General features: G+C 64.4%; 55 protein-coding genes (1 of these 55 cut by a window edge). 29 read left to right on the plus strand and 26 right to left on the minus strand.

Annotated features, from left to right (window positions below; translation table 11 throughout):
• The 15 genes from ASN89_RS20440 to ASN89_RS20510 all read left to right on the plus strand — a co-directional run.
• Positions 1–657: DNA gyrase C-terminal beta-propeller domain-containing protein (locus ASN89_RS20440; protein ID WP_321166406.1), on the plus strand; the 657-nt coding region annotated here is incomplete at its 5' end.
• A 152-nt stretch (positions 658–809) separates the two neighbouring features.
• Positions 810–1,394 carry a DUF2059 domain-containing protein gene (locus ASN89_RS20445; RefSeq protein ID WP_161911787.1) on the plus strand — a complete coding sequence of 195 codons (585 nt, stop codon included), beginning with the start codon at positions 810–812 and terminating at the stop codon, positions 1,392–1,394.
• A 24-nt stretch (positions 1,395–1,418) separates the two neighbouring features.
• The gene (gene serC / locus ASN89_RS20450) at positions 1,419–2,525 is read left to right on the plus strand and encodes a 3-phosphoserine/phosphohydroxythreonine transaminase (protein ID WP_235502027.1); all 1,107 of its coding nucleotides are present in this window, start codon (positions 1,419–1,421) and stop codon (positions 2,523–2,525) included.
• 82 nt (positions 2,526–2,607) lie between these two features.
• Positions 2,608–3,678: a prephenate dehydratase gene (pheA, locus tag ASN89_RS20455; RefSeq protein WP_058050597.1), complete on the plus strand. Its 1,071-nt coding sequence runs from the start codon at positions 2,608–2,610 to the stop codon at positions 3,676–3,678.
• 133 nt (positions 3,679–3,811) lie between these two features.
• On the plus strand, positions 3,812–4,918 hold the full coding sequence (gene hisC / locus ASN89_RS20460) for a histidinol-phosphate transaminase (protein WP_058050565.1): 1,107 nt from the start codon (positions 3,812–3,814) through the stop codon (positions 4,916–4,918).
• Positions 4,919–4,922: 4 nt separating this feature from the next.
• Positions 4,923–5,831 carry a prephenate dehydrogenase gene (locus ASN89_RS20465; protein WP_200969095.1) on the plus strand — a complete coding sequence of 303 codons (909 nt, stop codon included), beginning with the start codon at positions 4,923–4,925 and terminating at the stop codon, positions 5,829–5,831.
• 18 nt (positions 5,832–5,849) lie between these two features.
• The gene (aroA, locus tag ASN89_RS20470; RefSeq protein WP_058050566.1) at positions 5,850–7,205 is read left to right on the plus strand and encodes a 3-phosphoshikimate 1-carboxyvinyltransferase; all 1,356 of its coding nucleotides are present in this window, start codon (positions 5,850–5,852) and stop codon (positions 7,203–7,205) included.
• Between the two features lie 121 nt (positions 7,206–7,326).
• Positions 7,327–7,995, plus strand: coding sequence for a (d)CMP kinase (gene cmk / locus ASN89_RS20475; RefSeq protein WP_046682679.1), 669 nt, complete (start codon positions 7,327–7,329; stop codon positions 7,993–7,995).
• 118 nt (positions 7,996–8,113) lie between these two features.
• Positions 8,114–9,826, plus strand: coding sequence for a 30S ribosomal protein S1 (rpsA, locus tag ASN89_RS20480; protein WP_071650172.1), 1,713 nt, complete (start codon positions 8,114–8,116; stop codon positions 9,824–9,826).
• Positions 9,827–9,843: 17 nt separating this feature from the next.
• The gene (locus ASN89_RS20485) at positions 9,844–10,149 is read left to right on the plus strand and encodes an integration host factor subunit beta (RefSeq protein WP_008446215.1); all 306 of its coding nucleotides are present in this window, start codon (positions 9,844–9,846) and stop codon (positions 10,147–10,149) included.
• Between the two features lie 256 nt (positions 10,150–10,405).
• Entirely contained in the window at positions 10,406–10,708 is a 303-nt protein-coding gene (locus ASN89_RS20490; protein ID WP_034751796.1) for a lipopolysaccharide assembly LapA domain-containing protein, read from the plus strand.
• 46 nt (positions 10,709–10,754) lie between these two features.
• Positions 10,755–11,930, plus strand: coding sequence for a lipopolysaccharide assembly protein LapB (gene lapB / locus ASN89_RS20495; protein ID WP_034751794.1), 1,176 nt, complete (start codon positions 10,755–10,757; stop codon positions 11,928–11,930).
• 79 nt (positions 11,931–12,009) lie between these two features.
• A complete protein-coding gene (locus ASN89_RS20500; protein WP_058050567.1) occupies positions 12,010–13,377 on the plus strand; it encodes a UDP-glucose dehydrogenase family protein in 1,368 nt (455 codons plus the stop codon).
• Positions 13,374–14,327, plus strand: coding sequence for a D-glycero-beta-D-manno-heptose-7-phosphate kinase (rfaE1, locus tag ASN89_RS20505; RefSeq protein ID WP_058050568.1), 954 nt, complete (start codon positions 13,374–13,376; stop codon positions 14,325–14,327). Before ASN89_RS20500 ends, rfaE1 begins: the two co-directional genes overlap by 4 nt.
• Before the next feature lie 178 nt (positions 14,328–14,505).
• Positions 14,506–15,210, plus strand: coding sequence for a ComEA family DNA-binding protein (locus ASN89_RS20510; RefSeq protein WP_082654676.1), 705 nt, complete (start codon positions 14,506–14,508; stop codon positions 15,208–15,210).
• Between the two features lie 86 nt (positions 15,211–15,296).
• Here the strand turns inward: ASN89_RS20510 and ASN89_RS20515 are convergent, their stop codons facing one another.
• From ASN89_RS20515 to ASN89_RS20525, 3 genes are all read right to left on the minus strand, one after another.
• Positions 15,297–16,142 (minus strand): sterol desaturase family protein, encoded by an 846-nt coding sequence (locus tag ASN89_RS20515; protein ID WP_058050569.1) that lies wholly within the window; start codon positions 16,140–16,142, stop codon positions 15,297–15,299.
• 34 nt (positions 16,143–16,176) lie between these two features.
• A complete protein-coding gene (locus tag ASN89_RS20520; RefSeq protein WP_058050570.1) occupies positions 16,177–16,935 on the minus strand; it encodes a PEPxxWA-CTERM sorting domain-containing protein in 759 nt (252 codons plus the stop codon).
• A gap of 229 nt (positions 16,936–17,164) precedes the next feature.
• Positions 17,165–18,730, minus strand: coding sequence for a phospholipase D family protein (locus tag ASN89_RS20525; protein WP_058050571.1), 1,566 nt, complete (start codon positions 18,728–18,730; stop codon positions 17,165–17,167).
• 206 nt (positions 18,731–18,936) lie between these two features.
• Between ASN89_RS20525 and ASN89_RS20530 the strand changes: the two genes are divergently transcribed.
• On the plus strand, positions 18,937–20,292 hold the full coding sequence (locus ASN89_RS20530; protein ID WP_058050572.1) for a M20/M25/M40 family metallo-hydrolase: 1,356 nt from the start codon (positions 18,937–18,939) through the stop codon (positions 20,290–20,292).
• On the opposite strand, the gene ASN89_RS20535 is transcribed toward ASN89_RS20530, so the two are convergent.
• The gene (locus tag ASN89_RS20535) at positions 20,289–22,046 is read right to left on the minus strand and encodes an FAD-dependent oxidoreductase (protein ID WP_046682671.1); all 1,758 of its coding nucleotides are present in this window, start codon (positions 22,044–22,046) and stop codon (positions 20,289–20,291) included. The two genes, ASN89_RS20530 and ASN89_RS20535, sit on opposite strands and share 4 nt — an antisense overlap.
• Positions 22,047–22,298: 252 nt before the next feature.
• On the opposite strand from ASN89_RS20535, the gene cysM reads away from it, so the two are divergent.
• A complete protein-coding gene (cysM, locus tag ASN89_RS20540) occupies positions 22,299–23,201 on the plus strand; it encodes a cysteine synthase CysM (RefSeq protein WP_034751785.1) in 903 nt (300 codons plus the stop codon).
• A 105-nt stretch (positions 23,202–23,306) separates the two neighbouring features.
• On the opposite strand, the gene ASN89_RS20545 is transcribed toward cysM, so the two are convergent.
• The 5 genes from ASN89_RS20545 to ASN89_RS20565 all read right to left on the minus strand — a co-directional run bounded on the left by ASN89_RS20545 (position 23,307) and on the right by ASN89_RS20565 (position 29,174).
• Positions 23,307–23,639, minus strand: a complete 333-nt coding sequence (locus ASN89_RS20545; RefSeq protein WP_034751784.1) for a hypothetical protein — start codon at positions 23,637–23,639, stop codon at positions 23,307–23,309.
• A gap of 438 nt (positions 23,640–24,077) precedes the next feature.
• A complete protein-coding gene (mltB, locus tag ASN89_RS20550; protein WP_082654677.1) occupies positions 24,078–25,241 on the minus strand; it encodes a lytic murein transglycosylase B in 1,164 nt (387 codons plus the stop codon).
• Positions 25,232–27,253, minus strand: coding sequence for a DUF3488 and DUF4129 domain-containing transglutaminase family protein (locus tag ASN89_RS20555; protein WP_058050574.1), 2,022 nt, complete (start codon positions 27,251–27,253; stop codon positions 25,232–25,234). Before ASN89_RS20555 ends, mltB begins: the two co-directional genes overlap by 10 nt.
• Positions 27,250–28,260 (minus strand): DUF58 domain-containing protein, encoded by a 1,011-nt coding sequence (locus ASN89_RS20560; protein WP_058050575.1) that lies wholly within the window; start codon positions 28,258–28,260, stop codon positions 27,250–27,252. Before ASN89_RS20560 ends, ASN89_RS20555 begins: the two co-directional genes overlap by 4 nt.
• Before the next feature lie 5 nt (positions 28,261–28,265).
• Positions 28,266–29,174 carry an AAA family ATPase gene (locus ASN89_RS20565; RefSeq protein WP_058050576.1) on the minus strand — a complete coding sequence of 303 codons (909 nt, stop codon included), beginning with the start codon at positions 29,172–29,174 and terminating at the stop codon, positions 28,266–28,268.
• A 211-nt stretch (positions 29,175–29,385) separates the two neighbouring features.
• On the opposite strand from ASN89_RS20565, the gene ASN89_RS20570 reads away from it, so the two are divergent.
• Complete coding sequence (locus ASN89_RS20570; RefSeq protein WP_046682665.1) at positions 29,386–30,312, plus strand: histone deacetylase family protein; 927 nt, start codon at positions 29,386–29,388, stop codon at positions 30,310–30,312.
• On the opposite strand, the gene ASN89_RS20575 is transcribed toward ASN89_RS20570, so the two are convergent.
• Together ASN89_RS20575 and ASN89_RS20580 are read right to left on the minus strand one after the other, a co-directional pair.
• Positions 30,313–30,639, minus strand: coding sequence for a hypothetical protein (locus tag ASN89_RS20575; RefSeq protein WP_046682664.1), 327 nt, complete (start codon positions 30,637–30,639; stop codon positions 30,313–30,315).
• A gap of 162 nt (positions 30,640–30,801) precedes the next feature.
• Positions 30,802–31,599 carry a hypothetical protein gene (locus tag ASN89_RS20580; RefSeq protein WP_138828898.1) on the minus strand — a complete coding sequence of 266 codons (798 nt, stop codon included), beginning with the start codon at positions 31,597–31,599 and terminating at the stop codon, positions 30,802–30,804.
• 201 nt (positions 31,600–31,800) lie between these two features.
• Between ASN89_RS20580 and ylqF the strand changes: the two genes are divergently transcribed.
• Entirely contained in the window at positions 31,801–32,748 is a 948-nt protein-coding gene (gene ylqF, locus ASN89_RS20585; protein ID WP_071650173.1) for a ribosome biogenesis GTPase YlqF, read from the plus strand.
• Between the two features lie 125 nt (positions 32,749–32,873).
• Here the strand turns inward: ylqF and ASN89_RS20590 are convergent, their stop codons facing one another.
• Positions 32,874–33,692, minus strand: coding sequence for a DODA-type extradiol aromatic ring-opening family dioxygenase (locus ASN89_RS20590; RefSeq protein ID WP_058050577.1), 819 nt, complete (start codon positions 33,690–33,692; stop codon positions 32,874–32,876).
• Between the two features lie 112 nt (positions 33,693–33,804).
• Between ASN89_RS20590 and ASN89_RS20595 the strand changes: the two genes are divergently transcribed.
• The 6 genes from ASN89_RS20595 to ASN89_RS20620 all read left to right on the plus strand — a co-directional run bounded on the left by ASN89_RS20595 (position 33,805) and on the right by ASN89_RS20620 (position 38,911).
• Entirely contained in the window at positions 33,805–34,695 is an 891-nt protein-coding gene (locus tag ASN89_RS20595) for a LysR family transcriptional regulator (RefSeq protein WP_046682662.1), read from the plus strand.
• Between the two features lie 144 nt (positions 34,696–34,839).
• Positions 34,840–36,384, plus strand: a complete 1,545-nt coding sequence (locus tag ASN89_RS20600) for a TonB-dependent receptor (protein WP_058050578.1) — start codon at positions 34,840–34,842, stop codon at positions 36,382–36,384.
• 146 nt (positions 36,385–36,530) lie between these two features.
• Complete coding sequence (locus tag ASN89_RS20605; RefSeq protein ID WP_058050579.1) at positions 36,531–37,202, plus strand: thiol:disulfide interchange protein DsbA/DsbL; 672 nt, start codon at positions 36,531–36,533, stop codon at positions 37,200–37,202.
• A gap of 11 nt (positions 37,203–37,213) precedes the next feature.
• Complete coding sequence (locus ASN89_RS20610) at positions 37,214–37,438, plus strand: hypothetical protein (protein WP_058050580.1); 225 nt, start codon at positions 37,214–37,216, stop codon at positions 37,436–37,438.
• Between the two features lie 81 nt (positions 37,439–37,519).
• A complete protein-coding gene (locus ASN89_RS20615) occupies positions 37,520–38,266 on the plus strand; it encodes an SDR family oxidoreductase (RefSeq protein ID WP_058050581.1) in 747 nt (248 codons plus the stop codon).
• A 114-nt stretch (positions 38,267–38,380) separates the two neighbouring features.
• Positions 38,381–38,911, plus strand: a complete 531-nt coding sequence (locus ASN89_RS20620) for an ester cyclase (protein ID WP_058050582.1) — start codon at positions 38,381–38,383, stop codon at positions 38,909–38,911.
• Positions 38,912–38,921: 10 nt separating this feature from the next.
• Here the strand turns inward: ASN89_RS20620 and ASN89_RS20625 are convergent, their stop codons facing one another.
• The 7 genes from ASN89_RS20625 to ASN89_RS29065 form a co-directional block, all read right to left on the minus strand.
• Complete coding sequence (locus ASN89_RS20625; RefSeq protein WP_058050583.1) at positions 38,922–39,839, minus strand: LysR substrate-binding domain-containing protein; 918 nt, start codon at positions 39,837–39,839, stop codon at positions 38,922–38,924.
• Complete coding sequence (locus tag ASN89_RS20630) at positions 39,836–40,732, minus strand: biotin/lipoyl-binding protein (RefSeq protein ID WP_058050584.1); 897 nt, start codon at positions 40,730–40,732, stop codon at positions 39,836–39,838. The genes ASN89_RS20625 and ASN89_RS20630 overlap by 4 nt, the downstream gene beginning before the upstream one ends.
• 50 nt (positions 40,733–40,782) lie before the next feature.
• On the minus strand, positions 40,783–40,983 hold the full coding sequence (locus ASN89_RS20635; protein ID WP_058050585.1) for a DUF1656 domain-containing protein: 201 nt from the start codon (positions 40,981–40,983) through the stop codon (positions 40,783–40,785).
• Positions 40,973–43,117, minus strand: coding sequence for an FUSC family protein (locus ASN89_RS20640; protein ID WP_058050586.1), 2,145 nt, complete (start codon positions 43,115–43,117; stop codon positions 40,973–40,975). The genes ASN89_RS20635 and ASN89_RS20640 overlap by 11 nt, the downstream gene beginning before the upstream one ends.
• Before the next feature lie 10 nt (positions 43,118–43,127).
• Positions 43,128–43,634 carry a MarR family winged helix-turn-helix transcriptional regulator gene (locus ASN89_RS20645; RefSeq protein WP_046682655.1) on the minus strand — a complete coding sequence of 169 codons (507 nt, stop codon included), beginning with the start codon at positions 43,632–43,634 and terminating at the stop codon, positions 43,128–43,130.
• A gap of 73 nt (positions 43,635–43,707) precedes the next feature.
• Complete coding sequence (locus ASN89_RS20650) at positions 43,708–45,120, minus strand: efflux transporter outer membrane subunit (protein WP_046682654.1); 1,413 nt, start codon at positions 45,118–45,120, stop codon at positions 43,708–43,710.
• Between the two features lie 128 nt (positions 45,121–45,248).
• Positions 45,249–45,566: a DUF4148 domain-containing protein gene (locus ASN89_RS29065; RefSeq protein ID WP_046682653.1), complete on the minus strand. Its 318-nt coding sequence runs from the start codon at positions 45,564–45,566 to the stop codon at positions 45,249–45,251.
• Positions 45,567–45,851: 285 nt separating this feature from the next.
• On the opposite strand from ASN89_RS29065, the gene ASN89_RS20660 reads away from it, so the two are divergent.
• From ASN89_RS20660 to ASN89_RS20670, 3 genes are all read left to right on the plus strand, one after another.
• Positions 45,852–46,181 carry a hypothetical protein gene (locus tag ASN89_RS20660; RefSeq protein ID WP_058050587.1) on the plus strand — a complete coding sequence of 110 codons (330 nt, stop codon included), beginning with the start codon at positions 45,852–45,854 and terminating at the stop codon, positions 46,179–46,181.
• Positions 46,182–46,308: 127 nt separating this feature from the next.
• The gene (locus ASN89_RS20665; protein ID WP_235502029.1) at positions 46,309–46,614 is read left to right on the plus strand and encodes a hypothetical protein; all 306 of its coding nucleotides are present in this window, start codon (positions 46,309–46,311) and stop codon (positions 46,612–46,614) included.
• Between the two features lie 82 nt (positions 46,615–46,696).
• Positions 46,697–47,173 (plus strand): DUF2244 domain-containing protein, encoded by a 477-nt coding sequence (locus ASN89_RS20670; RefSeq protein ID WP_058050589.1) that lies wholly within the window; start codon positions 46,697–46,699, stop codon positions 47,171–47,173.
• On the opposite strand, the gene ASN89_RS20675 is transcribed toward ASN89_RS20670, so the two are convergent.
• Together ASN89_RS20675 and mgrA are read right to left on the minus strand one after the other, a co-directional pair.
• A complete protein-coding gene (locus ASN89_RS20675; RefSeq protein WP_058050590.1) occupies positions 47,158–47,652 on the minus strand; it encodes a hypothetical protein in 495 nt (164 codons plus the stop codon). The two genes, ASN89_RS20670 and ASN89_RS20675, sit on opposite strands and share 16 nt — an antisense overlap.
• Positions 47,653–47,728: 76 nt before the next feature.
• Entirely contained in the window at positions 47,729–48,769 is a 1,041-nt protein-coding gene (gene mgrA, locus ASN89_RS20680) for an L-glyceraldehyde 3-phosphate reductase (protein WP_058050599.1), read from the minus strand.
• Between the two features lie 121 nt (positions 48,770–48,890).
• Between mgrA and ASN89_RS20685 the strand changes: the two genes are divergently transcribed.
• A complete protein-coding gene (locus tag ASN89_RS20685; RefSeq protein ID WP_058050591.1) occupies positions 48,891–50,471 on the plus strand; it encodes a CYTH and CHAD domain-containing protein in 1,581 nt (526 codons plus the stop codon).
• A gap of 6 nt (positions 50,472–50,477) precedes the next feature.
• On the opposite strand, the gene ASN89_RS20690 is transcribed toward ASN89_RS20685, so the two are convergent.
• The 5 genes from ASN89_RS20690 to ASN89_RS20710 form a co-directional block, all read right to left on the minus strand.
• The gene (locus tag ASN89_RS20690) at positions 50,478–51,353 is read right to left on the minus strand and encodes a Kdo hydroxylase family protein (RefSeq protein WP_058050592.1); all 876 of its coding nucleotides are present in this window, start codon (positions 51,351–51,353) and stop codon (positions 50,478–50,480) included.
• Between the two features lie 79 nt (positions 51,354–51,432).
• Positions 51,433–51,804: a lysozyme inhibitor LprI family protein gene (locus ASN89_RS20695; RefSeq protein ID WP_058050593.1), complete on the minus strand. Its 372-nt coding sequence runs from the start codon at positions 51,802–51,804 to the stop codon at positions 51,433–51,435.
• Positions 51,805–51,890: 86 nt separating this feature from the next.
• Entirely contained in the window at positions 51,891–54,863 is a 2,973-nt protein-coding gene (locus tag ASN89_RS20700; protein WP_058050594.1) for a sensor histidine kinase, read from the minus strand.
• Positions 54,864–54,991: 128 nt separating this feature from the next.
• A complete protein-coding gene (locus ASN89_RS20705; protein WP_034751750.1) occupies positions 54,992–55,570 on the minus strand; it encodes a superoxide dismutase in 579 nt (192 codons plus the stop codon).
• 212 nt (positions 55,571–55,782) lie between these two features.
• On the minus strand, positions 55,783–55,909 hold the end of the coding sequence (locus ASN89_RS20710) for a LacI family DNA-binding transcriptional regulator (protein WP_034751748.1). 893 nt of this gene lie beyond the right edge of the window; the window shows 127 of its 1,020 coding nt (coding positions 894–1,020); the start codon falls outside the window, past its right edge; the stop codon is at positions 55,783–55,785.

Here is a 55,909-nt window from a genome sequence, read left to right on the forward strand (position 1 = left end):
ACGCCGCTGAAGGACTTCAGCAATCCACGCAAGGCCGGCATCATCGCGGTCGACCTGGACGACGGCGACTTCCTGATCGGCGCGGCGCTGACCGACGGCCAGCACGACGTGATGCTGTTCTCCGATTCGGGCAAGGCAGTGCGCTTCGACGAAAACGATGTGCGTCCGATGGGCCGTACGGCGCGCGGCGTGCGCGGCATGAACCTGGAAGAAGGTCAGCACGTGATCGCCCTGCTGGTGGCCGAGAACGAGCAGCAGTCGGTGCTGACGGCAACGGAAAACGGCTACGGCAAGCGTACGCCGATCACCGAGTACACGCGCCATGGCCGTGGCACGAAAGGCATGATCGCCATCCAGACCAGTGAGCGCAACGGTAAAGTGGTTGCCGCGACCCTGGTCGATACCAGCGACGAAATCATGCTGATCACCACCGGTGGCGTATTGATCCGCACCCGCGTGTCGGAAATCCGCGAGATGGGCCGCGCGACACAGGGCGTGACCCTGATCGCCGTGGAAGACGGCACCAAGCTGTCCGGCCTGCAGCGCGTGGTGGAAACGGATATCGACGAAGTCGAGCTGACGACGGAGGCGGACGCCGCGCCTGCGCCGGCGGCGGCTGAACCAGCCGATCCGGCCGATCCGGCCCAGCCGGAGTAAGATGATTGGGGCTCTTTCGGGAGCCCCAATTGCTATTGGCGCGCCATGTGCGCCGCCAGCGGCGTTTCGTAGGTCGGCTTGGCCCGTCGGGCGTAAGCCGACATGCATCGCCGGCAATGTCTATTTACAAGTCACTCAACATTCCGCACGCCATGAGAAAAATCGTCGCCACCTTCTTCGCCGCGTTTTCGCTGGCCTTCCTCGCGACCCTGCCGGCCCTGGCCCAGAGCACGCAAGCCACGCCCGTTCGCCAGGCGGCGCCCAGCCCCGCCATGAAAGTGGCCGTGCGGCGCATGCTCGACGCGATGCAGTTCCCACAACTGACGCGCAGCATCTTCGACCAGATGCTGCAATCGGTGCCCGCCATGATCCGCCAGTCGGCGCAGCAGCAAATCAACAGCAACCCGAAACTGGACGAGCAGCGCAAGGCGCGCGCGCTGGCCAGCGCCGAGGAAGAAATCCCCCTGGCCATCGCCACCCTGACGCAGGTACTGGCCGACCCGACCCTGATCGACGAACTGGGTGACGAAATGGTCCCCCTGTACGCGCGTTTTTACACGGTGCCGGAAGTCGAGCAGCTGACGGCCTTCTACAAGACGCCGCTGGGCCGCAAGATGCTGGCCACCATGCCGCAACTGTCGGCCGAATCGATGGCCATCAGCCAGCGCGTGCTGATCCCCCGCGTGAATGCCGTGCTTGACCAGGTCATGCGGGCGGCCACGCAGTCGCCCCAATAATTTCATTTTACTAAGGACCGTATCGTGACCCATCGAGCCGTAAGCCCTATCTACAACTTCTCCGCCGGCCCCGCCGTCTTGCCCAAGGAAGTGCTGGCGCAAGCGGCCGCCGAGATGCAGGACTGGCATGGCAGTGGCATGTCGGTGATGGAAATGAGCCACCGTGGTCCCGAATTCATTTCCATCTACAAGCAGGCCGTGGCCGACCTGCGCGAACTGCTGGCCGTGCCCGATAATTACAAGATACTGTTCCTGCAGGGCGGTGGCCTGGGCGAAAACGCCATCATCCCGATGAACCTGGCGGGCCTGGCCGCGCAGCAGCCGGCCACCGTCGACTTCGTGCACACGGGTTCGTGGTCGGGCAAGTCGATCCAGGAAGCGGCCAAGTACGCGAACGTGAACGTGGCCGCGTCGTCCAAGGCTGCCCATTTCACGGGCGTGCCGCCCGTCTCCGAATGGAAGCTGACGCCAGGCGCCGCCTACCTGCACATCTGCACCAATGAAACCATCGATGGCGTGGAATTCCAGCAGGCGCCAAGCGTGCCGGCAGGCACCACCATCGTGGCCGACATGTCCTCGCACATTTTGTCGCGCGTGATCGACGTGTCGCAATATGGCGTCATCTTCGGCGGCGCGCAGAAAAATATCGGCCCGGCCGGCCTGACCCTCGTCATCGTGCGCGAAGACTTGCTGGGCAAGGCGCTGCCGATCTGCCCGTCCGCTTTCGACTGGACCATCGTGGCCGAACATGAGTCGATGTACAACACGCCGCCCACCTACGGCATCTATATCGCCGGCCTGGTTTTCCAGTGGCTCAAACGCCAGGGTGGCGTTGCGGCCATGGAACAGCGTAATATTGAGAAAGCGGCGCTGCTGTACGCAGCGCTCGATGTGGACGACTTCTACCAGAACCGGGTCGAGCCCGCATACCGCTCGCGCATGACCATCCCGTTCTATCTGCGCGATGAAAGTCTGAACGACGCATTCCTGGCCGGCGCCAAGCAGCGCGGCCTGCTGCAACTGAAGGGCCACAAGTCCGTCGGCGGCATGCGTGCATCGATCTACAACGCGATGCCGATCGAAGGCGTGCAAGCCCTGGTCAATTATTTGAACGAGTTTGCCGGACGCTGAGTCGCCTAGACGACCGCGCCGGCCCGCCGCCGGCGCAGGCCGTGCGGCCATGATTGAAGTACAGCTGACGAAACAAACCACCATGACCGATAAATTGAAACCGCTGCGCGAACAGATCGATGCGATCGACGCGCAAATCCTCGAGCTGCTGAACCGCCGCGCGCAAATCGCCCAGCAGGTGGGCCACGTGAAGGCCGAAACGCAGGCGCCCGTGTTCCGTCCCGAGCGCGAAGCGCAGGTGCTGCGCGGCGTGGCCGAGCGCAATCCCGGTCCCATGGGCGACCGCGAAGTGCAGACCATCTTCCGCGAAATCATGTCGTCGTGCCGGTCGCTGGAAAAGAGGGTTACCGTGGCGTATCTGGGCCCTGCTGGCACCTTCAGCGAACAGGCCGTGTATCAGCAGTTCGGCAGCGCCGTCGAAGGCTTGCCGTGCGCGTCCATCGATGAAGTATTCCGTTCCGCCGAAGCGGGGACGGCGGACTTCGGCGTCGTGCCGATCGAAAATTCCTCGGAAGGCGCCGTCAACCGCACGCTGGACATGATGCTGCAGACCAGCCTCATCATCAGCGGCGAGGTGGCGATTGCCGTGCACCACAGCCTGATGACGAAAAGCGGCAACATGGATGGCGTTACGTCCATCTGCGCCCATTCGCAGGCGCTGGCCCAGTGCCAAGTGTGGCTGAACCAGAATTATCCGCACGTGGCGCGCCACGCCGTCGCTTCGAACGCGGAAGCGGCCCGCATGGCCGGCGAAGATGGCACGGTGGCCGCGATTGCCAGCGAACTGGCCGGCGCGCAGTACAAGCTGGGCGTGGTCAAGGGCCATATCCAGGACGACCCGCACAACCGCACGCGCTTTGCCGTCGTGGGCACCTTGCAGACGGCGCCGTCGGGCAAGGACCAGACCTCGCTGGTGCTGGCCGTGCCGAACAAGGCGGGCGCCGTGTACCAGTTGCTCGCGCCCCTGGCCAAGCACGGCGTGTCGATGACGCGCTTCGAGTCGCGCCCGGCGCGCATGGGCAGCTGGGAGTATTATTTCTATGTCGACGTGGAGGGCCACGTGCATGACGTCGCCGTCGCCCAGGCGCTGGCCGAGCTGCAGAGCAATGCGGCGTTTTTCAAGGTGCTGGGGTCGTATCCGGTCAGTCTGTGACGCCGGTGGTGGTGTCGGATTACGCTCCGCTAATCCGACCTACCCGACATACGGTAAGCTGTAGCTTGGGTTAGCGCAGCGTAACCCAACAACAGCCACCAGCCTAATCATTCACCAACTTTTAAAGAACACCATGTCTAAAAATATCGGTCCAGAATACGTCCGCGCCATCGCCCCTTACCAGAGCGGCAAACCGATCGCGGAAGTTGCGCGCGAATTCAGTCTCGACGAGGCAGCCATCGTCAAGCTGGCGTCGAATGAAAATCCGTACGGCATGCCGGAATCGGCGAAGCAGGCGATGATCGCCGCCATCGATGACCTGGGCCGCTATCCGGACGCCAATGGCTTCGACCTGAAAGCCGTGCTGTCGAAGCGTTATGACGTGCCGGCCGACTGGATCACCCTGGGCAATGGCAGCAACGACATCCTGGAAATCGCCGCGCACGCGTTCGTGCAGCATGGCCAATCCGTCGTCTACTCGCAGTATTCCTTCGCCGTGTACGCGCTGGCCACGCAAGGCCTGGGCGCACGCCACATCGTCGTGCCGGCGCAAGCCTACGGCCATGACCTGGACGCCATGGCGGCGGCGATTGCCGACGATACGCGTCTGGTCTTCATCGCCAATCCGAATAACCCGACGGGCACCTTCCTGACGGCCGCGCAGCTGGAAGCCTTCCTCAAGAAAGTGCCGACGCACGTCGTCGTCGTGCTGGATGAAGCCTACAACGAATTCCTGTCGGCCGAAGACCAGTACGAGTCGACGGCGTGGGTACGCCAGTACCCGAACCTGGTGGTGTCGCGCACCCTGTCGAAGGCCTACGGCCTGGCCGGCCTGCGCATCGGCTTTGCCATCGCCCAGCCGGCGCTGACGGACCTGATGAACCGCATCCGCCAGCCGTTCAACGTCAACTCGCTGGCGCAGGCGGCTGCGATTGCCGCCCTGAACGACAAGGCCTTCCTCGAGCAAAGCGCGCGCAACAACGCGGCCGGCTACCAGCAGTTCACGGAAGCGTTTGCGCAACTGGGCCTGGAATACGTGCCATCGCACGGCAATTTCGTGCTGGTGAAAGTGGGCGACGACGATGAAGCAGGCGCGCGCGTGAACCTGGCGCTGCTGAAACAGGGCGTGATCGTGCGTCCCGTGGGCAGCTACGGCTTGCCGCAATGGCTGCGTATTTCCATCGGCCTGCCGCAGGAAAACGCCATCTTCATCGCCGCGCTGACGAAAGCGCTGGCCTGACGATATGACGACGCCTGCACTGAACAAGGTAGTGATCTTTGGCGTGGGCCTGATCGGGGGCTCGTTCGCGCGCGCCCTGAAACACGCGGGCGCGGTTCAAGCCGTGGTCGGCATGGGCCGTTCGCCGGCGTCGATGGCGCGCGCCTTGGAGCTGGGCATCATCGACGCCATCGGCGGCGACATGGCGCAAGCCTTGCATGGCGCCGACCTGGTGCTGCTGGCCGCGCCCGTGGCGCAGACGGGCGCCATCCTGGCGTCCATCGCGCCGCACCTGCAGCCGGGCACCATCGTCACCGATGCGGGCAGCACGAAAAGCGACGTGGTTGCGGCCGCGCGCGCGGCGCTTGGTGGCAAGGTGACGCAATTCGTGCCCGGCCATCCGATCGCGGGGCGCGAGACGAATGGTCCCGACGCCGCCATCATCGATCTGTATCAAGGCAAGAAAGTGGTGCTCACGCCGCTGGCGGAAAACGCCGCGGCTGATGTGGAACGGGTGGCGGACGCATGGCGCGCCTGCGGCGCCATCCTGCACACCTTGAGCCCCGAAGAACATGACAAGGTGTTTGCCGCCGTCAGCCATCTGCCGCATCTGCTGGCCTTTGCGCTGGTCGACGACATCGCCAACAAACCGCACGCGGGCCTGCTGTTCCAATACGCGGCCAGCGGCTTTCGCGACTTTACGCGCATCGCCGGCTCATCGCCGGAAATGTGGCGCGACATCAGCCTGGCCAACCAGCCGGCGCTGCTGCACGAACTGGACGCCTACCTGGCGCAGTTGACGACCTTGCGCGCCCACCTGGCCGCGAACGACGGCGCCGCCATCGAGGGCGTGTACGCGAACGCCCAGCACGCGCGGCAGCAATGGATCGAGGCGATTGAAACGGCGGAAGTGCCGGCCGCGCCCACACGATAAATACTCAAGGATTCCAGCATGACCCAGACCAAGCACTACCCCCACCATATCGATCTGAAGCCGGTGATGCACGCCGAAGGCACGGTGCGCCTGCCCGGCTCGAAAAGCATTTCCAACCGCGTGCTGCTGCTGGCCGCGCTGGCCAAGGGCACGACGAAGATCATCGACTTGCTCGCCTCCGACGACACTTTCGTCATGCTGACGGCCTTGACGTCGCTGGGCGTCAAATGGGCGCAGGATGAATTGACGGGCGACCCGGCCACTGCCCACCAGGTGCACCATGTGGAAGGCTGCGGCGGCGTGTTTCCGCACCACGAGGCGGACCTGTTCATGGGCAACGCCGGCACGGCGATCCGTCCGCTGACGGCGGCTCTGGCCGTGATCGGCGGCGACTACACCCTGCATGGCGTGTCGCGCATGCACGAGCGCCCGATCGGCGACCTGGTCGACGCGCTGAACGCCGTCGGCACGCAGATCGAATACACGGGCGAGCAGGGCTTCCCGCCGCTGCGCATCCGCCGCGGCCACATCCACGCGCAGCGCATCGCCGTGCGCGGCAATGTGTCGAGCCAGTTTTTGACGGCCCTCCTGATGGTGGCGCCGCTGATGGCGCGCGACCATGCGGTGACCATCGATGTCACGGGCGAACTGATTTCGAAGCCGTATATCGAGATCACTCTGAACCTGATGCGCCGCTTTGGCGTGACGGTCGAGCATGACGGCTGGCAGTCGTTCACCGTGCAGCCGGGCCAGCAATATCAAAGCCCGGGCACGATTCACGTGGAAGGCGATGCGTCGTCGGCTTCGTACTTCCTGGCGGCCGGCGCCATCGGCGGCGGTCCCGTGCGCGTGGAAGGCGTGGGACGCGACAGCATCCAGGGCGACGTGCGTTTCGTCGAAGCCTTGCAGCAGATGGGCGCGACCATCACCATGGGCGAGAACTGGATTGAGGCCCGTTCGAACGGTGTATTGAAAGCCGTCGACATGGATTTCAACCACATTCCCGACGCGGCCATGACGATCGCCGTCGCCGCCCTGTACGCGGACGGCACTTCGACCTTGCGCAATATCGCCAGCTGGCGGGTGAAGGAAACGGACCGCCTGGCCGCCATGGCGACGGAGTTGCGCAAGCTCGGTGCGCAAGTGGAAGAGGGCGCCGACTACCTGCGCGTGACGCCGCCGGCCGAAATTGCCGCCGCCACCATCGACACGTATGACGACCACCGCATGGCCATGTGCTTCTCGCTGGCCTCGCTGGACGGCGCCGCGCGCCGCGGCAACGAGATGCGCATCAACGACCCGAAATGCGTGGCCAAGACCTTCCCCGAGTATTTCGCCGCGTTTGCGGGGATTGCCAAAGATAGTCTTATTTGACCGAAGGCAAATTTGGGGTCAGACCCGTAGGGGGAATGCCTTCCAATGGAAGGCATTCCGATCCGCCAGGACTGACCCCAGCTCTTGTTTTTGGGTTTAGTTTTTTTAAAGTGACAAAATAATGCCGACCTCCCACATCCCAGTCATCGCCATCGACGGCCCCACCGCTTCCGGCAAGGGCACGGTGGCGCACCGCGTGGCCGACAAGCTGGGCTTTCATTACCTGGACTCGGGCGCGCTGTACCGCCTGACGGCCTTGAGCGCGCTGCGCCGCGGCACGGACTTGCGCGATGAGCACGCGCTGGCCAAGCTGGCCGAACACTTGCCTTGCCACTTTGCCAATGGCGAAATCCTGCTGGCGCAGGAAAACGTCACCGAGCAGATCCGTGCCGAAGAAGTGGGCAATACGGCGTCGAAAATTGCCGTGTTGCCAACGGTGCGCCAGGCGCTGGTCAGCTTGCAGCTGGGCTTTCGCAAGACGCCGGGCCTGGTGGCCGACGGGCGCGACATGGGCACGGTGATCTTCCCGCACGCCCAATTGAAGGTGTTCCTGACGGCCAGCGTCGAGGCGCGCGCGCAACGGCGCTACAAGCAATTGATAGACAAGGGTTTTTCTGCTAATATGGAAGACCTTCTGATGGATTTGCAGGCGCGGGACGAACGTGATACTCACCGTGCGATTGCGCCGCTGGTCCCTGCGGAAGGGGCGCATGTCCTCGATACGTCGGAAATGACGGCAGATGTTGCCGTCGAAACCGTGTTGAAATGGTATGCCGCTGCAGCAAAATAGCGTGTTGTTGTGCTATGTGGTGCCCGTTGACGGCTCCTGGCCTGTCCGGGTGTGTCAAAAACCTAACCCAGTTTAAGTCGCATCGTGCGATCTCTGCTGGATAACCTGTGTGAACCCTATGTCTACTGTTACAACTAACGAATCTACCGGTATGGAAAGTTTTGCTGCGCTCTTCGAGGAATCGTTGTCGCGTCAAGATATGCGCTCCGGCGAAGTTATTTCCGCTGAAGTCGTGCGCCTCGACCACAATTTCGTGATCGTGAACGCTGGCCTCAAATCCGAAGCATTCATCCCTGTCGAAGAATTCAAGAACGACCACGGCGAACTGGAAGTCAAAGTTGGTGACTTCGTTTCCGTGGCGATCGAATCGCTGGAAAACGGTTTCGGCGATACCATCCTGTCGCGCGATAAAGCCAAGCGTCTGGCTTCGTGGCTGGCTCTGGAAAAAGCGATGGAATCGGGCGAAATCGTCGTCGGTACCGTCAATGGTAAAGTCAAAGGCGGTCTGACCGTGTTGACCAACGGCATCCGCGCATTCCTGCCGGGCTCGCTGGTTGATACCCGTCCTGTCAAAGACACGACCCCATTCGAAGGCAAAACCCTCGAATTCAAAGTGATCAAGCTGGATCGCAAGCGTAACAACGTGGTTCTGTCCCGCCGCGCCGTCATCGAAGCTTCGATGGGCGAAGAGCGTCAGAAGCTGATGGAAACGCTGAAAGAAGGCACGGTCGTGACCGGCGTCGTCAAAAATATCACCGACTACGGCGCGTTCGTGGATCTGGGCGGTATCGATGGCCTGCTGCACATCACCGACCTGGCATGGCGCCGTGTACGTCACCCGTCGGAAGTGTTGACGGTTGGCCAGGAAATCACCGCCAAAGTCCTGAAATACGATCAAGAGAAAAACCGTGTTTCGCTGGGCGTGAAACAACTGGGCGACGATCCTTGGACCGGCCTGTCCCGTCGTTACCCACAAAGCACCCGTCTGTTCGGTAAAGTAACGAACCTGACCGACTACGGCGCGTTCGTTGAAGTGGAACAGGGTATCGAAGGTCTGGTACACGTTTCCGAAATGGACTGGACGAACAAAAACGTTGCTCCTAACAAAGTTGTCCAACTGGGCGACGAAGTAGAAGTCATGGTTCTGGAAATCGACGAAGAGCGTCGTCGTATCTCGCTGGGTATGAAACAGTGCAAAGCCAACCCTTGGGATGACTTTGGCGTTACCCACAAGAAGGGCGATAAAGTCCGCGGCGCGATCAAATCGATCACCGACTTCGGCGTGTTCATCGGCCTGGCCGGCAACATCGACGGTCTGGTGCACCTGTCCGACCTGTCCTGGACCGAAACCGGCGAAGAAGCCGTGCGTCGCTTCAAGAAAGGTGACGAACTGGAAGCCATCGTTCTGGCCATCGACGTTGAGCGCGAGCGCGTTTCCCTGGGCGTCAAGCAACTGGAAGGTGACCCATTCAACAACTTCGCAGCCATGAACGACAAAGGCTCGCTGGTAACCGGTACCGTTAAATCGGTTGAGCCTAAAGGCGCCGTGATCCAACTGTCCGAAGAAGTTGAAGGCTACCTGCGCGCTTCCGAAATCTCGCGCGACCGCGTTGAAGATGCTGGTACGCACCTGAAAGTCGGCGACACCGTTGAAGCAATGGTGCTGAACATCGACCGCAAAGCCCGTGGTATCCAACTGTCGATCAAAGCGAAAGACAACGTTGAAACCCAGGAAGCAATGCAGAAGATGGCAGCTACCGACAACAACGCAGCTTCGGGCACCACCAGCCTGGGCGCCTTGTTGAAAGCTAAGTTCGATAACAAGAACTAAGACTGCGGATACGGCAGATGACAAAGTCCGAGCTGATCAACCGCCTCGCTGAGCGTTATTCTCAGCTGGTGGCGAAAGATGCGGAGTATGCCGTCAAGACCATTCTCGATGCGATGACCAACGCCCTGGCGACCGGTCAGCGTATCGAGATCCGCGGTTTTGGCAGTTTTGCCCTGAACAGCAGGCCCCCGCGCATCGGCCGCAACCCGAAATCCGGCGACAAGGTGATGGTTCCCGAAAAACGGGTACCGCACTTCAAACCGGGCAAACAGTTGCGCGAGCGCGTGGACGCGATGGTCGGGCAACCGATTATCGAGGATTAATCGTCTGCTGGAAGGCGGAAAATAAAGAGCGGCGTCCTTGGATGCCGCTTTTTTTTGTTAATATGCTGTAGAGCACTGCTTAAACCTACTGCGCGGCGCGCTTTGCGGCCGGCGATGCTCACCGTACTTCAGTACGGTTGCGCTTCTCGGCCACAAATCACTGCCGCTCGCTACGGTTTGATCAGCACTCTACGTTTGCGCCATTTGCCATTTGCCATGTCGCACTGGTATTTTTTTGTTCACTCTGGACCTATCGATGAAAATCATCTCCACCATCGTTGGCTGTGTTCTTTTCGTCCTGTTCTTCAGTTTTGCGCTGAAGAATGCGCAGGTTGTCGACCTGCATGTTTTCCTCAATTATGAAATTCGCGGCCCCCTGGTCCTGATGCTGCTGGGCTTTTTTGTCGCTGGCGCGAGCCTGGGCGTACTGGCCCTGACGCCGACCGTGTTCCGTCACCGCCGCGAAGCGACCAAGCAAAAAACCACCATTGCCGCGCTGCAGACCGTTGGCGTGGCCAGCAATGTCCAGCCGCAACCGGACAGCGTGAGCGCGCAGTAAGCGCCGCCGTCGCTCCTATCTCTCTTACTCGAATAAAAACAATCGCATGGATTTTGAACTCTGGTGGCTCTTGGGTATCCCGATGTTTTTCGCGCTGGGCTGGATTGCCGCGCGTGTGGACATTCATCAACTGGTGTCCGAATCGCGCAGCCTGCCGCGCAATTATTTCAAGGGCTTGAATTTCCTGCTCAACGAGCAGCATGACAAGGCCATCGACGCCTTCATCGAAGTCGTCAAGCTGGACCCGGAATCGGCCGATATGCACTTTGCGCTGGGCAATTTGTTCCGCCGCCGCGGCGAAACGGAGCGCGCCATCCGCGTGCACCAGAACTTGCTGGCGCGCCCGGACCTGCCGCTGGAGCAGCAGGGCCACGCCGCCTATGAGCTGGGCATGGATTACCTGAAGGCGGGCTTGCTGGACCGCGCTGAAGAAACCTTCAACAGCCTGATCGACACGCAATATGCGGCCCAGGCGCGCCGCGCGCTGCTGGAAATCTACCAGCGCGAAAAGGAATGGCCACGCGCCATCGAAGCGGCAGTGGGCTTGCAGGAGTCGGGCGCCGGCGCGCGCCAGAAGGAAATCGCCCAGTTCTATTGCGAGCTGGCGCATGACGCGCTCGTGCACATGAAGCCGGACGACGCCATGCCGCTGCTGGAAAAAGCCCTGCAGACGGACCGCAAGAGCGTGCGCGCCACCATCCTGACGGGCGACGTGCTGCTGGCGCGTGGCGACGTGGAAGGCGCGCTGACCACCTGGCGTCGCGTGGAGCAGCAAAGCGTGCCGCACGTGGCCCTGGTGGCGCAGCGCCTGATGGATGGCTACACCAAGCTGGGCCGTCCACAGGAAGGCGTCAATCTGCTGCGCTCCTACCTGGAAGAGGCGTCGTCGATCGACCTGATCGAAGTCGTCTTCAAGGCCGTCATCGAACTGGACGGCGTGGAAGCGGCGAAGCAGCTGGTCAGCGCCGAGCTGCGCCGCACGCCGACCCTGCTGGGCCTCGATAAACTGCTGGAAGCGCGCATGATGGATGCGCCGGCCGCCATCTGGTCGGAGCTGTCGATGGTGAAAAACCTCGTGCACGGCTACACGCAGAAGCTGGCCCGCTACCAGTGCAGCCACTGCGGCTTCAAGGCGCGCCAGTTCTACTGGCACTGCCCTGGCTGCAACAAGTGGGAGACTTACCCACCACGCCGCACAGAAGAACTCAATGTCATGAACTGATTCGTACACGTCACCTTGTCCTGAGCAATGTGGCGTGTACTTCTATGTAAGACCTGCTTTTTATCCATACGGTACATCCATGAAAATCACTATTATCGGCACCGGCTATGTTGGCCTCGTGACCGGCGCCTGCCTGGCGGAACTGGGCAACGACGTCTTTTGCCTCGACCTGGACGCACAGAAGGTTGCCTTGCTCAACAGCGGCGGCATCCCCATCCATGAGCCGGGTCTGGAAGAAGTCGTGGCGCGCAACCGCGCCGCCGGACGCATGACCTTTTCCACCGACATTGAAGCGGCCGCCGCGCACGGCGTGATGCAATTCATCGCCGTCGGCACGCCGCCCGATGAAGACGGCTCGGCCGACTTGCAATACGTGCTGGCCGCCGCGCGCGGCATCGGCAAGTACATGACGGACTTCAAGGTCATCGTCGACAAGTCCACCGTGCCCGTCGGTACGGCCGAAAAAGTGCGCGCCGCCATCCAGGGCGAACTGGACGCGCGTGGCGTGGCCGCCACGTTCTCGGTCGCGTCGAACCCGGAATTCCTCAAGGAAGGCGCGGCCGTCGAAGACTTCATGCGCCCCGACCGCATCGTCATCGGCGTCGACGCCACGCCGGACGGCGAGCGCGCGCGCGAACTGCTGAAAAGCCTGTACGCGCCATTTAACCGCAACCATGAACGCACTTACTGGATGGACGTGCGCTCGGCCGAATTCACGAAGTATGCGGCGAACGCCATGCTGGCCACGCGCATCTCGTTCATGAATGAACTGGCGAACCTGGCCGACAAGGTCGGCGTTGACATCGAAGCCGTGCGCCACGGCATCGGTTCCGACCCGCGCATCGGCTACAGCTTCCTGTACGCCGGTTGCGGCTATGGCGGTTCATGCTTCCCGAAAGACGTGCAGGCGCTCGAGCGCACGGCGCGCGGCCACGGCCAGCAATTGCTGATCCTGCGCGCCGTCGAAGCCGTCAACGACCAGCAGAAGCAGGTGCTGGGACGCAAAGTGGTCACTCGCTTCGGCGAGGATCTGACGGGCCGGCATTTCGCCGTGTGGGGCCTGGCCTTCAAGCCGAATACGGACGACATGCGCGAAGCGTCGGCCCGCGTGCTGCTGGCCGATTTGCTGGTGCGCGGCGCCACCGTGGCCGTGTACGACCCCGTGGCCATGACCGAAGCGCGCCGCGTGCTGCAACTGGACTTGACGCCGGAGCAATTGGCCAAGGTGCGCTTTGCCGACAGTTCGAAAGATGCGCTGCAGGACGCCGACGCACTGGTCATCGTGACCGAATGGAAAGCCTTCCGCAGCCCTGACTTCGAGCAGGTCAAGGCGCGCCTGAAGCAGGCCGTGATCTTTGACGGGCGCAACCTGTTCGAGCCGGCCGTCATGGCCGAGAATGGCATCGAATACCACGGGATCGGTCGCTCGATCCTGACGCGCGCATGAGCGCCCAAGAGGTGGTCGCCTTGACGGCGCCGGCCGCATTGGCACAGGTACGCTTGCTGGTGGTGGGCGATGTGATGCTGGACCGCTACTGGTTCGGCGACGTCAGCCGTATTTCGCCGGAAGCGCCCGTGCCCATCGTGCGCATCGAGAAGCGCGAGGAGCGCCTGGGCGGCGCGGCCAACGTGGCGCGCAACGCAGCCGCGCTGGGCGCGAAGACGAGCTTGCTGGGCGTGGTCGGCGACGACGAGGCCGGCAGCCAGGTCGAACGCCTGCTCGAGGGTGGCGGCATCCACAGCTATCTGCAACGCGATGCGGCCATTTCCACCATCATCAAGCTGCGCGTGATCGGCCGCCAGCAGCAGATGCTGCGCATCGATTTCGAGGATGCGCCCAGCGATACGGTGCTGCGCGACAAGCTCAAGCAGTTCAATGCCCTGTTGCCGCACTACGATGTGGTGGTCCTGTCGGATTACGCCAAGGGCAGCTTGGTGAACGTGGCCGAGATGATCAAGGCGGCCCGTGCCGCCGGCAAGATTGTCATGGTCGACCCGAAAGGCGATGATTTCAGCCGCTATACGGGCGCGTCAGTGCTCACTCCGAACAAATCGGAACTGCGCCGCGTGATCGGCAACTGGAACACGGAAGAGCAACTCACGGAACGCGCGCAGCAGATGCGCGCGCAGCTGGGCCTGGATGCCTTGCTGCTGACGCGTTCCGAAGAAGGCATGAGCTTGTACACGGCCGATGAAGTGCTGCACATGCCCACCGATGCGCGCGAAGTGTTCGACGTCTCGGGCGCCGGCGACACGGTGATCGCCACCATGGCGGCCATGCTGGGCGCCGGCATGGGCCTGGGCGAGGCCGTACGGACGGCCAACCGGGCTGGCGGCATCGTCGTCGGCAAGCTGGGCACGGCCACCGTCACCCGCGACGAGCTGTTCCCGCAGTAACTATGCCGCTGTATTCCGCATCTCACCTGCGCCAGAACGTTTGATCTGGCGCAGGTCTTCCCGTCCTTCCGCTGTCCAGTCTTGTCAACCGTATCACGCCACAGCCGTTAAAGCCGTTAAGGCGCTGCTCTTCCCTTGCGTTCGAGTCATCTTGAAACCACATCACGGAGAGATACCCATGTTCAAAAAAATACTGCTGGCCATCGCCACCTTGATCGCGACGATGGGCTTTGCCTTTGCCCAGGTCGACGTCAACAAGGCGGACCAGGCGGCACTCGACAGCGTCAAGGGCATCGGCCCCGTCACGTCGAAAGCCATCATCGATGAACGTGCCAAGGGCGGCGCCTTCAAGGATTGGGCCGATTTCGAAACCCGCGTGAAAGGCATCGGTCCGAAAAGTTCCGTGAAGCTGTCGGAAGCGGGCTTGCAAGTGAATGGCCAGGCCAAGTCCGGCGCGCCGGCGGCGCCCGCTCCGGCGCCGAAAGCCGCTCCGGCAAAAAAGGAAGCTGCTGTGAAGGAAGTTGCAGCGAAAGAAGCCGCACCGAAGCCAGCTGCTGTGACCGACACCGCTGCGGCGCCAGCCAAGACAGCCGCTGAAACGAAGAAAGAAGCTGCTGCTGCCAAGAAAGAAGCCAAGGCCGCCGCTGCCGCCGCCAAGAAAGAAGCAGCCGCCGCCAAGGTCGTGCCTGCCGCCGCTACCGCGCCAGCCGCCGCCGATGCCGCCCCCGTGAAAACGGCTGCCGAAACGAAGAAGGAAGCCGCTGCCGCGAAGAAGGCGGCTACTGCAGCGAAAAAAGAAGCCAAGGCTGCGGAAGCGGCTGCGAAGAAGGAAGCCAAGCTGGCTGCGGCCGATGCGAAGAAGGCCGAAGCCGAGAAAAAGTAAACGTGTTGCTGTAAGGCGTGCTGCATGGTGGTGCCGCGCAGCACGAGAAGAAAACCCCGCGCGGTACCGGCCGCGCGGGGTTTTTTTTATTCTGCAGCCGGGACTTCCCGCTTGCCAGTGCGCCGGAATGGCGCCGCCAGTTGGCCCGTCAGCGTCTTCGGCATGGGCGCCTCGATGCCGCAGGCGGCGGGCCAGGCGCGCGGCAGGTGATAGGTGCCGAACAGCCGGTCCAGCACGGGTAATGTGGAGGCGTAGTTGCGGTTGATGTGCTCGAACTTGCTGTGGTGCCAGTGGTGGAAGGCGGGCGTGGCCACCAGCCATTCCAGCGGGCCGAAGCGCCAGCGCAGGTTGGCGTGGATGAAGAAGCCCCAGACGGTACCGATCAGCAACAGCAGCACGGGTGCGGCGCTGCCTGCCGCACCGGGTCCTGCCAGGCCCAGCAGATACAAAGGTGTCAGGCCGAACAGGCGCGTGACGACCATGTCGACCGGATGGGTGCGGGTATTGGCGAGGAAATACAGCTGTTCCGTGCTGTGGTGTACGACGTGGTAGCGCCACAGCCATGGAATTTCATGGCTGAGCCGATGTCCCCAGTAAGTGCCGACTTCGCCGATCAGTAAGCCCAGCAGCAGCTTGCCCCACAGGGGCAGGGCAGACAGGGTGGCGGGGATGGCGTCCGGCAGCAAGCGCTGGCCAGCGATGGCGACCAGGGCCAGCGGCACGGCCAGCAAGGCGGCCGGCAGCAGGCTGCTGATGAAATAAAAGCCCAGGTCGCTGAACAGCTCCGTGCGTGAGCGCCCCGCATGGCGTTCGCCAAAGAAGCGCTCGAGCGGCACGAAGAGCACAGCCAGCAACACCAGCCACAGGCTCAGGCGCAGCACGTCGATGACGATGCCGGGCAACTGGGTTTGCAAAGTGTGCAGCAGGCTCATTTTATTCCATCAAGCAGTAAGCAGTGCTGCTGTCTCAGGCCGCAACGGCAGCCTTGCGACGGCGCGCCATAAAGCCCAGCAAGCCCAGGCCGCCGATCAGCATGCCCCAGGTCGACGGTTCCGGCACGGCCGACACCAGCGACACGCCATCGAGCAGCATGAACGGTGGCGCGCCCGTCGGGCTGCCCTTGGCCATGAACGACAGCAATTCGCTGCTGTTCGCGGCCGTGAAGGTCATGCTGGCCTGGTGCCAACCCGTGAAGCCCTGGCTGACGTTGGCGAGCGAGGCCGTTTGCTGCTTGCTGTTGCCCAGCGCAACGTCCCAGTAATTGACCAGGTTGTCGCCGCGGAAACCCACTTGCTGGCCTGCGCCATACGAAAAGCTCAGGGTGTACGCCTGGCCTGCGACGAGGCCGCTGACCAGTTGCGTGACGGGACCCGGGAAATAATCCCAGTCGGCCGCCAGCACATTGCCGCCCGTGGGACTGACGCCCAGGCCGTTTTTCGGGCCGCGGCCGCTGTAGGAATTCGGACCCCACAAGGCCAGCGCCGTCTTGGCGTTGGTGTCGTCGATGTTGTTGCCGTTCAAGACGAAGTTGTAACCCTTGCTGGACCAGTCGGTCAGGTAGGTGCGGTCGTCGCGGGCGTAGTTGCCTTCGTTCAGCTGTTTCGAAGTGCCGTTGCTGGTCAGTTCGAAATCGCCATTCTTGACCAGGTTGGTCGTGGCGGCCTGGGCGGCAGTGACGCACAGGGAAGCGGCGGCCAGCGCCAGCAATGCAGATGGTTTACGCATGATAAAGCTCCAAAAGTGACAGGATAGTGTTGCAGTCTGTCGGCGAGCTTTTGGCCAACGTTCGATTCAATCGCGGAAGGGGCGAGAAGGTACTTCAGAGACAGCGGTGGTGTCTTGTTGACGCGATTATAGCAGCGTTTGGCAAAACGGCATCTAACATGTCTCGAAAACAACAAATATTTTTAAATGGCAATCTTGCCAGGATTAAAGTTTTTATATGTCATGCACGCTACAGCTGCGACTCGATCAGCAGCCGGCGCATCACGGACACCAGCATGCGGCGCCAGAAGCCCGTTTCCGGGTCTTGCGTCCACACCTTGGCGGGTACTTCGGTCGCATCGGACCAGCGCAGGGCGCCGTTATCGAGGAACAAGCGGTAGCTGGTGTCGCTCGCCGTCGAGTGCAGGAACAGCGTGCGCATGTCGGCCGCCAGTGCGGTGTCGTCGAACAGCACGCCCATTTCCGTGTTTAGCTGGGCCGAGCGCGGGTCGAGGTTGAAGGAGCCGACGAAGCCCCGCTGGCCATCGACCACCACGGCCTTGGTATGTAGGCTGGCGCGGCTCGAGCCCATCAGGCTGATGCGCTTGCGGTGCTGGGTCTTCAATTCAAACAGGTCGACGCCGCCGCCCAGCAGCATCTGGCGGTAGCGCGCATAGCCCGCATGGACGAGGGCCACGTCGGTGGCGGCCAGCGAGTTGGTCAGTACCTGGACCTTGACGCCGGCGGCGACCTTGTCGGCCAGGGTGTGTGTCAGCTCCGTGCCGGGCACGAAATAGGGTGAGGTCAGCAGCGCTTCCTCGCGCGCGTCCGTCAGCAGGGGCAGCAAGCTGTGCATGAGCCAGTGCTCGCTGCGCTGCAAACTGGCGATGGGCGCGGCTTTTTCCGGCGGATCCGACAATACTTGCACTTGGGTACTCCAGTGCAGGCGCACGCGGCCATCGAGGTGGGCCTGCAGCTGGCCCGCATCGGTCAGCTGGCGCAGGTAGGGAGAAGCGTCCAGTTCGCCCGTGAGCGCGTCGAGGCGGGCGCGTACCGCCTGCAGTTCAGCCGCGCCCGCGTCCTTGCCCTCGTGCAAGGCGCCGATGGGGATGACGGCGCGGCTGTTCCAGAAACGGTCGAAGATATCGCTCGTCTGCTGTACGGCGGGCCCCACCAGCAGCAAGTCGGCATCCTGGAAATTGACTTGTTCGGCGGCATCGAAGTATTCATCGCCGATATTGCGCCCGCCGACGAGGGCGACCCGGCCGTCGACGATCCATGCCTTGTTGTGCATGCGCCGGTTCAGGCTGACGGCGCGCAAGGCCATTTCCACGGCGCGCATCCAGATGCCGTCGCGGTTGCGGCCCGGATTGAAGATGCGCACGTCGATCAGCGGGTGGCTATCGAGCGCGAGGATGGCGGCGTCCTGGCCGCGTGCGTTGATATCGTCGAGCAGCACGCGCACGCGCACGCCGCGGTCGGCCGCGCGCAGCAGTTCGCGCACCAGCAGGCGTCCCGTCACGTCGTTATGCCAGATGTAGTATTGCAGGTCGAGGCTGCGGCCCGCTTCGCGCGCGCTCAGGGCGCGCAGGGCGAACGCTTCCAGATTGTCATCGATCAGGGCCGTGCCGCTGTGGCCGGGACGTTGCGCCAGCTGCGGCGCCAGCACGCGGTCGAGCAGGGTGGCGTCCAGCGCCACGGGCAAGGCCGCGCCCGGCGCCCCCAGCGAGCGTTCGGCGAAGCGTCCGTAACTGTACAGGGCGGCAATGCTGAGCACGGCAAACAAGGTGGCCAGCAACAGCAATTTGACGAGCATGCGGCGCACCGTCAGCGGACCGCGCGCAGGTTGAGGCTGCGGCGTGCGGGATGAAGGGCGGTCAGGCGCATGCGGTGTCTTTCGTAAGCGGGGCAGTGGCCGATTGTAGCAGTTTCTATAATGCACGATTTTCATCCGGGAACATCCTTGCCCGTCGTCAAAAATGCGAGAATGGCCAGCTCAATCACTCATCGGGGGATGCAGGCATGGTACGGATTTTGACGGCAATGACGGCAGCCATGCTGTCGGCGGGTGTGGTGGCGGCGCCCGGCGCCGAACCGGCGCAGCAGCAGATACGGCAGGTGCTGGCTGATATTTCGCCGCAGCGCATCGAGGCGCATGTGCGCAAGCTGGTGGGCTTCCAGACGCGGCATACGATGTCCGATACCGTGTCCGACACGCGCGGCATCGGCGCGGCCCGGCGCTGGATCAAGGCCGAGCTGGAGCGCTGCGGCGCGCAGGCGGGCGGGCGTCTGCAAGTGGCGTTCGACAGCCATGTCGCGCCCGTATCGAAGCGCATTGCGCGGCCGACGGACATCGTCAACGTGGTGGCGACCTTGTCGGGCAGCCAGCCGCAGTCGGCCGGGCGCATCTATGTCGTCAGCGGCCATTACGATTCGCGCGCCACCGACGTGATGGATGCGCAGGGCGACGCGCCCGGCGCCAACGACGATGCGTCCGGCACGGCGGCCGTGATCGAAATGGCTTGCGCGATGGCGCGCTATCAGTTCGACGCCACCATCGTCTTCATGGCCGTGGCGGCCGAGGAGCAGGGTTTGCTGGGTTCCGGTCACTGGGCGCAGCAGGCTAAGTTGAACAAGCTCAACATCGCCGGCATGCTCAACAACGACATCATCGGCAGTTCGCGCGCGGAAGACGGCACGGTCGATGGCGGCCAGGTGCGCCTGTTTGCCGAAGGCATCCCGGCCGTGAAGGAAATGAGCGACGGCGTGCGCGCCCTGGTGGCGACGGGCGGCGAAAACGATTCCATCTCGCGCCAGCTGGCGCGTCATGTGAAACAGGTGGGCGAGCGCTATGTGCCCGGCTTTACGGTCAACGTTATCCAGCGCGCCGACCGCTACCTGCGCGGCGGCGACCACATGCCCTTCCTCGCGCAAGGGTACGCGGCGCTGCGTTTCACGGAACCGCACGAGGATTTTGCCCATCAGCACCAGGATGTGCGCGTGGAGAATGGCGTGCAGTATGGCGACCTGCCGCAATTCGTCGATTATGAGTATGTGGCGAAAGTGGCGCGCGTGAATGCGGCGGCGCTCGCATCGCTGGCCCTGGCGCCGGCCGCGCCCGCCGGCGTGCAGGTGCGCACGGCCCAGCTGGAAAACGCCACGTCACTGGTGTGGCAGCCGAATACGGAACCGGACCTGGCCGGCTACCGCATCGTCTGGCGCGCCACGACGGCCGACCAGTGGCAGGGCGCGCAAGACGTGGGCAATGTCACCGAGGCCAGGGTCAAGCTGTCGAAAGACAACTATTTCTTTGGCGTCCAGGCCATCGACCGTGACGGCAATGTCAGCGTGGCCACGTATCCCATGCCCTTGCGTTAGGCGCTGTTGACGGGCAGGCGCGCAAGAAAGCCGTGGATCTGGGAAACGACGGCTGCGCCTTCTCCGACGGCGGCGGCCACGCGCTTGGTGGAGCCGGCCCGCACGTCGCCGATGGCGAACACGCCCGGCACGCTCGTTTCCAGCGCGGCCCGGTCGGGCAAGTCGGGTGGATACACTCCATGGCCATGGGCGCGGCATTCGGCGCGCGTGACGTCGAAACCCGTGCGGATAAAGCCCTGTTCGTCGACGGCCACGGCGCAGTCGTGCAGCCAGTCCGTGTTCGGATCGGCGCCAACAAACAGGAAGACGCGGCGCACGGCGCAATCGGCTTCCTCGCCCGTGCGGTTGTTACGCCAGCGCACTTCCGTCAAGCCATCGTCGTCGCCTTCGAGGGCGATGATTTCCGTGTGCGTGTGCAAGGTGATGTTGGGCGTGGCGGCGATGCGTTCGATCAGGTAGCTCGACATGCTGGCCGCCAGTCCCTCGCCGCGGATCACCATGTGGACTTTGGCGGCGTGGCCGGATAGAAACACGGCCGCCTGGCCGGCCGAATTGCCGCCGCCAACGAGGATGATCTCTTCCTGCCGGCACAGCTTGGCTTCGATGGGCGAGGCCCAGTAATACACGCCCCGTCCCTCATACGTTTTCAGGTTGGCCAGCGACGGGCGGCGGTAGCGCGCGCCGCATGACAGTACCACCGTGCGGGCGCGCACCTGCGTGCCGTCGCACAGATTGACGCGCAGGGGCCACGTATCGCACAGCAGGTTGGCGGCGCTGGCCGGGGTGGCGATCTCGACGCCGAACTTTTGCGCCTGCACGTAGGCGCGCCCCGCCAGGGCCCGGCCGGAAATTCCAGTAGGAAAGCCCAGGTAATTTTCGATGCGCGCACTGGCGCCCGCCTGGCCGCCGTACGCGCGTTGCTCCAGCGCCAGGACCGATAAACCTTCGGAGGCCGCATACACGGCCGTGGCCAGGCCGGCAGGACCCGCGCCCACCACCAGCACGTCGAAGATCTTGTCGCCGGACAAATCGGGCAGCATGCCCAGGCAGCGTCCCAGTTCCGCATTGCCGGGATTCTTCATGATCTTGCCGTCAGGGCAGACGACCAGCGGCCATTCCTGCGGCGTGGGCTGGTAGCGCTCGGCCAGCGCGGCGGCGGCCGCATCGGTGGCGGGATCGAGCACCGTGTGGGGGTGGCCATTGCTCGACAGAAAACTTTGCAGGTGGAAAAGATTGCCATTGCCGCGCGGCCCCACCAGCACGGGGCCGCCGGAATTCGATTCGATCAGTGCCACGCGGCGCAGGATCAGGGCGCGCACGATGCGTTCGCCCATCTCCGCCTCGGCCACGATCAGCGCGCGCAAGGATTCCGAGCTGATGTCGAGCAACTCCACGGCGCCCACGGCGCTGCCGTTGACGAGGGTGGGGCGGCCCGACAATTGCGCCACCTCGGCAATGAAGTGGCCGACGCCCACTTCGCGCAGTACGGACGCCTGTCCCATGACCTCGTGGCGCTTGATGCTGACCCGTCCGGACAGTATCACCAGCATGCCGAAGCTGCTGCTGCCCGCCTCGAACAGCGTCTCGCCATCGGCAAAGTGATGGCGCGTGCCATAGCGCTGCAAGCGCTGCAGTTCGAGCGCATTGAAGACGGGCGAGATCTGGTGGCTGCGGCCGTGCAAGTCGAGCGTGGCGAACTGGACGGGATCGTCCTGCGTCGTTTCGGGAATGAATTCAGGTGTGCTGCTGGCCATGGCGAGTCCGTTCGGAGGCTGAATAAGCAAATAACAAAAATAACTAACAGTGACGAGTCTAGCGCATGCGGCGCGCGCTTGCCGCAATACCCCTTGTGCACGCCCGGAAATGGCGGCGCGGCAGGCGCCATGCGGCATGGGGAGGCGCAGCCGGACGCGCCCGCAAGCCCGGATGCCGCCGCCGATCGGCGATACGCCGTCCAGCATCTCATATTAGAATGGGTCTTTGTTGAATCTACTCAAACAGACACGATGGCTTACAAGACACTTGAAGATACGATAGGCAATACCCCGCTGGTGCAGCTGACGCGCTTGCCGGGTGCCGATGCGCTTGCGCGCAACAACGTCATCCTGGGCAAGCTGGAGGGCAATAATCCGGCCGGCTCCGTGAAGGACCGCGCGGCCATGTCGATGCTCAAGCGCGCTGAAGAGCGCGGCGTCATCAAGCCGGGCGATACCCTGATCGAGGCGACCAGCGGCAATACGGGCATCGCGCTGGCCATGGCCGCCGCCTTGCGCGGCTACAAGATGCTGCTGCTGATGCCCGACAACCTCAGCGTGGAGCGCCGCCAGAGCATGGCCGCCTACGGCGCCGACATTTTATTGACGCCGAAGACGGGCGGCATGGAGTATGCGCGCGACCTGGCCGAACAGATGCAGAAGGATGGCCGCGGCGTGATCCTCGACCAGTTCGCCAACGAAGACAATTCGCGTGCTCACTATGAAAGCACGGGACCGGAAATCTGGCGCGACACGGAAGGGCGCGTCACGCACTTCGTCAGCGCCATGGGCACGACGGGCACCATCATGGGCGTGTCGCGCTATTTGAAAGAGCAGAATCCCGCGATCCAGATCATCGGCGCCCAGCCCGAGGAAGGTTCGCAGATTCCCGGCATCCGCAAGTGGCCGGAAGCGTATTTGCCGAAAATCTACGACAAGTCGCGCGTGGACCAGGTGGAATACGTGAGCCAGGGCGTGGCCGAACGCATGGCGCGCAGCCTGGCGGCGGAAGAGGGCTTGTTCTGCGGCATCTCGGCTGCCGGCGCCTGCGAAATCGCGCTGCGCATCTCGCAAACGGTGGAAAACGCGACGATCGTATTCGTCGTGTGCGACCGCGGCGACCGCTATCTCTCGACCGGCGTGTTTCCTGCTTGATAGTTTAATTTGAAATGGAAATTCGTGTCGGCCAGAACGGCCTGAGAACTGCTGGAAATACCCCCTCCCCATGGCGGGGAGGGAAAACCTGCGGAACTGGCAGGATCAGCCTTGTGGCGTTTCGCCTTCTTTTGGCTTGAATTGCTTGTCGCTGATGCGGAATTTGTTACGACGGTCACCCATCAGGTAACGCAGGTCGCGGATGCTCAGGTCGCTGACTTCGTGCATGCGGATCAGCAGCGATGCGCCGACCGGCAGGCGGTGGTGGCGGATTTTACTGATGACTGGTGGCGCCACTTCCAGCGCGCGGGACAAGGCTGCGTCGTTTTTCAGGCGCAGGTTTTCGATCAGGGTATCGAGCAGTCTGTTTGGGTTGTACTGAAGCAGATCGTCGGAGTCCGAATCGCTGTTCATATCAATGCCGACTTGGTTTGTCATGATGTTATTGTTCCTTCTGTAGTTGCACTGCAAAGTAAAAAACACTCGGAGCTCGCTCTTGCTGCGTTCATGTTCATTCTTTACTAAAAGGAACGAATTCACACACGGTACGATCCGGGATACAGTTTTTCATGATATATACACAATTGTACAACAGGATTCAATTTCAAGCTGGAAAGCCCGATAATCTTGCTTGGTACAGAATCGGTGTTGTCTAGCTGCAACACCTATTTATTCTTTATTATGCTCTATGATAGAACAAAAATTGTACTTTGACAAAAGTTAAGTATAAAACCATTACTGCATTCCGTGCCGCACAAAGGCTGGCGAGCGAGGCTGGCACATGTTATCGGCCCTACCATAGACCTGTTTGCTGGTCGATTCAATATCGCTTACGCTTTCTTACAAGTAATATTATAACTTTACACTGACTTTCGGTTAGCGTGCGCGCACTTGACTGATGGCCTTGCCCAAGTCAAGCACTGACATGGCATAAAAATAACTTCTGTTGTACTGAGTTATAGCAAAGAAGTTATTGGTTGCCAAGTGATACTCAGTTGCTTCTGAACCATTTTGCAAGTCGATCAGGCCGAACAACATGTTCTGGGGCGTGGACGGCGCGGCACTGACGCCGGCTTCCTGCAATTCCCCCAGCCGGTACTTGGCTTGCAAGCCCTGGCCGATGAATTTTTCCCACGTGCGGCTGGCCGAGACGGTGACGGGGTAGGTGCTGACGGCCGGGTCATCGCGCCGCCAGCCGTGCTCGACGAGGAAATGCGCGACGCTGCCGATGGCGTCGGCCGTGGAATTGCGCAGGTCGATGTGACTATCGCCATCGAAGTCCACCGCATATTTCATGATGCTGCTGGGCATGAACTGGGGCAGGCCGATGGCGCCCGCATACGAGCCGAGCAGGGTCAATGGATCGATGCCATCCTTGCGTGCATACAACAGCGCGTTTTCCAGTTCTCCCTTGAAAAACTCCATGCGCGCGGCGCGGGTCGGGCTTTCCGGATAGGAAAACGCCAGAGTCGTCAGCGCGTCGAGCACGCGGAAGCGGCCCGTGTTGCGTCCGTACACGGTTTCCACGCCGATGATGCCGACGATGATTTCGGCTGGCACGCCATATTCGCGTTCCGCGCGCGCCAGCGCTTCCGCATTCTCATCCCAGAATTTCACGCCCGCATTGATGCGTACCGGTTCGATGAAGCGGGAGCTGTACGCTTGCCAGTTCTTCGGCTTGCCCGGCGGCGCCGGTTTCATCAGTTGCACGGTCGATTCGACATAGCGCACCTTGCCGATCAGGGTGTCGAGCTCGGCGCGGTCAAAGCCGTGTTTGGCAGACATGTCATCGAGGAAGGCGCGTACTTCCTTCCAGTTGGCATAGTCGACAAATTCGCCTTCGAAGTCGAATTTCGCCGGTGCTTTTTTTGCTGCTGTCTTGGCGGGAGGCGCCTTGGCCGCGCGCACGGCACGGGCGCGGTCGGCAGCGGAAATATTGCTGTTTTCGCCAGCGTGCGCCGTGGCCAGGCACAGGGGGAGGGAGAGGAGCAGGGACAGGGCGGGGTATTTGATCGGTAACAAGGAGCGTCTCATCGGCATTGGGTTAACAGGCGGCGCAAGCTGCGCCGCGCGCGGAATTGTTCGTCTGGGTTGGCATTACCATACTTCATCGCGGCATAGATTGCCAGAAACTGTGCAATGGCGGCGTGCGCCTCTTGTGTGGCCTTGCCTGCGGCCAACCGGACAGCATAACCGTACGGGCCTTCATGCGGCGCACGGCTGTAGCCGCGCCGCGCCTGTCGCTGGCAAAACCGCGCGTACAGGCGGTCGAGCGGATCGCCTTGCCGCGCCTGCCGCCACCAGACCAGTGCGCCCGCCACGGCGGACAGCAGGGCCAGCACGGCGCAAGCGACTGCCAGCTTTGTCGCTGGCACGTTTTTCAAGCCGTCGAGCATGGCGCGCTGGCGTTGGGGCGTGGCGTCGAGCACCCAACTGCTCCAGGCGTGCTCGGCCTGCTGCCATTGCTGGCGCCACGCGGCAACCGCCCCTTGCGCGCCGCCATCGAGGCCTGTCAGAGCCCGCCAAGCCGTCAGCGGTGACGGGGCCGGCGGCAGGGCGGCGTCGAGGTTGCGCTGCGTGCGCAGGGGCGCAACGGCGCCGGTGGGATCGACGCGCACCCAGCCCCGTTGCGCCAGCCACACTTCGCTCCAGGCATGGGCGTCGGACTGGCGCACCGTCAAGCTGTTGTCCGTACCGTTGCGCAAGCCGCCCTGGTAACCGGTGACGACGCGCGCGGGTATGCCCATGGCGCGCATCAGCACGACAAAGCTGCCCGCGTAATGTTCGCAAAAACCCGCTTGCGTGGTGAACAGGAAGTCGTCGACGCCCTGCTTGCCCAGCAGCGGCGGCTGCAGGGTGTAGCGGAACGGCGCGCGGCGGAAGTGCTCAAGCACGGCGGCGATGGCGTCGGCCGGCGCCAGCGCCTGTGCGCCGCTGCCGCGCAAGGCGCGGGCCCAGGCCACGCTGCGCGGATTGCTGCCAGTGGGCAAGGCCAGCCATGGCTGCTGCTGTTCTGGCGACAAGCTTGCCTGCAGCCGGTAGCGGGAATGGGAACTGACGCGGTAACGCACGGTCGAAGTAATGGGTTGAATGGTCAGCACTTCCAGCGCGGACGACACGACATACGGATTACCGGGCAAGCGTTCGATGCTGCGCGGCACGTCGAGCGCGAAGATGCGCCGCTGGCCGCTCGCTTGCAAGCTGACTTCGTAGTGGCTGGGCTGGCCTTCCAGCGCGATGTCTATGCGGCTGTCGCTGGCAGGCGCGCGGCCCTTCGCGCCCCGGCGCGTCCAGGTGGCGCCGTCGAAGTCGCCCAGCACCACGCCGCGCCAGTACAACTGGTCTTGCGGCGGGAGTGCTGTGCTGAAACGGGCCGTGAAGACGGGTTCGCTTGACAGGACCAGCGAGGCGATGGCGCCCGGCTGCATGCTGTCGGACAAGCCCGTGCGCGCCTGTGCGCCTTCTGTTGCCGTGCCCCACAGGGGACCGTCGACGCGCGGCACGGCAAGAAACAGCACGGCCGACAGGGGGATGGCCAGCGCCAGCATGCGTCCCAGTAAATTTAACCTTTGCGCCAGGTGCGGCTGCACGGCGCCGTACTGGGCCGACAGCAGGGCGGCCAGCAGGACGATGACTGTGGCCAGCATCCAGGCGGCGCTGAGGATGCTTTGCGTATGGAAAAAGTTCGCCAGCAGGAGGAGAAAACTGAGGAAGACGAAAACGAAGATGTCGCGCCGGCCATGCATTTCCAGCGACTTCAAGGCCAGCAGCAGGGCCAGCATGGCCACGCCCGGATCGCGTCCCAGCACGGTGCCGTAGCTGGCGTAGACGCCGGCGATGCCGAGCAAGGCCAGCGGCGCTAGCAGGATCAGCTGCGGCTGGCGCCGGCCCCGCACGGTGATGGCGGCGCGCCACAGCAGGAGCGCGGCAGCGGCGGCTGACAGCCACGGGGGCAGGTGCAGCACGTGCGGCGCCAGCACCATGGCGGCGGCCAGCAACAGCAGCATGATGTCGGCCTTGTCACGCGGCAAATTGCTCAGCCAGGCTTTCATGGCGTCGCCTGCGCTGGCGGAAAATCGTGCGGCAAATCATGCGGCGAACCGTGCAGGGCCAGTGCGCGCAAACAGGCGTCGCGGTGGCTGTCGCCCAAGGCCGGCGCCAGAGTCAGCGCGCCCAGGTGCAAGCCGTACGGCATGCCCGCGCGTTCCGCCTGCAATACCCAGGCGGCCAGGCGCGACAAGCGCGCTTCCGGCGCCAGCGCGTGCAGGGCCGCATGTTCGAGCACGATGCTGCCATGGGTTGCGCCTGCGGGAGAGTCGGCGGCAGGCTGGAATTGCTTGCTGAATACATGCTCGCCGTCATGGCGGGCGATCTGGCGCCAGGCCAGGCGGTGCAAGGGATCGCCTGGCTGGTAGGCGCGCACGCCGGCCAGTTCCAGGGCGCCATCGGGTGAGTCTGGCTGCCGTGCCTGCTGTGCCGGCTGTAGCGTGCCGGCAGGCAAGGGCAGCGGCGGCGCATTGTGTTCGGGCTGCGGATACACGAGCACGCTTGCGTCAGGTTGCCAGTGGCACCAGGCAAGGAACAGGCCCAGCGGAAAACTGCCGGACAGGCGCACGGCAGGCGCAGCCAGCCATCCCCGCTGCGGCGCGGCCACCACGATGTCAACGGCCGTTTCCCCGTGGGCGGCGATGTCGGCCAGGCTGGGCGCTGCCGCCGAACCGCTGATGGCCACGTGGAGCGCATGGCGCGGGCGGGCGCTGCGGTTGATCAGGCGCAAGGTGAACGTGGCCTGGCTGCCCGCGAACACGGGCTTGCCCGGTGTGGCGGCCAGGGCCAGGCCTGCCAGGTTGCGGCTGGCAAATAACATGTCGGCGATGGCGCAGGCGGCCGCGAAATACGTGAGCGCATAGCCCAGGCCTAGGCGGTAATTGACGGCGGCGATCCACAGCGCCAGCAGCAGTGCGGCAAACGCCAGGCCCGCGCCCGAGGGACGGACGTGCACGCGCTGCGCGCCCAGCCAGGGGCGCACCGGCAGCCATTGGATGTCGCGCAGGCGCACGGCTGTCAGACGGGAATACTCAACAGCATGTGCTGCAGCAGCGCGCGGCTGTCCACGGACCCTTGCGCCGCATGCAGGCGGTGGGCGCAGACGGGCAGCAGCACGGCTTGCACGTCCTCGGGCGTGACGTGGTCGCGGCCTTCCAGGGCGGCCCAGGCGCGCGCCGCCTGCAGCAAGGCCAGCGCGGCGCGCGGGCTCAGGCCATCGGCAAACACGCCCGGCGCGCGCGTGGCGTGCACGAGGGCCAGCACGTAGTCGACGACGGCGGCCGAGGCGTGGATGGCGCGCAGGCCCGCTTGCGCCTGCAGCAATTCTTCCGCGTTCATGACGGCCGGCAAGGTGTGCAGCATGGCGCGGCGGTCGGCGCCCAGCAGCAGCGCCCGTTCGGCGGCTGCATCGGGGTAGCCCAGGGTCACGCACATGAGAAAACGGTCGAGCTGCGATTCGGGCAGGGGGAAGGTGCCCAGCTGGTGCGCGCAGTTCTGCGTGGCGATGACGAAAAACGGCTGCGGCAGCGCGTGCGTGACGCCATCGAGCGTCACTTGCCGCTCTTCCATCGCTTCGAGCAAGCCCGATTGCGTCTTCGGCGTGGCGCGGTTGATCTCGTCGGCCAGCAGCACTTGCGTGAACAGGGGGCCGGGATGAAACACGAAGCTGGCGCTGCCCCGGTCATACACGCTCATGCCGGCCACGTCGGCGGGCAGCAGGTCGCTGGTGAATTGCTGGCGCTTCCATTGCAGGCCCAGCGAGATGGCCAGCGCGTGGGCCAGGGTCGTCTTGCCCACGCCGGGCACGTCTTCGATCAGCAGGTGGCCGCCGGCCAGCACGCAGGCGAGGGTCTGGCGGATCTGCAAGTGTTTGCCGACGAGAACTTCGCCGATCTGCTGTGCGGCCTGGTGTATTTTCGAAAACATGCTATTTCTATCACAGTAAGTCGGATTATTTAATTTACAATCGCTTTGGCCAGGTCAAGCCGTGCCGCCCGCCCGTTGCGTGCACGTGGTAGATTAGTGCGGTAGCGGCACAGACCGGCCAGTGATTTTATGCGAGAACGCGCAGGGCGAACAGGAATGCCATGCAGTGTTCCCGGAGAATGGACAGAGACAGAGGTAACCAGTACAGCGCATGAGCACAGCCATTTATACCCATCCCGATTGCCAGCGCCATGAAATGGGCGACTGGCACCCTGAATCGCCGGCCCGCTTGCAGGCCATCAATGATCAATTGATCCTCGCGCACATCAGCGACCTGGTCGAACACCGCGACGGCGTGCGCGCGCAATTGTCCGATATCGAGCGCAACCACAGCGCCACGGCCATCGGCCTGGTGCGCGACAATGTGCCGCAAGAGGGCGACTACTATCCGCTCGACGGCGACACCCTGCTCAACGCGCACAGCTATGACGCGGCGCTGGCCGCCGCCGGCTCGGCCGTGGCAGCCACGGACGCCGTCATCGATGGCGAGATCAGCAATGCCTTCTGCGCGATCCGTCCGCCCGGCCACCATGCGCGGCCCAGCGAACCGATGGGTTTTTGCCTGTTCAATAATGTCGCCATCGCCGCCAAGCATGCGCTCGACGTGCGCGGGCTTGAACGGGTCGCCATCGTCGACTTCGACGTGCATCATGGCAATGGCACGGCCGAGTCCGTGGCGCACGATCCGCGCATCCTGATGGTGAGTTTTTTCCAGCACCCGTTCTATCCGTACAGCGACGTGGAATCGTACACCGACACGCGCGTCAACGTGCCCGTGCCGGCCCGCTCGAAAGGCGACGCCGTGCGCCAGCTGGTGCTCGACCACTGGCTGCCGGCGCTGCACCGCCAGCAGCCGCAGATGATTTTCATTTCCGCTGGTTTCGATGCCCACCGCGAAGACGACGTGGGCGGCATGGGCCTGGTGGAGGCCGACTACACGTGGATGACGCAGCAGATGATGGCCGTGGCCAATCAGTATGGCAAGGGCCGCATCGTCAGCTGCCTCGAAGGGGGCTACAACCTGTCGTCGCTGGGCCGCAGCGTGGCGGCGCACGTGAAGGCGCTGGCGGAACTCTGACTACAGCAAGGTAGGGCGGCTGCCGGAATGCGTGTGGCGGTGCGTCTGGTAGTCGAGCGCCTCGCCGGCCATGAAGCGGCGCCAGGCCTGCGTGTAGACGAGCGATGATTTATCCGCATCAAAACTGTCGAGCTGCAACATGTCGCGGTGGTGCTTGATTTCATTGACCAGTTGGTCATACAGCATTTGCAAGCCATAGCTGTCGGCGCTCTGGCGTTTCAGGCGCTCTTCCAGCTGCGCCACTTGCCCCTGCAATTGCCGGCATTCCTTCTTCCAGTCATTGCGCGGCACGCGCTTGGGCGCCTTGCCAGTGTGTTCCATCATCATATCGAGCTATCCCCATCGCCTATCTCCCTGCATCTGGCGGGAGCCAGCCTGGAAAATAATTGCTTTTCATTTAAGAGGCGATATTAGAGCACACTTTTTTATTACTCTCAGTAAATAAAAAAATCTACATGGAAATACTTGACCTGGCTTTCCGGGCACGTATCACTGGCGCAGCGCCGCCTTCATGGGCGCTGCAGGGGCGGCTTGCGCCATGTTGCCGTCGTCCGCATACGTGAGGGTCAGCAGGGTATTGTCGTCCCAGCTCGCGTCATGCAGCGGCGGCACGTAGCGCTGGCGGTCTTCCGTGATGCGGATGTCCAGCGTGCGCTCGCCCGAGCGCGCCTGCACGGCAAGCAGCTTGCGGAACACGGGATACGGCACGTGGATCAGCGACGAATGGCACGGCCCGCCCGCCAGGCGGAACAGGTTGCGCCGCACAAACGGCAAGTCATCCTGCTCGACGGCCCAGCGGATTTCGCATTCCAGGCGCAAGTCGCCCAGGCGACGCACGTTCTGGGGCAGGCCCGGCGTGTGGATGTCGGCGCGCCAGCGCAGGGTATCGCGCTTCTTGTTGCTGACCAGGTCGGCATTTGCATCGAAGGCGGTCTTGTCGCGCGTCAAGGTGAAACCGCCGTCCGCCGCCAGCGGCACGGGGATAGACAGGTTGTCGGCCGACAGGTGCAGGGTCACGCCATCGAGCCTGGCTTTCGGCGTGGCGGGGATCAGCATGAAGCGCAGCGGCGCGCCCGGCGCCAGGCGCTGGTGGTCGGCATACGCGTCGAGTCCCTTGAGCATGGTGCGGTAGGGGCGCAGGTCGGGATCGCGCGTGCCTTGCACATCGACAATCTGCTGCATTTCCTGGTGCACTGCGTCGCCCGGCGCCGCCGCTTGTTCCTGGGCCATGGCGGGCAGCAGGCAGGCGCAAAGGGGGACGAGGAGGAGGAAACGGGGAAGATGCATGGAATGCGTGCCAGGTTGAACTTGCAATGGAGAGTCCGCCCAGGCTGGACGGACTGCGGATCTTATCATTCATGTAACTGCTAAATTATCACCAATTGTCTCGTTCGCGTCGCACGGCTGGCGCTGGCGGTGGAAAATGGGACGTCGTGGCGGCAACCACGTAAAATAGCGGATTGACTGAACGATTTTGAAAGCAAGAGCATGGCGATACAATGGTACCCAGGACACATGAACGCGGCCCGCAAGAAAGCGGCCGAAACCATGGAAAACACCGATCTGGTGATTGAAGTGGTGGACGCGCGCCTGCCGGCAGCCAGCTGCAATCCCATGGTGGACGAGCTGCGCCTGTTCCGCCAGCGCCCTTGCCTGAAAATCCTCAACAAGACCGACCTGGCCGACCCTGCCGCGACCGCCGCCTGGGTGGCGTACTTCAATGCCCAGGAAGGCGTGACCGCGTATGCGATGACGACCAAGAAGCCGGGCGACGTGGCGCGCATTCCGGACCTGGCCAAGTCGCTGGCGCCGCATCGCGGCGTGCCGACGAAGCCGCTGCGCATCATGATCATGGGCATCCCCAACGTGGGCAAGTCGACCCTGATGAACGCGCTGCTGAAAAAGCGCGTGGCCAAGGTGGGCGACGAGCCGGCCGTGACGAAAATGCAGCAAAAGCTGTACCTGGACAAGAACACCATCCTTGTCGATACGCCCGGCATGCTGTGGCCGAAGATCGCCATCCCCAGCGACGGCCTGATGCTGGCCGCCAGCCACGCCATCGGCTCGAACGCGCTGATCGAAGAGGAAGTGGCCGTGTTCCTGGCCGAGGAATTGCTCAAGCGCTACCCGGACTTGCTGGCAACCCGCTACGGCACCAAGATCGGTGAAGTCGACGCCATCGGCGTGGTCGAGGGCATCGCCGCCAAGCGCGGCTTCCGCATCAAGGGCGGCGACTACGATTTCGAGAAGGCGTCGCACACCCTGCTGCTCGACTACCGCAGCGGCATCCTGGGACGCATCTCTCTGGAAACGCCGGACACGCGCGCGGCCCTGATGGCCCAGCACGCGGCCGAGATGGCGGAAAAAGCCGCCAAGGCGGCCGAGATCGCCGCTGAAAAGGCGAAGAACGCGGCGCGGGGCAAGCGCGGGACTTAACTAAAAAAAGCCGCTAGTTAGCGGCTTTTTAAAATTCCGGGGTCAGACCCCCGGTGACGTTGGCGCTGAACCCGCCGTTAGCGGTGTCGAGGGACTCGGCGTCCCCGTCTGACCCCGGCGCGTTGCTAATTTCCGCCGGTCGTTCCAAACCGGAAACTCGTCACCGCCAGCGCCCCGAAGAAATCCTCCTCGTGATACACGACCTGCGCCGTTTCCTGCTCGGCCGCGCCCAGCGCCACCATCAGCGGCAGCAGATGGTCTTCCTGCGGATGGGCCTGGCGTGCGCCCGGTGCCCTGTCCCAGGCCAGCAATTGCTGCAATCTTTGTTCCGGCGGCAAGGCCATCGTCTGGCGCAGCCAGGCGTCGAACTGGTGCGAGGCGACGGCGCCCGCCTGGCCGAACTGGCGCAGGTTATGGTAACTAAGGCCGCTGCCGACGATCAGCACGCCTTGGCGGCGCAGGCTGGCCAGCGCGCGGCCCACTTCGACGTGGGTGAGCGGGTCGTAGCCGTGTTTCAGCGACAGCTGCACCAGCGGCACGTCCGCCTGCGGATAGATGGGGAACAGGGCGCTGAAGGTGCCGTGGTCGAAACCCCGTTCATGGTCGAGGCGCGCCGGGTGGCCGGCAGCGTCCAGCAACTGTTTCACCTGCGCCGCCAGCTCGGGCGCGCCGGGCGCCGGGTACTGGATTTGATAGGTGTGCGGCGGAAAGCCAGAGTAATCGTAGATCATGCCCGGCCGGGGGCTGGCCGAGACGAGAAATTGCGGTCCTTCCCAGTGCGCCGTGACGACGAGTACGGCTTTCGGGCGCGCGCCGATCTGGCGCGGGATATCCTGCAACGACGCTTCGAGCACGTCGTAGCGGCCGCCGAACTGGTCTTTCATGAACGGCCAAGGGCCGCCGCCGTGCGACAGGAAGTAGGTAGGGAAGGTGTGTTCTTGCATGGCGGCTCCGCAGTGGAATGACTGATGCTATCGATGATAGTCATGCCCAGTCAGTTGATCAAGATCGCAATTATTGATATATCATTTCCAATTTGTTGATGATTGGGCCGTCATGGATACCTTGCGCAGCATGCGCGTGTTTCGCGCCGTGGTGGAACTGGACAGTTTCGTGCGCGCCAGCGAGCGCCTCGACCTGTCGCCGGCCATGGTCAGCAAGCACGTGATGCACCTGGAACGCCACCTGGGCGCGCGTCTGCTGAACCGCAGCAGCCGCCACCTGAGCCTGACGGAAATCGGCAAGGTATATTTTGAACAGTGCCGCGACATGCTCGACAACCTCGACGAGGTGGAAGCGACGGTCGGCCGCACGACGGTGGTGCCGCGCGGCATGCTGCGCCTGAGCGCTCCCGTCTGGTTCGCCAACGCCATCTTTACGCGCACCCTCGTGGCCTACCGCGAACGTTTTCCGGAAGTGACGTTCGACATCGACTTGAGCGGCAGAGTGGTCAACCTGGTGGAAGAGGGCTTCGACCTGGCCCTGCGCGTGAGCCAGGCGCCATCGCCGGCCCTGATCGCGCGGCCCATCGGCAGCATCGCCTTTCACCTGGTGGCCGCGCCCGCCTACCTGGCGCGCGCGGGCCATCCGCACGTGCCGCAGGACCTGGCGCAACACGCCATGATCAGCTATTCCTTGTTGGCGAACGGCAACGAGCTGGCCTTCGATGGGGCTCAGGGGCGCGAGACAGTAAAATTCTCGCCCGTCCTGCAATGCAATAACGAAAGCCTGCTGCATGCGGCCGCGCTCGACGGCATGGGCATCGCCCTGCTGCCATCGTGGCAAACGGATGCGGACCTGGCGGCCGGGCGCCTGGTGCGCCTCTTCGACGATTTCAAGCTGGCGGGCGGCAGTGTCTACGCCGTCTACACGAGCCGCCGCTACCTGTCGTCGAAAGTGCGCACCTTCATCGACTTCCTGGCCGACGAGGCGCGCCTTGGAAGCTGAGGGCCGCCGGCCAGGCGTCGATGCGCCATGCCGGCCACTTGCCCATCGCTTGCGGCGCCGTGCGCCGTGCGTATAATGATTCGCTTTTGCCATCCTTCCTGTTACCGTGCGTGCGCGCCCCGGTAGCGCACCCAGCTTTCCGCCATGATGCCTGCCCTTTCCGCCCTGACCATCGCCGCGCGCACCTTGCTGCTGTGCGCCCTGGCCATGCCGGCGTGCGCGCAGGAAGGCGTGGCTGGCGTGGATGGCGCTGCGGCCGGCGTCATGCATGGCGACTTGTCCGCCGAACTGGCGCAGGGCGGCCAGCACAGCGTGCGCGGCGCCCTGTCGCGCGACCAGGGCGGCATGGTGCTTGACGTGGCCGTCGACGGCCTGCGCAATGGCAATTACCGCGACGGCAGCGTGTTTCACCAGCGCGGCTTCAACGGCGGCGCGGAATGGAAGCTGCGCCAGGGCCGCTTCGGCTTCAGCGCCGACCAGCTGAAGCAGGACACCCGCTATCCCGCGCCCGAGGCGCCGTTCCTGGCCTTGCTTGCCGCCCGCCCGGAAGACCTGTACCGCTATGAGGTGCGGCGCGCCAGCGCCTTCGTGCAGCGCTATGTAGGCAGTTTCGAGCTGGGCGTGGAACTGTCGCAGCGGGAAAAGCGCGCCACGGCCCACTATGCGGGCGAGGACGGCAGCAGCGAGTCGACGTACAGCAGCCGCCGCCGGCAGCTGGCGCCACGCCTGCGTCATTACGGCAAGGTGGACGGCGTGGGCACGGATACGGAAGTGGGCCTGGACCTGATGCAGTGGCAGCGGCGCTCGGGCCGCGATGGCGATGCGCAGCGCCGCCAGTATTCGCGCGCGCTGCTGCTGCGCGAAGAGCTGGCCTTCGGCGGCGCGTATGCGCCGCGCCTGCTGCTGGGGCTGCGGCATGAACAGTTCCAGCTCGATCCGGCCGACATGCCCGCCGGCGGCAGCGACTGGGAAAACCAGAATGCCTGGGACGTGCAGGGCAGCCTGCAATTGCGCCCGCAACTGAGCGTGTACGCCAAGGCCGCGCGCAGCTACCGCATCGACGACGATGGTTATACCCGCGCCGGCTACCGCCCGCTGGCGGGACAGCTGCGACGCGACATGGAAGTGGGCGCCACCTTCGGCGACGCGGCGCGCAGCGCTTCCGTGCGCGTCTTCAGCGAGCGCCTGAGCAACCAGATCGTCTTCGACCAGAACCTGGGACAGCTGGGCTTTGCGGGCAACCTCGACCCCTCGCGCCGCGACGGCGTCGCCATCGAAGCCAGCATGGCGCTGGCGCGCGACTGGCGCCTCGACGCTCAGTTGCGGCAGGTGCATGCGCGCTATGACGATTACGCCTACGACGGCCCGGACATCGCCCTCGTGCCAAAGACCCTGGCCAGCCTGCGCCTGTACTGGACGGGGCAGGGCGGCGCCAGTGCCGACGCCGGCGTGCAATGGCTGCGCGCCCTGCGCTATGGCCCCGATTTCGCCAACAGCTGCCTGGCGCAAGTGCCTGCGTTTGCCACCGTGGACGGACGCTATGCGCGCAAGCTGGGCGCCTGGGAGCTGGAACTGGCCGGCAGCAACCTGGCCAACCGCCGCCATTACGGCGATGCGCCGGGCTGCCGTTCCAGCATTTACCTCAACGATGCGCGCCAGCTGCGCGTGTCGGCGCGCTACCATTTCTGAGGCAGGGGCGCAGCGGGGCTTAAATGCGGCTTAAGCGGACGCAAACGGAGCGCGTAAAAGCGCTTTTTTTCCGGCAGGGCGACATCGTCCGGCGCAAAAAGTGGTAATCTCGCCCCGTTCACGACCACTTATGATGAAGGATTATTATGCGTTTTCTGCGTTTCTTGCGTCCCCTGCTTGCCGCCGTCACCCTGGTGGCGGCCACCGGCGGCGCCATGGCGGCCGATACCGGCTTTACCACGCTCACGACGCCAGTGCGTACGGACACGGGCAAGAAGGTGGAAGTGGTCGAGTATTTCATGTACTCGTGCCCGCATTGCTACGCACTCGATCCTTTGATGCACGACTGGGTCAAGAAGCAGGGCGACAAGATCGCTTTCCGCCGCATCCACCTGGCCTTCTCCGGCCCGAAAGACCCGCAGGCACACGCCTATGCCACGCTGGAAGCGATGGGCCAGCTGGACCAGTTCCACGACAAGATCTTCCGCGCCATTCACGTCGAGCGCAACCGCCTGAACCGCGATGACGCCATCCTCGACCTGCTGGTCAAGAACGGCATCGACAAGGCGAAATACCTGGACATGTTCAATTCCTTCGGCGTGCAGACCAAGCTGAAACGCAACGAACAGCTGATCACCGCCAGCAAGATCGACAGCGCACCGACCATCGTCATCGACGGCCGCTTCGTGACGTCGCCGGCGCAGCTGTCGCGCCCTGGCCAGTCCGAGCCGCAAACCCAGACGGCAACCCTGCGCGTGATGGATGAACTGGTGGCGCGCGTGCTGAAAGAGCGCGCTCCCGCGCCAGGGAAGAAGTAAGCGGAGAAGCCATGAAACAGCTGCCCTGGACTTTGTGCGTACTGGCCGTGGCCCTCGTGGCGTGGCTGGCGATCGCCATCGTCAACGTGGAAAACCAGCGCAATGCGCTGGCCAGCAAGGCTTGCGTGGACCCCGCGTTCAAGAACGAGGTCGATGCGAAATGCCTGGCGTCCGTGCGGTCGCGCGAACACTGGTGGCAGCATCTGACTTACGCCATGACGCATTTCCGAAATTGAATGTATCAGTACGAAAAACCCGCCGCGCGCGGGTTTTTTTTCGTCCGCGTATGATGAAGCCACAACTATTCAGGAGGGACAATGAAAGAAGTGATCTTGATTACAGGCAGCAGCCGCGGCATCGGCGCGGCGACGGCGCTGCTGGCGGCGCGCCAGGGCTATGCCGTCTGCATCAACTATGTGCGCGATGCGCAGGCGGCCGACGCGCTGTGTGCGCGCATCGTGGCCGACGGCGGCGAGGCCATCGCCGTGCAGGCCGACGCCAGCGATGAAGCGGACGTGGCACGGCTGTTTGGCGAAGTCGACGCACGTTTGGGAACGCTCACGGCGCTGGTCAACAATGTGGGCGTGCTGGAGCAGAAATGCAGGCTCGTCGACATGTCCGTGCAGCGCCTGGAACGCGTGCTGCGCACCAACGTGATCAGCTATTTCCTGTGCTGCCAGCAAGCCGTGCGGCGCATGTCGACGGCCCATGGCGGGCAGGGCGGGCGCATCGTGAACGTGTCGTCGGCGGCGGCCCGCCTCGGCTCTCCGGACGAATACATCGATTACGCGGCCTCGAAAGGCGCCGTCGATACCATGACCTTGGGCCTGGCGAAGGAAGTGGCGGCCGAGGGTATCCGCGTCAACGGCGTACGGCCCGGCATCATCTATACGGACATCCACGCGTCTGGCGGCGAACCGGGACGGGTGGCGCGCCTGGCGCCCGGCGTGCCGATGCAGCGGGGCGGCCAGCCGGAAGAAATCGCCGACGCGATTTTATACCTGCTGGGACCGGGCGCCAGCTATGTGACGGGCAGCATCCTCGACGTGGCGGGCGGGCGCTGATCTTCAACTGCTGCAAGTAACTGATTCAAGCGCGGGGCCAATTATCAGGCGGGGCAAGCGAGTCCAGAATGGCGGTGTGCCATGTGCACGCCGATCAACTCATTTGGAACTACTATGCCCGCTTTTGCCCCCGCCATCCTGGCCCTGTCGCTGCTGGCCGCCGCGCCAGCCCATGCCACCACGGATTTGCCCATGCCGGCCCAACTGTCCGGCGCCACCGCCACGGATAAAACGGCGCTGGCCGCGCGCCGCTACGCCGCATTCTGGCAAAGCGGCGACCCGGCCCTGGCGCGCCTGGCGCTGGCCGACAATTTTATTGACCGCACCTTGCCCGCCGGCCGCCCGCAGGGATTGGCCGGTCCGCTGCAGGCGTCGCAAGTGTTCCATGCGGCCGTGCCGGATTTGAAGGTGGTCATCGAGGAGATGCTGGTGGCCGGCGACCGGGTGACCCTGCGCCTGCATTTCACGGGGCGCTTCACGGGCGTCTTCCCCACGCCGCAGGGCGAGCTGCGCGGCCAGGGCCAAGCCATCGATTTCCATGCGTTCGACCTGTACCGCGTGAATGGGCAAGGGCGCATCAGCGACAACTGGCACCTGGAAGACAATCTGACCTTGCTGCGCCAGCTGGGCGTGCTGGCACCGTGAGGGCGGTCCGCTAGGGCTGCGCCGGCAGCGAGGAAAACTGCTGCAGCAGGAAGTCGACCAGCAGCGTGACCCGCGGCGGCTGGAAGCGGCTGCGCCGGTACAGCAGGTTCAGGGGGACGCTATCGGCAAAGTAATCGTCGAGCACCGTCTGCAAGCGCCCCGCGCGCAGGTCGTCGCCGATGTCGAGCAGGGATTTGTAGGCATAGCCATGGCCGGCCACGGCCCAGCGGCGGATGATTTCGCCGTCGTTGCTGTGCCATTCCCCTTGCAGGCGCAAGCCGTGGCGCTTGCCGTTTTCGCGGTAGCGCCATTCCTGCGGCGCGCCGTCGCCAGCCGTGAGCACGAGGGTGGGCAGCGACGCCAGGTCGCGCGGCGCGGACGGCACGCCGACCCTGGCGGCCAGCGCGGGCGCCACGCACACGACGCGCCGGCCCGGGTGCAGCAGGCGCGCCACCATGTCGCTGTCGGGCAGCTCGCCGTAGCGGATGGCCAGGTCGACGTCGTCCTGCACCAGGTTGGCCGTGGCGTCCGTCAGGGTCAGCGCATGGCGCACCTGCGGGTGCAGCGCGGCAAAGCGGTCGAGCATGGGCAGCAGCAGCTGGCGGCCGATGTCCGATGGCGCCGAGATGCGCACCACGCCGCGCACGGCGCCGCCACCCGGGTGCAAACCGTCTTCCGCCTGCGCCAGCAAGTCCAGCGCCTGTTCGCTGTAGCGGCGGTAGTGCAGGCCTTCTTCCGTCAGGCGCAGCTGGCGCGTTGTGCGTTCGAACAGGGTGGCGCCCAGCGCCGTTTCCAGGCGCGCGATGGCGGCGCTGGCGGCGGCCGGCGACAGGCCGTGCTTGCGGCCGGCCGCGGAAAAGCTGCCCAGCGCCGCAGCGTCGAGGAACAGGGCGATTTCCGCCAGGCGTCCGGCGCCGCCGCGTATCATGCCGGGTGCGCGGCCGCTGGTTTCGGCGCCGGTGCAGAGTGGGGCGTGATCACCACGGTGCACGTGGTGCCGGCCACCAGCAATTGTCCCTTCGGCTGCTCGTCGATGTGGATGCGCACGGGCACGCGCTGCGCCAGGCGCACCCAGTTGAAGGTGGGGTTGACGTCGGCCAGCAGTTCGCGGCCCGTGGCGGCGTCGCGGTCGGTGATGCCGCGCGCGATGCTCTCGATGTGGCCGTGCAGCGTGCCGCCGCTCATCAGATTCATTTCCGCCTTGTCGTCCTGCGCCAGCATGCCCAGCTTGGTCTCTTCGAAGTAGCCGACGACGTAGTACGAGGCGCTGTCGATGACGGCCAGCTTGGCCGCGCCGACGGCGGCGAAATCGCCCTTGTGCACGTTCAGGTTCGTCACGTAGCCGCTGACGGGCGCGCGCACGGTGGTGCGCTCCAGGTTCAATTGCGCCAGCGCGCGGGCGGCCACGGCGGCCTGCACCTGCGAGGTGGCCGAGGTGGCGGCGAAGGCCGCGCTTTCGCGGCTTTCCGTCGAGATGATGCTGGCGTCAAGACCCGCGCGGCGCTGGGCTTCCTTGCCGCGGCGGCCCTGTTCCGTCCTTTGCGCGGCCAGCACGGCGTCGGCTTGCGCCAGCGCGCTCGTGTAGCGTTCCTTGTCGACGACGAACAGGATATCTCCCTTTTGCACGACCTGGTTATCGCGCACCAGCACGTCCGTGACGGTGCCGGCCACGTCGGCGCTGATGTTGACGATGTCGGCCTTGATGCGGCCGTCGCGCGTCCACGGCGACTCCATGTAGCGGTCCCAGACGGTCTTGCCTATCCACAGGGCTGCGGCCAATAGCAGCAGGGTGATTGCATAGCGGGTCAGTTTGCTTACCATGTCGGCAGCCTTTCCTTGATCGGGTTGAACGGTTTTTTTTATTTGTAGCGCTATTTGTAGAGCGATAAAGCCAGCGCGCCGAAGATGGCGATGAAGATGCACAGCCGCGCCAGCGACGGGTGCCACACCATGCGGTACACGCCCAGGCAGCCCAGCACGCGGTCGAGCAGGGTTTGCAGGGCTATGCTGAGGAGGAACAGGGGCAGCAGGGTAGGAATCAGAATTCCGAACAGGGCGAATTCACGCGGCATGGTGGTCTCCGGCGCCAGGCGCCATGTGGTCGAGTAAGGAGGTGTAGATCGAGTGCAGGTCGGCCAGCGCCGTCTGCAGGCGCGCGCTGCGCTCGCCGGTGGCATCGGCTTCCGTCTGGGCCGCGCGCACCACGGCGCCCGCCTGCAGGGTGGCCGTCAGCGCCGCCTGCAGTGCCGTATCGCTGCGCGTGCGCAGCCAGCCGGCGATGTGGTCCACGCACTGCTGCAGCGCGTGGCGCGTGGCGCCCGGCCGGGCGGTGGCGATCAGTTCGCGCAGTTCGATCACGGAATGGCCGATTTCCAGCAGGGTCAAGGCCTGGCGCACGACGGCGCGCGCGGCCTCGCCCGGCGCCGGGCCTGCCGCCGCATTGAGCTGGCTGAGCAGGTCGCGCACGCGGTTGTCGAAACGGTGTTTGACGCGGCGTGCGGGCGCCGTGCACGCATGCAGCGCTTCGCGCCACAGGGCCCGGCCGATGTGGTCCTTGTGGCCCATCGTGTGCTCGGGCAGCAGTACGGCAAACACGAGGGCGGCCAGCATCAGCCCCACGATCAGCGCCATGCCCGTGTTCAAAAAGGCCGCGCCATCGACGTGCATCACATTCGCCGGCGCCATCTGCGTGATGAAGGTCGACACGCCCAGGCCCACGCCCAGCTTGGCGGGATTGGTCATCAGGTACAAGCCGACGGCGAGAAACGGCGCAAAACTGAGCACCAGCATGGGGAAGCCGTCGCCGTGCACCAGCACGAAGTACACGCAGACGAGCGACAGCGGCATGGCGATCAAAAAGCCCGCCAGCACCTGGCGGATCATCATGATGGGGCGCGGCGAGGACGAGGCCAGCGCGCAGAACACGGCCGCCATCAGCATCGCCGTGCTGGCGTAGGGCCAGGCGAGGAAGTAGGCGCCCAGCGCCAGCAGGGCCAGGCTGATGCCGGCGCGCGCGCCGCTGGCGAGCACCAGCGCGGGCGGCGTCTTCGGCGCATACGCCTGCGGCGTGCTCACGTCCAGCGGCGTGTCGTGCACGAGGCTGAAATACACTTCGTGAAAGCGGCTCATGTCGCGCGCGAAGCGCTCGAGCAGTTCGCACACGGTGTCGAAATCGATGCGCTGCGCATGCACGATGGCCGCGCCGTCGATGTCCGCGCGGGCCTGGCCCAGCGCCGTTTGCAGATGCCGCTGCATGGTGTCGAGCGAGTCTTGCGAAGGCGTCGCCTGCAGCGCTTCGGCGACGATGGCGTACAGGGGTGCGCAGGCCTGCATGACCTGGGTTTCGCCATCGCGCTGCAGGCGGTCGAACAGGCGGTGGAAGGTGTAGAAGGTCGTCAGCGCCGTCATGAAAGTGGCGTTGAAAGCGTGCAGCTTGCGGTTTTGCGCGCGCACGTGGCCCACTTTGCTGGTGACTTCGAACAGGGCGGCCGAGCGCCCCAGTTCCAGCGCCGCCACGTCGGCGGCAAACTGCAGATGCGTCAGTTCCACCTGCGCCGGCGTGAGCTTTTGCTGCAGCACGTCCTGGCAAAAGGTGAGGAATTTGCCGTAGCGCGCCTGCACCGTGCGCATCACCTGCGTGCCCTGATGGCGTGGCAGCAGCACGCTGGAGACGGCCGCCGAGCAGATGATGCCCAGGCTCACTTCAGCCACGCGCGTGACGGCCAGCGAAAACACCTGCATCGGCTGCTCGATGGCGGGCAAGACGATCATGCAGGCCGTGTAGCCGGCCAGCACGTACACATATGACTGGGCGTTGCGGTGCAGGGCCGAGCCGCTCGTGCACAGGCCCACCCACAGGGCCAGGCCGCCGAACAGCAGCACGGGCTGCTGCGGGAACAGGCCGATCAGGGTCAGCGCGGCCGTGCATCCCAGCAGGGTGCCGCACAGGCGGTAAAAGCTTTTTTCCAGCACCATGCCGCTGCTGGGCAGGGCCAGGATGATGGTGGTGGTCATCGCCGTGCTGGGTGAATCGAGGCCCAGGCGGTAGGCCAGCCACAGGGCGCAGAACGCGGCGATGAGGGTCTTGCCGACGTAGATCCAGCGTTCGCCTTCCGTCGCGCGCCAGTCCTGCAGCGCCAGCGCCAGCCAGCGGGCCGCCCGGGTCAGGGGGCCGTCTATAGGTGTTGTTGCTGTGGCTGGCGTCATCGATAGGCTATCAGTTCTGGTTGTTGAGATTGTTCAAATTGCGCAGCTGGCGCATGTACAGCTTGTCGAGCACTTGCAGCTCTTCTTCCGTAAACCCTTCGTACAGGGCCGACGTTTCCTGGTACACGTCGGGCAGCGCCGTTTCGATCAGCGCGCGGCCCTTGTCGGTCAGCGAGATCATCACGGAGCGGCGGTCACCGGGACGCGTGCCGCGGTGGATCAGGCCGCGCGTTTCCAGGTCGTTGCACACGCGCGTCAGGTTGGCCGGTTTTTCATGGCAGGCCATGCCCAGGGTGCAGGCGTTCGACGTTTCGTCGTCCGTGCCGTACAGCACGGCCAGCACCATGTAGCTGGCATCGACCAGGTCGTGCTTTTTCAGCGCGGCGTTGGTCAGATCCTTCATGCCTTTTTGAATGTGGTACGTCATGCGCAATAAACGCATCAGTTCCATGGGGAAGCCTGGCATGCGCGTGCGGATGTTTTGCAGCCGCTTGGAGGTGGCGTCAAAAGCGGTCATGTCATATTCCTTCATGTGTGAATAAAGTTCCGATTGTATCTTGTTGAGCTAGGGCAATGCCAGGATTGCAAGCTCAGATGCCGCCTCCCAGTGCATTCATCAAGGAAACGTACAGATCGAGCTCGCGTGCCCCATTTTGCGCCTGCTGCTGTTCTTCCGCCAGCAGCGCCACTTGCGTGTTGAGCATGGCGATGGCGTCGCTCATGCCCGCCTTGTACGCCTTTTCCGCCAGGTCGCGCGCGCGCTGCGCCGTGGCCAGCGCCTGCACGGTCAGCTCGTGTTGCCTGGCCAGCGATTGCGCCTTGGTGACGGCATTGGCCACGTCCGACATGGCGTTGATGACGGTGGCGTTGTACTGCTCCACGGCGCCGTCGTACACGGCCGTCTGGCTGCCCAGCTGGGCGCGCAAACGGGCGCCGGCAAAGATGGGCAGGCTCAGCGCGGGCGAGGCGCCGCGGATCTGCGAGTTGGCGTCGAGAAAATGGCTGAAGCCGAAGGCCTGGAAACCGGCGAACGCCACCAGGTTGACGTTCGGGTAGAACTCGGCCTTGGCGGCGTCGATGCGCTGCGCCGCCGCTTCCACTCTCCAGCGCTGGGCGGCGATGTCGGGGCGGCGGCCGATCAGGTCGGCAGGCAGCGCGGCGGGAATGGCCAGCGGCTGGTCCAAGCGCAGCACGGGGCGCGTGAGCGCCGCGCCGGCCGCCGGACCCTTGCCCGCCAGGGCCGCCAGCTGGTTGCGCAGCAGGGCCAGCGATTCGGCCGACTGTTCCAGCTGGCGGCGTCCGGCCGGCAAGGTGGTTTCGATTTGCGCCACGTCAATATCGGTGCCGATGCCGGCCGCCTTGCGCTGGCGCGTGATGTCGAGGATGCGGGCGCGCTGCGCCAGGCTGCGTTCGATCACGTCCTGCAGCTGGAATTCGTACGACAGCTGGATGTAGGTGCGCACCAGGGCCGTTTCCAGCGCCAGACGGGCCATCTGCGATTCGGCCGACGCCATCTGCACGTCGCCCAGGGCCGCGGACAGGGCGGCGCGGTTGCGGCCCCACAGGTCCAGGTCGTACGAGGCCGTGACGGTGGCCTGATTGCGCCACGCGTAATTGCCGGCCAGCGGCGCCGGCGTGCTGCCGTGCTGCGAATACAGTTCGCGGTTGATGGAGATGGCCGCGTCGGCTTGCGGGCGGGTCTTGTCCTCGGCTGCACCGGCCAGCGCCTCGGCCTGGCGCACGCGCGCCTGGGCGCCGCGCAGGGTGGGGCTGTCGGCCAGGGCCTGGTCCATCAAACGGTTCAATTGGGGGTCGTGCAGGTCTTGCCACCATTGCGTGCGCGGCCAGGCGATCGCTGCGCTGGCGGCGGCATCCATGGCCTGGCTCGCCTGCAGTTTATTGGCGTCGAGCATGGCCGATTGCGGCGCGATATGGCCCATGTCGGCGCAAGCGCTCAAGGCAAGGATCAGGCTGGCGGCAAGCAAACGGCGGTGCAGGGACATGCAGGAACTCCGGAAGAAGGTGTTGGGGCGATGCTGACAGCTCGCCGCGGTGAGCGCCGGGAGTGGCCCGGGTGCTGCGCCGCAACTGAGGTGTGTTACTGACTGACTGAAACCGGCTGACTGGTTTCTTATTGCACGACGTGTTTTGCCGTTTGCGCGACGTCAAAGTCCGCTTCCGTTTGCGGGATCAGGCCAGCCTTGCGGGCGGCGTAGAACTCGGCCATGACTTGCTCGCGCGTCACCTGGCTGGCGGCGGTGGCCGGCGTTTTCGGGTAGTCGACTTCGCTGGTGGCGATTTCGCCGGCGTTGCGGGCACGGATGTATTCGGCCGTGACTTGTTCGCGCGACAATTGCTGGCCCGTGGTGGCAGGCGCGGCGCTTTGGGCGAAAGCCGAGGTAGCGGTGGTGATGGCAAACAATGCTGCGATGAGTGATTTGGCTTGCATGATAAGACTCCAAAATGTGCATGATGGCTGGGTGGATGGGCCGGATCGCCACGTACCGGTCGGTTCGGCGGCATGGCGCTGTTGGGCGCCGTGCCGCCGATGAAGCAGTTTCTGGATGAGAAAATGCTTACTTGAATTAACTATAGCAATGAATAGTACATTTGTGAAGTAATTTATGAAAATAATTGTGCGCCGCCGCATTTCCCCCCAGGAAAATGCCGTGCAGGCGTGCGCCGCTGGCCGGGCCAGGGGAGTAAGCTGGTTTTTTTATTAACGGAGGCAGTCATGAGCGGTAGTTCACTCGATCCGGACAATTTGCCCGTCACCCCCGACCGCGTCCTGGGCAGCGGCCACGGCAAGGGCGCGCTGGGCCCCAGCGACAGTTCCGACAGCGGCAGCGACATGCAGGGCGTACCGGGCCAGGACCCGGAAGAGCTCGATAACGACAGCGATGCGGCCGGCACGGGCGAGCGGGCCGGCGTGGAGCCGCGCAATACGGCGCCCGACGGCGGCGACATCGACGTCGACCATGTGGAAAGCACGACGCCCGTGCAGCCAGCAGAGGAGGGTGATGGCGAGCCCAGCGCTTCCCGGACGCCGGCGCCGCGACCCTGATGCCATGGGCTGGCCGCAAATTGCCGCCGCTGTGTCGCCATCAGCGTAAAATGGCGGCAAGGCGGCGTGCGCGCCGCCATGGCCAGCCGGCCTGCACAGGATAGGATGTCAGAGGATGCAAACGCAGATGTCGCAAGAGAAAGAAAAAGACTTGATGTCGATGTACCGCGAGACGCGGCCGCGCGAGTTTTTTGGCGAAAAAAGTAATACCAATCACCTGGCCTGGAGTTTGCTGGTGATGTTGCTGGCGCTGGCGTTCTGGCTCGTCGTGGCCCTGGCTGCAGCGGAAAACCAGCGCTATGCCCTGGAAACGAAGGCGTGCCAGGATCACGTGTTCCCCACGGAAATCGACACGTCCTGCCTGAAACAGGTCAGGTCGCGCGACCACTGGTGGCAGCACGTGGGCCATGCGCTGGTGCGCATGGGCGCCTGAGCCGGCACAAGCAGGCTGAACGATCTGGCTGAACCTGGCGGCGGCCGCGAGGCCGGCGCGGTCATGGAGTGCGGGAGGCGCCATGCCACGCGATCACTCGCGCGAGCAGCCGCAATGGCTGCTGGCGCGCCACAGTGCCTTGACGGCGCGCCAGTTGCTGCGCGCCTATGGCTTGCTATGCCTGTTTTCTCTCGTCATTGCCGCCGCTTTTGCGCTGCGCGGCCTCTGGTACATTCCCGTTTTTTCGTTCCTGGAACTGGGCTTGGTGGCCGCCGCTCTGCTGCATTACCTGCGCCACGCGCGCGACTATGAACATATCGCCCTGCGCGATGGCGAACTGGTCATCGAACAGGTCAGCGCCGGCCACTGTCGGCGCCACCACTTTTCCCCGTGGCGCACGCGCATCGCCGTGCCGCAAGGGCCGCGCCAATTGATACACATCAACGATATGTGTAATGCTGCCCGCCATGTGTCAGTGGGCATCTTCGCCACGCCGGAACGGCGCCGGCAAGTGGCGCAAGAACTATGCGCGCTGCTGCCGCCCTATTTGGGCCCGTAAAACTGGAAAGTCTGTACCGCCAGCAAGGTGGTGGGGAAGCCCGTGATAGTCTTGAATTGCTTGATACCGGTGATCTTGTAGGCGCCGGCCTGGAACTCTTCCCCTTCCGCCCAGCTGTGATCCTTCATGGCAAACTGCAACAGATGCTTGTCGTTATAGCGGTAGCTGAAGATGGTGTAGGCGCCGACGCGGCTGGTGACGACGAAGCTTTCATCCTGTTGGTCGGCGATGAGCAGGATGCCCGGATAGCGCTCGATGCCCGCCTCCTCGTTCTGGATTCTCAGGATCACGTCGGTAAAACTGCATTCCGCGTCGCGGATCTTGTCGCGCTTCGTGGCGATCTTCATCACCTCGTCGTAGCTCTTGTTATGCACGATCGACCATTGCGGCGAGTCGCAATAATTGGCCGCGCGGGCGTTGGCCGCGCAGGACAGCAGCAGGCACGCGGTGATGGCGGTGATGGCGGGGATGGCTTGCATGGAACCTCGTGGTGGATGTTGGACGGCGGCGGCAGTCTACCTGCAGGCTGACGCCGCCACAAGCGCAGTGCGATCCTCAGGTGGCCCGCGACGGACCTTCCCACAGATTGATATGGCCTTCGCGCGCCTGCACGTCGATGGCGGCCAGCTCGTCGGCAGTGAACGACAGTTGCTGCAGCGCGGCCACGTTTTCGCGGATTTGCGCGCTGCTGCTCGCGCCGATCAGGGTCGACGTGACGCGGGGATCGCGCAGCACCCAGGCCAGCGCCATCTGCGCCAGGGTTTGCCCCCGCTGCGCGGCGATCTGGTTCAGGGCGCGCACGCGGGCCAGGTTTTCCGCGCTCAGATGCTGTTGCGTCAGCGAACCGCCGCCGGGACGGTTGACGCGCGCATCCTGCGGCACGCCATCGAGGTACTTGTCGCTGAGCAGCCCCTGCGCCAGCGCCGTGAACGTGATGCAGCCCATGCCTTCCTGCTGCAGGGTGTCGAGCAAGCCGTCTTCCTCGATCCAGCGGTTGAGCATGTTGTAGGCCGGCTGGTGGATCAGACACGGCACTTTCCACTCCTTCAGCAGGGCGGCCGCCTCGGCCGTCTTTTGTGGCGAATACGACGACAGGCCCACGTACAGCGCCTTGCCCTGCTGCACGGCGGTGGCCAGCGCGCCCATGGTTTCTTCCAGCGGCGTGTCGGCGTCGTAACGGTGCGAGTAAAAGATGTCGACATAGTCGAGGCCCAGGCGCTGCAGACTTTGGTCCAGGCTGGCCAGCACGTATTTGCGCGAACCGCCGCCCTGGCCGTACGGTCCCGGCCACATGTCCCAGCCCGCCTTGGTGGAAATGATCAGCTCATCGCGATAGGGCAGAAAATCGTCGCGCAGCAGCTTGCCGAAATTGCTTTCCGCGCTGCCATACGGCGGGCCGTAGTTATTCGCCAGGTCGAAATGCGTGATGCCCAGGTCGAACGCCGTGCGCAGCATGTCGCGCTGCGAAGCCAGATTGTTGCTGTCGCCAAAGTTATGCCACAGTCCCAGGGACAGCAGCGGCAGTTTCAGCCCGCTGCGCCCGCAAGTGCGGTATTGCATGCTGTCGTAGCGGTTCTCGGCGGCGTGGTAGGTCATGGCATCTCCCGGTTGAATGAAGCGCTTATTTTCGCGCAAAATCAAGGTCCGTGTGCGTGCGCCGTGCGCGTGGCCGCACGCGCCTTACAATAAGTGTTGAGGAGTCTCGCAAGGAGTAGTCATGGAAATCGAATTGAAACTGTTGCTGGCACAGCAGGATGTATCGCGTTTGCGCGCGCACCCGCTGCTGGCGCACTCCACGCAAGGTGCGCCGCAACTGCTGCGGATGCACGATATCTATGTCGATACGCCCGATCTGCAGCTGTGCCGACACCAGGCGGGCTTGCGCGTGCGCCAGGTGGACGGACGCTGGGTGCAAACCCTGAAGGCGGGCGGCACCGTCAGCGGCGGCTTGCACAGCCGCCACGAATGGGAAGGCGAGGTGCCGGGGCCGCAACCGGACCTGGCCGCGCTCGACTCGGCCATCGGCCGCAAGCAGCCCATCCGCGCGCTGCTGCGCCAGGACGCCATCCGCGGCGCCTTGCAGCCCGTGTTTACCACGCGCATGGAGCGCACCGTATGGCAGTTGCGCACGCCGCAGGGCGACGAGATCGAATGCGTGCTGGACCAGGGTGTCATTGAAAGCGGCGCGGATGGCGCCGCGCGCAGCGTGCCCGTCAGCGAGATCGAGCTGGAATTGAAGCAGGGGCAGGCGTCCAGCCTGTTCGACGTGGCGCTGGCCCTGCTGCAGGACGTGCCGCTGCAGCTGGGCCACATGAGCAAGGCGGAACGCGGTTACCGCCTCGCGGCGTCACAGCCTCTGCAGGCGGTGAAGGCCCAGCCCCTGGCGCTGGACGCGGCCATGTCGGTGGAGCAGGTGTTCCTGGCCATCGCCGGCAATTGCCTCGAGCAAGTCAGCGGCAACCAGGATGGCGTGGCAGGGGGCGAGGACGTGGAAAGCGTGCACCAGATGCGCGTGGGCCTGCGCCGGTTGCGCTCGGCGCTGGGCATGTTCAAGTCCCTGCTGGCGCTGCCGGATGCCTTGAAGGACGAACTCGAGTGGCTGGGCGGCGCGCTGGGCGAGGCGCGCGACTGGGATGTGTTGGCGGGCAATACTCTGGCGCAGCTCGACGGCGCGGCGGCCGCGGATGCGTCGGCGCTGGCGGAGGCGGCGCACGCGCAGGCGCGCCTCAAGCACGAATTGGCGGCCCAGGCCGTCACTTCGGCGCGCTACACGGCCTGCATGCTGGGCTTGCAGCGCTGGCTGCAGGCGCGCGCCTGGCGCGACAGCTGTTCCGTGCGCCAATTGCGGCGCCTGGACGCGCACGTTTCGCCGTTTGCCCGAGCGACCCTGCGCAAGGACCAGCGCCGCCTGATGCAGCGCGGCAAGCGCCTGCTGCATGCCACGCCGCAGCAGCGCCACCGGGTGCGCATCGCGGCCAAGAAGACGCGCTATGCGACGGAATTTTTTGCCTCGCTGTTTGCGGGCCGGGCCGTGAAACCGTATGTGGGGCGGCTGTCGGCGTTGCAGGATGAACTGGGCTGGCTCAACGATGTGCAAGTGGCCGACCGGCTGCTGCGGCAATTGCCCGAAGTTCAGACTGGCCAGGCCGGCCAGGCTGAACAGTTCGCCCAGGACGGATTACGGCTGCATGCGGCCTTCGTGCGCGGCTACTTGGCGGCGCGCGCGCAGGCGCAGGGCAGCGATGGCCGCATGCACAAGGCCTGGCGGCGCTTCAAGGCGGCCCGCTTGCCGGCCTGAACACGGCTAGGCCAGCGGACGTTGCAACTGGCGCTCGAGGATGGCCAGCGGCGACTTGTGCGGTGCTGCCATGGCGCGCACGGGCAGCAGCCAGGTTTGCTCCAGTGCATGCTGTCCCCGCAGGGCCGCGTGCGATACGGCGTCGCTGAAGACGATCCACGTCTGGCCCGGCGCGAACGCATGCGTGTGCTGTTCCACCTGCGCCTGGTAACCGAGGTCGGCCTTCATGGCGTCGTGCAGCTGCAGCATGTAGTGATCGTAGGCCGTGCGCCGCGACTTGGTGACGCGCAGCCATTGCAGCAGGGCCGCCAGCACGGGTTGCGGACGCTTCGCGACGGGCAAGAAATGCTGCGCCACCTGCTCGAATGGCGCGCCCAGTTTCCACACGCGGGGCGCATCGCGCGGATGGATGTTGGTGAAGACGCGCAGGATGCGCCGGCCCTGCGTGGGCGAGGAGGGAAAACTGTCGACGTGCAGGCGCGTATCGTCCTTGCGCCAGGAAGTCACGCGGCCGGCGATTTCCACGGGACGAAAGCTGCCCTTGCCTTGCTGCAGATGGGGAGAGTAGCCGGGCAGCAAGCCGGCCAGCAAGCGCTGCGTGTGCCGCGCATAGCGCTGCATCAGCGCGGCCAGCAGCGCCGTATCGCAGGCATCGCCGTGGCCGCGCACGCCGCGCGCCGGTTCCCAGCTGATGTTCTTGGCGCTGCTGGCGCTGCCCACAGCGCCGTTCAGCAGCGCATGTTCTTCCTGTCGCAGGGGAAAGCCCAGCGCGGGCAACAGCAGCACTTGCCCATCTTCCAGTGCCTGCTGCGCCGCCGCCTGCTGCGCGGCGCTGCCGCGGGCGTCCCACCGGTCCAGGGAAATATCGATGAGTTTGCTCATGGCACAAACGGGTAAAACATCGGAGCGGCCAGTATGGGCGCTTGCCGCCCGCTTCCGTTTGCGCTGGCGCAGATTCAGTTCACAGTTTGCTGTTCTGGCAGCCGGCACTAGCGCATTCGCGCACGCGGTCCTGCAGGAATTGCGCACGTTCGATGGTGGTTTGGGTGGCGCAATCGAGGTTCACATAGAAGCCCGACGATTCGCGCTTGGAGCAATTCTGGTTGCGGTTGGCTATCCACGCCAGTTGGCCCGATTTCAGCTTTTGCTTGCCGCTGGCATCGAGCTGGGAGCTAAGTTTCTTGTAGTTGGCGTTGAGTTCCTTTTCCGCTTCCTGGTACACCTTGTTGAGGCAGTACAGGCCGTCGAAGTCGTTGCGCGGCGTGTCGCAAGCCGAGTTGGCGAAGGCGGAACCGGAGGCAAACATGAGCAGGGCAAGCAGGCATTTTTTCATGGCGGGCTTTCAGAAAGTGGTGGGAGCCGGATCGGCGAGCAAGGCAGCGCTCTTGCGCATCCTACAACACTTCCCTTCCAGCGCCGTCAGTAAGCCAGGCGGCCCGGCACGCTCACTTCGATCTGCGTGCCGGCGCCGGGCCGGCTGTCGATGCGCAGGCTGGCCGCGATGCCGGCGGCGCGCTCGCGCATGCCGACCAGGCCCCAGTGGCCGGGCCGCTGGCCCGTTTGCGCCACGGCGTCATCGAGGCCGCAGCCGTCGTCGCGCACGCGCAGGGTGAACGCATGGTCCGCATAGTCGAGTTCCAGCACGATGTTGGCCGCCTCGGCATAGCGGGAGGCGTTGAACAGCGCTTCGCGCGCGATCGCATAGATTTCGTCATGCACGCGCGGCTGCAGGCGCCGGCAGGTGCCGCTCACGTGCACCGTGAACGCGTGCGCGCGGTGCTCTGCCAGGCCCTTGCCGAATTGCTGCAGCGCCAGGCGCAGTTCGTCCGGTTCGGCCGAGGCGCGCAAGTCCATGATCTGGTCGCGGCCTTCGATCAGCAACTGGTCGGCCAGGTTGAGGGTGCCGTCGAGGCGCGCCCGTTCGCGCGTGCCCTTGGGCAGCATGTCCGCATGCGCATGGAACGACAGGATCAGGCCCTGTACGCTTTGCAGCAGGGTGTCGTGCAGCGAACGGGCGATGCGCGAGCGTTCGGCCAGGCGCTCCTGCAAGCGTTCCTGCAGCCGTTCCTGCATGTTGCGCGTCAGGTGGCGGATGCGCAGCACATAGCCGCCATACAGCAGCAGCGCGGCGCCCAGCGCCAGCAGCACGACGAACCACGGCGTTTGCACGAAGGCGGGCGCGATGACGATGTCCAGCCCTGTCCCCTGCGTGTTCCACACGCCGTCTTCGTTGGCGGCCGTGACCTCGAAGCGGTAGCTGCCGGGTGCAAGGTTAGTGTAGTACGCTTCGCGGCGGCCGACCGCTTCCTGCCAGCCCGCGTCCACGCCCGCCAGTTTGTAGCGCAGGCGCACGCGTTCCGGCATCGACAGGCTCAGGGCCGTGAAGCCGATCTGCAGGGTCTTGCTGCCCTGCGGCAGGTGCTGCGGCTTGCCATCGTCCAGCGCGTAGCGCACGCCATTGGCCAGCAGGCTGTGGATCTGCACGGGCGGCACCAGGGCGTTGCGGCGGATGTGCAGCGGGTCGAGCATGCCGATGGTGGCCGAGGTGGAAAACCACAGCTTGCCATCGGGCGCATGGATCAGTGACGGCACGGGGCGCAGCTGCGAGGCATGGCCCTGCAAGCCGTCGAGCGCGTCGAAGCGTTCCGAGGTAACAGCGCTGCCGTCGCGCATCCACGCGGCCAGGCTGGCGGCGCCGATATGGTCGATGCCGTCCGCGCCATGCAGCCACAGGTCGCCGTCCGGCAGGCGCACGATGCCCGACACGCCGCGAAACGCTGCGCCGCGCGCGCCGCGCAAGGTGTGGAAGCGGCCGGCGCGGTACAGGGCCACGCCGTTTTCGCCGCCGGCCCACATCGCGTCGCCATCGCGGTACAGCTGCAGCACGGTGCCCACTTGCAGGCCCTCGGGCGCGCCGAGCCGCTTCACGGCGCCCGCGCGCTGGCCGTCGGCCACCAGGCTGACGGTATTGTCGGCATGGCCCAGCCAGACGGTGCCGGCGCCATCCATCGCCATGGCCGTCGTCAGCACCGTCGGCAGGCCGGACAGGCCGCCGTTGGCGATCCATTTTCCTTCGCTCAGGCGAAACAGGCCGCCGCCGGAAAACGAGGCCCACAGGGCCCCCGAGCGGTCTTGCTGCAGCGCCTGCGGATCGAGTCCCTGCACGGGCGTCGCCACGCGCGTCATGGTTCCGTTGCGCGCGCGATGGTGGAGTTCCTGCTCGTTGCCCAGCCACAGCGTGCCGTCGGGCGCCCAGTGACTGGCCGCCAGCGCCCCCTTCAAGATCACTTTTTTCATGCCATCGGCCGTAAAGCTGCGCACGTCGCTCACGTAGTCGCCGATCCACACATCGCCGTCGGGCCCCGGCAGCATGCCGGGATGGTCGAAGGGCACGGCAACGGCCAGGGTCTTCAGGCGGTTCGGCCGCAGCCGGTCCAGGCCCGTCGAGGTGCCGAACCACAGATTGCCTTCGCGGTCCTGGAACGACGTTTGCGGCAGCGGGCCGCTGATGCCGTTCTGGCGCGTCAGACGCTGGGCTGGCAGGCTGGGGCCGGAAGGCTCGAACTTGCGTTCGATGCCGTCGGGCTGCATCAGCCACATGGTGCCGGCACGGTCGAAACGGATGCTGTTACCCCTGGCGTCGGGCCGGATGGGCGCATCGCCGCGCGGCGCGCTGGTGCGCACGCGATAGTAATTGCTTTGCGCATCGACGGCCCAGATGGCGCCGTCGGGCGCTTCATCCATGCCGGTGAGGATTGTGCGCGGCCAGGCATGGGAAAAATGCGTCTCGCCCGGCCTGCGGAAATAGGCGCCAAGCATGGTGCCCACCCACTGCGTGCCGTCGCGCGCGAACAGGATCTGGTAGACGCGCTTGTCGGGCAGGCCCACGTTGGCCGCTTGCGCAACAAAACGGTCCGCGCCGGGCGCAAGGCGCGCCGCGCCATCGCGCGTGCCGACCCAGATGGCGCCGTCGGGCGCTACCTCGATATGGAACACGGCGCCCGGCGGCAAGCCGTCCGCTTCGCGGTAGGTGCGCACGCCATCCTTGCGAAAGACGCTGACGCCGCCGAGGCGGTAGCCGACCCACACGGCGCCGTCCGCCGGCGTGGCCAGGCCCAGCACATTGCTCGACGGCAGGCGGTGGCCGTACACGCTGTCGACCCTGTCGAAGCGCACGCCATCGTAGCGGTACAAGCCGGTGGCCGTCGCGATCCACAGCCAGCCATCCTTGCCCTGGGCGAATTTCAGCACATCGACGGGCGCGCCTTGCAAGGCGCCCCAGGCATTGTGGGTATAGTCGGACAGCAGGGGCGATGGGGCGGCAGCGCACGCGTGCAGGTGGCACGCCAGCAGGGGCAAGATCAACAGGCGGCGCAGCAGGCGAGCGGACATCGGGGCAGGGGGAGATAGCGGTGGCGGGGCAGTGATTGTAGCGCAGCGCCGTGCTTTTCAGCAGGCAAAAAAAAGCCTGCGCGGGTGGCGCAGGCTTCTTTTCGCCCTACGTTGACAGGAACTGGCGCTTACGCGAAGTTCTTGGCAACGAAGTCCCAGTTGACCAGGCCCCAGAACGTTTCCACGTACTTGGCGCGCAGGTTGCGGTAGTCGATGTAGTAGGCGTGTTCCCAGACGTCGCAGGTCAGCAGCGGCTTGTCGCCGGTAGTCAGCGGGCAGCCGGCGTTCGAGGTGTTGACGATGTCGACGGAACCGTCGGCTTTTTGCACCAGCCAGGTCCAGCCCGAACCGAAGTTGCCCACGCACGACTTGGTGAATTCTTCCTTGAACTTGTCGAACGACGACCATTTGGCGTTGATCGCGTCAGCCACGGCACCCGCAGGCGCGCCGCCGCCGGCCGGCTTCATGCCGTTCCAGTAGAAGGTGTGGTTCCATACCTGGGCTGCATTGTTGAAGATGCCGCCCGACGATTTCTTGATGATCTCTTCCAGCGACAGGTTCTCGAACTCGGTACCCTTGATCAGGTTGTTCAAGTTGGTGACATACGCCTGGTGATGCTTGGCATAGTGGTATTCCAGGGTTTCTTTCGAAATATGCGGCGCCAGAGCGTCCATTTCATACGGCAGTGGTGGCAGAGTATGTTCCATGTGATGTCCCTTTGTGGTGAGTGTTCGGAGTCTTCCAGCCTGAGGCCGGAGGGTTGAGCCAAGCTTGCTTGAAGCAGGCATTCTTGCTGAACGAGCCACTATTGTAAAGCGGATGCGCCATTGCTGCAGATTCCGGCACGCGTCGCGGATGCCTTTGGCGTAGTGATTCTCGTTCAGCCTGAATCGGGCGGAAAAGTTCCCAGCCGCAAGCCTTAACGGATGCGTCGGGTGGTCTCGCGAACGATCAGTTCCAGCGGTGGAATGGCCGCCTGCACGGCTTCGCCATTGATCAGTCCCAGCAGCGCTTCCGTGGCAATGCGGCCGATGTCGTACAGGGGC

The organism is Janthinobacterium sp. Ant5-2-1, assembly GCF_001445815.1.
Lineage (GTDB): Bacteria > Pseudomonadota > Gammaproteobacteria > Burkholderiales > Burkholderiaceae_D > Janthinobacterium > Janthinobacterium lividum_E.

Coding starts and splice junctions, on each gene's coding strand:
- ASN89_RS20490 (WP_034751796.1), top strand. CDS start 10,406: ATGAAAATCATCTCCACCATCGTTGGCTGTGTTCTTTTCGTCCTGTTC.
- mltB (WP_082654677.1), bottom strand. CDS start 25,241: ATGCCGATGAGACGCTCCTTGTTACCGATCAAATACCCCGCCCTGTCC.
- ASN89_RS29065 (WP_046682653.1), bottom strand. CDS start 45,566: ATGCAAGCCAAATCACTCATCGCAGCATTGTTTGCCATCACCACCGCT.
- cmk (WP_046682679.1), top strand. CDS start 7,327: ATGCCGACCTCCCACATCCCAGTCATCGCCATCGACGGCCCCACCGCT.
- ASN89_RS20700 (WP_058050594.1), bottom strand. CDS start 54,863: ATGTCCGCTCGCCTGCTGCGCCGCCTGTTGATCTTGCCCCTGCTGGCG.
- ASN89_RS20665 (WP_235502029.1), top strand. CDS start 46,309: ATGTCGCAAGAGAAAGAAAAAGACTTGATGTCGATGTACCGCGAGACG.
- ASN89_RS20630 (WP_058050584.1), bottom strand. CDS start 40,732: ATGGTAAGCAAACTGACCCGCTATGCAATCACCCTGCTGCTATTGGCC.
- ASN89_RS20635 (WP_058050585.1), bottom strand. CDS start 40,983: ATGCCGCGTGAATTCGCCCTGTTCGGAATTCTGATTCCTACCCTGCTG.
- ASN89_RS20530 (WP_058050572.1), top strand. CDS start 18,937: ATGGTACGGATTTTGACGGCAATGACGGCAGCCATGCTGTCGGCGGGT.
- ASN89_RS20580 (WP_138828898.1), bottom strand. CDS start 31,599: ATGCATCTTCCCCGTTTCCTCCTCCTCGTCCCCCTTTGCGCCTGCCTG.
- rfaE1 (WP_058050568.1), top strand. CDS start 13,374: ATGAGCGCCCAAGAGGTGGTCGCCTTGACGGCGCCGGCCGCATTGGCA.
- ASN89_RS20575 (WP_046682664.1), bottom strand. CDS start 30,639: ATGATGATGGAACACACTGGCAAGGCGCCCAAGCGCGTGCCGCGCAAT.
- ASN89_RS20570 (WP_046682665.1), top strand. CDS start 29,386: ATGAGCACAGCCATTTATACCCATCCCGATTGCCAGCGCCATGAAATG.
- ASN89_RS20565 (WP_058050576.1), bottom strand. CDS start 29,174: ATGTTTTCGAAAATACACCAGGCCGCACAGCAGATCGGCGAAGTTCTC.
- lapB (WP_034751794.1), top strand. CDS start 10,755: ATGGATTTTGAACTCTGGTGGCTCTTGGGTATCCCGATGTTTTTCGCG.
- ASN89_RS20675 (WP_058050590.1), bottom strand. CDS start 47,652: ATGCAAGCCATCCCCGCCATCACCGCCATCACCGCGTGCCTGCTGCTG.
- ASN89_RS20650 (WP_046682654.1), bottom strand. CDS start 45,120: ATGTCCCTGCACCGCCGTTTGCTTGCCGCCAGCCTGATCCTTGCCTTG.
- ASN89_RS20545 (WP_034751784.1), bottom strand. CDS start 23,639: ATGACAAACCAAGTCGGCATTGATATGAACAGCGATTCGGACTCCGAC.
- ASN89_RS20620 (WP_058050582.1), top strand. CDS start 38,381: ATGCCCGCTTTTGCCCCCGCCATCCTGGCCCTGTCGCTGCTGGCCGCC.
- ASN89_RS20645 (WP_046682655.1), bottom strand. CDS start 43,634: ATGACCGCTTTTGACGCCACCTCCAAGCGGCTGCAAAACATCCGCACG.
- ASN89_RS20595 (WP_046682662.1), top strand. CDS start 33,805: ATGGATACCTTGCGCAGCATGCGCGTGTTTCGCGCCGTGGTGGAACTG.
- ASN89_RS20510 (WP_082654676.1), top strand. CDS start 14,506: ATGTTCAAAAAAATACTGCTGGCCATCGCCACCTTGATCGCGACGATG.
- ASN89_RS20610 (WP_058050580.1), top strand. CDS start 37,214: ATGAAACAGCTGCCCTGGACTTTGTGCGTACTGGCCGTGGCCCTCGTG.
- ASN89_RS20525 (WP_058050571.1), bottom strand. CDS start 18,730: ATGCTCGTCAAATTGCTGTTGCTGGCCACCTTGTTTGCCGTGCTCAGC.
- ASN89_RS20500 (WP_058050567.1), top strand. CDS start 12,010: ATGAAAATCACTATTATCGGCACCGGCTATGTTGGCCTCGTGACCGGC.
- ASN89_RS20535 (WP_046682671.1), bottom strand. CDS start 22,046: ATGGCCAGCAGCACACCTGAATTCATTCCCGAAACGACGCAGGACGAT.
- ASN89_RS20445 (WP_161911787.1), top strand. CDS start 810: ATGAGAAAAATCGTCGCCACCTTCTTCGCCGCGTTTTCGCTGGCCTTC.
- ASN89_RS20555 (WP_058050574.1), bottom strand. CDS start 27,253: ATGAAAGCCTGGCTGAGCAATTTGCCGCGTGACAAGGCCGACATCATG.
- hisC (WP_058050565.1), top strand. CDS start 3,812: ATGTCTAAAAATATCGGTCCAGAATACGTCCGCGCCATCGCCCCTTAC.
- ASN89_RS20625 (WP_058050583.1), bottom strand. CDS start 39,839: ATGATACGCGGCGGCGCCGGACGCCTGGCGGAAATCGCCCTGTTCCTC.
- ASN89_RS20690 (WP_058050592.1), bottom strand. CDS start 51,353: ATGAGCAAACTCATCGATATTTCCCTGGACCGGTGGGACGCCCGCGGC.
- ASN89_RS20600 (WP_058050578.1), top strand. CDS start 34,840: ATGATGCCTGCCCTTTCCGCCCTGACCATCGCCGCGCGCACCTTGCTG.
- ASN89_RS20670 (WP_058050589.1), top strand. CDS start 46,697: ATGCCACGCGATCACTCGCGCGAGCAGCCGCAATGGCTGCTGGCGCGC.
- ASN89_RS20605 (WP_058050579.1), top strand. CDS start 36,531: ATGCGTTTTCTGCGTTTCTTGCGTCCCCTGCTTGCCGCCGTCACCCTG.
- ASN89_RS20520 (WP_058050570.1), bottom strand. CDS start 16,935: ATGCGTAAACCATCTGCATTGCTGGCGCTGGCCGCCGCTTCCCTGTGC.
- ASN89_RS20590 (WP_058050577.1), bottom strand. CDS start 33,692: ATGCAAGAACACACCTTCCCTACCTACTTCCTGTCGCACGGCGGCGGC.
- rpsA (WP_071650172.1), top strand. CDS start 8,114: ATGTCTACTGTTACAACTAACGAATCTACCGGTATGGAAAGTTTTGCT.
- cysM (WP_034751785.1), top strand. CDS start 22,299: ATGGCTTACAAGACACTTGAAGATACGATAGGCAATACCCCGCTGGTG.
- ASN89_RS20615 (WP_058050581.1), top strand. CDS start 37,520: ATGAAAGAAGTGATCTTGATTACAGGCAGCAGCCGCGGCATCGGCGCG.
- ASN89_RS20515 (WP_058050569.1), bottom strand. CDS start 16,142: ATGAGCCTGCTGCACACTTTGCAAACCCAGTTGCCCGGCATCGTCATC.
- ASN89_RS20705 (WP_034751750.1), bottom strand. CDS start 55,570: ATGGAACATACTCTGCCACCACTGCCGTATGAAATGGACGCTCTGGCG.
- ASN89_RS20685 (WP_058050591.1), top strand. CDS start 48,891: ATGGAAATCGAATTGAAACTGTTGCTGGCACAGCAGGATGTATCGCGT.
- mgrA (WP_058050599.1), bottom strand. CDS start 48,769: ATGACCTACCACGCCGCCGAGAACCGCTACGACAGCATGCAATACCGC.
- ASN89_RS20485 (WP_008446215.1), top strand. CDS start 9,844: ATGACAAAGTCCGAGCTGATCAACCGCCTCGCTGAGCGTTATTCTCAG.
- ASN89_RS20660 (WP_058050587.1), top strand. CDS start 45,852: ATGAGCGGTAGTTCACTCGATCCGGACAATTTGCCCGTCACCCCCGAC.
- ASN89_RS20695 (WP_058050593.1), bottom strand. CDS start 51,804: ATGAAAAAATGCCTGCTTGCCCTGCTCATGTTTGCCTCCGGTTCCGCC.
- ylqF (WP_071650173.1), top strand. CDS start 31,801: ATGGCGATACAATGGTACCCAGGACACATGAACGCGGCCCGCAAGAAA.
- ASN89_RS20640 (WP_058050586.1), bottom strand. CDS start 43,117: ATGACGCCAGCCACAGCAACAACACCTATAGACGGCCCCCTGACCCGG.
- aroA (WP_058050566.1), top strand. CDS start 5,850: ATGACCCAGACCAAGCACTACCCCCACCATATCGATCTGAAGCCGGTG.
- pheA (WP_058050597.1), top strand. CDS start 2,608: ATGACCGATAAATTGAAACCGCTGCGCGAACAGATCGATGCGATCGAC.
- ASN89_RS20465 (WP_200969095.1), top strand. CDS start 4,923: ATGACGACGCCTGCACTGAACAAGGTAGTGATCTTTGGCGTGGGCCTG.